This is a genomic window from Nonomuraea marmarensis (genome assembly GCF_043197025.1).
GTDB classification, from domain to species: Bacteria; Actinomycetota; Actinomycetes; order Streptosporangiales; family Streptosporangiaceae; genus Nonomuraea; species Nonomuraea marmarensis.
This window is the reverse complement of record NZ_JBICRM010000036.1, coordinates 1-54895: the sequence shown is the minus strand read 5'-3', so window position 1 is coordinate 54895 and position 54895 is coordinate 1. Positions and strand designations below refer to the sequence as shown.

Annotated in this window: 61 protein-coding genes and 3 pseudogenes (1 of these 64 cut by a window edge); 45 read left to right on the top strand and 19 right to left on the bottom strand. The window is 69.1% G+C overall.

All coding sequences use genetic code 11. The features are described from left to right. The 8 genes from ACFLIM_RS40285 to ACFLIM_RS40250 form a co-directional block, all read right to left on the bottom strand. A protein-coding gene (locus ACFLIM_RS40285) for a hypothetical protein (RefSeq protein ID WP_393174220.1) crosses the window boundary here: on the bottom strand, positions 1–423 show its 5' end (the start). Its footprint begins 834 nt before the window's first position; the window shows 423 of its 1257 coding nt (coding positions 1–423); its start codon is at positions 421–423; the stop codon falls past the left edge of the window. A gap of 48 nt (positions 424–471) precedes the next feature. Beyond that, the gene (locus ACFLIM_RS40280) at positions 472–801 is read right to left on the bottom strand and encodes a PadR family transcriptional regulator (protein WP_393174218.1); all 330 of its coding nucleotides are present in this window, start codon (positions 799–801) and stop codon (positions 472–474) included. A 226-nt stretch (positions 802–1027) separates the two neighbouring features. Next, on the bottom strand, positions 1028–2308 hold the full coding sequence (gene nuoH, locus ACFLIM_RS40275; protein WP_393174216.1) for an NADH-quinone oxidoreductase subunit NuoH: 1281 nt from the start codon (positions 2306–2308) through the stop codon (positions 1028–1030). A 57-nt stretch (positions 2309–2365) separates the two neighbouring features. Further along, entirely contained in the window at positions 2366–3166 is an 801-nt protein-coding gene (locus ACFLIM_RS40270; RefSeq protein WP_393174304.1) for a helix-turn-helix transcriptional regulator, read from the bottom strand. A 397-nt stretch (positions 3167–3563) separates the two neighbouring features. Continuing rightward, positions 3564–5246, bottom strand: coding sequence for a serine hydrolase (locus ACFLIM_RS40265; protein ID WP_393174214.1), 1683 nt, complete (start codon positions 5244–5246; stop codon positions 3564–3566). A gap of 44 nt (positions 5247–5290) precedes the next feature. Further along, a complete protein-coding gene (locus ACFLIM_RS40260) occupies positions 5291–6574 on the bottom strand; it encodes an exo-beta-N-acetylmuramidase NamZ family protein (protein WP_393174212.1) in 1284 nt (427 codons plus the stop codon). A 27-nt stretch (positions 6575–6601) separates the two neighbouring features. Beyond that, entirely contained in the window at positions 6602–8428 is a 1827-nt protein-coding gene (locus ACFLIM_RS40255; RefSeq protein WP_393174210.1) for a glycoside hydrolase family 3 protein, read from the bottom strand. A gap of 434 nt (positions 8429–8862) precedes the next feature. Then, positions 8863–9897: an alpha/beta fold hydrolase gene (locus ACFLIM_RS40250; protein ID WP_393174208.1), complete on the bottom strand. Its 1035-nt coding sequence runs from the start codon at positions 9895–9897 to the stop codon at positions 8863–8865. A 210-nt stretch (positions 9898–10107) separates the two neighbouring features. Here ACFLIM_RS40250 and ACFLIM_RS40245 point away from each other — a divergent pair, with 210 nt between their 5' ends. From ACFLIM_RS40245 to ACFLIM_RS40200, 10 genes are all read left to right on the top strand, one after another. Continuing rightward, on the top strand, positions 10108–10695 hold the full coding sequence (locus ACFLIM_RS40245; RefSeq protein ID WP_393174302.1) for a helix-turn-helix domain-containing protein: 588 nt from the start codon (positions 10108–10110) through the stop codon (positions 10693–10695). A gap of 35 nt (positions 10696–10730) precedes the next feature. Next, positions 10731–12020 carry an MFS transporter gene (locus ACFLIM_RS40240; RefSeq protein WP_393174206.1) on the top strand — a complete coding sequence of 430 codons (1290 nt, stop codon included), beginning with the start codon at positions 10731–10733 and terminating at the stop codon, positions 12018–12020. 11 nt (positions 12021–12031) lie between these two features. Next, a complete protein-coding gene (locus tag ACFLIM_RS40235) occupies positions 12032–13378 on the top strand; it encodes an FAD-dependent oxidoreductase (RefSeq protein WP_393174204.1) in 1347 nt (448 codons plus the stop codon). After that, complete coding sequence (locus tag ACFLIM_RS40230) at positions 13375–14553, top strand: CaiB/BaiF CoA transferase family protein (RefSeq protein ID WP_393174202.1); 1179 nt, start codon at positions 13375–13377, stop codon at positions 14551–14553. The genes ACFLIM_RS40235 and ACFLIM_RS40230 overlap by 4 nt, the downstream gene beginning before the upstream one ends. After that, positions 14550–15329 (top strand): enoyl-CoA hydratase-related protein, encoded by a 780-nt coding sequence (locus ACFLIM_RS40225; RefSeq protein ID WP_393174200.1) that lies wholly within the window; start codon positions 14550–14552, stop codon positions 15327–15329. Before ACFLIM_RS40230 ends, ACFLIM_RS40225 begins: the two co-directional genes overlap by 4 nt. Next, on the top strand, positions 15329–16201 hold the full coding sequence (locus tag ACFLIM_RS40220; RefSeq protein WP_393174198.1) for a dihydrodipicolinate synthase family protein: 873 nt from the start codon (positions 15329–15331) through the stop codon (positions 16199–16201). Before ACFLIM_RS40225 ends, ACFLIM_RS40220 begins: the two co-directional genes overlap by 1 nt. Next, positions 16201–16962 (top strand): SDR family oxidoreductase, encoded by a 762-nt coding sequence (locus ACFLIM_RS40215; protein ID WP_393174196.1) that lies wholly within the window; start codon positions 16201–16203, stop codon positions 16960–16962. The genes ACFLIM_RS40220 and ACFLIM_RS40215 overlap by 1 nt, the downstream gene beginning before the upstream one ends. A gap of 11 nt (positions 16963–16973) precedes the next feature. After that, entirely contained in the window at positions 16974–17180 is a 207-nt protein-coding gene (locus ACFLIM_RS40210) for a hypothetical protein (RefSeq protein WP_393174194.1), read from the top strand. Beyond that, on the top strand, positions 17177–18145 hold the full coding sequence (add, locus tag ACFLIM_RS40205; RefSeq protein WP_393174192.1) for an adenosine deaminase: 969 nt from the start codon (positions 17177–17179) through the stop codon (positions 18143–18145). The genes ACFLIM_RS40210 and add overlap by 4 nt, the downstream gene beginning before the upstream one ends. 435 nt (positions 18146–18580) lie before the next feature. Beyond that, complete coding sequence (locus ACFLIM_RS40200; RefSeq protein WP_393174190.1) at positions 18581–18898, top strand: DUF427 domain-containing protein; 318 nt, start codon at positions 18581–18583, stop codon at positions 18896–18898. Between the two features lie 112 nt (positions 18899–19010). Here the strand turns inward: ACFLIM_RS40200 and ACFLIM_RS40195 are convergent. Both ACFLIM_RS40195 and ACFLIM_RS40190 read right to left on the bottom strand, forming a co-directional pair. Further along, positions 19011–19724 (bottom strand): annotated as a pseudogene (locus tag ACFLIM_RS40195) (NADP-dependent oxidoreductase); the annotation flags it as partial. Between the two features lie 59 nt (positions 19725–19783). Continuing rightward, on the bottom strand, positions 19784–20353 hold the full coding sequence (locus ACFLIM_RS40190; RefSeq protein WP_393174188.1) for an NADPH-dependent FMN reductase: 570 nt from the start codon (positions 20351–20353) through the stop codon (positions 19784–19786). Between the two features lie 115 nt (positions 20354–20468). On the opposite strand from ACFLIM_RS40190, the gene ACFLIM_RS40185 reads away from it, so the two are divergent. From ACFLIM_RS40185 to ACFLIM_RS40150, 8 genes are all read left to right on the top strand, one after another. After that, positions 20469–20975 (top strand): MarR family winged helix-turn-helix transcriptional regulator, encoded by a 507-nt coding sequence (locus ACFLIM_RS40185; RefSeq protein WP_393174186.1) that lies wholly within the window; start codon positions 20469–20471, stop codon positions 20973–20975. 56 nt (positions 20976–21031) lie between these two features. Then, positions 21032–21214 carry a hypothetical protein gene (locus ACFLIM_RS40180; RefSeq protein WP_393174184.1) on the top strand — a complete coding sequence of 61 codons (183 nt, stop codon included), beginning with the start codon at positions 21032–21034 and terminating at the stop codon, positions 21212–21214. A 194-nt stretch (positions 21215–21408) separates the two neighbouring features. Then, entirely contained in the window at positions 21409–21864 is a 456-nt protein-coding gene (locus tag ACFLIM_RS40175; protein WP_393174182.1) for a hypothetical protein, read from the top strand. A 204-nt stretch (positions 21865–22068) separates the two neighbouring features. Continuing rightward, complete coding sequence (locus tag ACFLIM_RS40170; RefSeq protein WP_393174300.1) at positions 22069–22869, top strand: S1C family serine protease; 801 nt, start codon at positions 22069–22071, stop codon at positions 22867–22869. Positions 22870–22894: 25 nt separating this feature from the next. Then, positions 22895–23884 carry an AAA family ATPase gene (locus ACFLIM_RS40165; protein WP_393174180.1) on the top strand — a complete coding sequence of 330 codons (990 nt, stop codon included), beginning with the start codon at positions 22895–22897 and terminating at the stop codon, positions 23882–23884. Positions 23885–23887: 3 nt separating this feature from the next. Beyond that, the gene (locus tag ACFLIM_RS40160; protein WP_393174178.1) at positions 23888–24772 is read left to right on the top strand and encodes a DUF58 domain-containing protein; all 885 of its coding nucleotides are present in this window, start codon (positions 23888–23890) and stop codon (positions 24770–24772) included. Between the two features lie 64 nt (positions 24773–24836). Then, on the top strand, positions 24837–25787 hold the full coding sequence (locus ACFLIM_RS40155; protein WP_393174176.1) for a VWA domain-containing protein: 951 nt from the start codon (positions 24837–24839) through the stop codon (positions 25785–25787). Beyond that, positions 25788–26843 carry a VWA domain-containing protein gene (locus ACFLIM_RS40150; protein ID WP_393174174.1) on the top strand — a complete coding sequence of 352 codons (1056 nt, stop codon included), beginning with the start codon at positions 25788–25790 and terminating at the stop codon, positions 26841–26843. A gap of 244 nt (positions 26844–27087) precedes the next feature. On the opposite strand, the gene ACFLIM_RS40145 is transcribed toward ACFLIM_RS40150, so the two are convergent. Then, positions 27088–28251 carry a low temperature requirement protein A gene (locus tag ACFLIM_RS40145; protein WP_393174172.1) on the bottom strand — a complete coding sequence of 388 codons (1164 nt, stop codon included), beginning with the start codon at positions 28249–28251 and terminating at the stop codon, positions 27088–27090. A gap of 526 nt (positions 28252–28777) precedes the next feature. After that, positions 28778–29194 (bottom strand): LysR family transcriptional regulator, encoded by a 417-nt coding sequence (locus ACFLIM_RS40140; RefSeq protein WP_393174170.1) that lies wholly within the window; start codon positions 29192–29194, stop codon positions 28778–28780. On the opposite strand from ACFLIM_RS40140, the gene ACFLIM_RS40135 reads away from it, so the two are divergent. Further along, the gene (locus tag ACFLIM_RS40135) at positions 29183–29500 is read left to right on the top strand and encodes a GyrI-like domain-containing protein (protein ID WP_393174168.1); all 318 of its coding nucleotides are present in this window, start codon (positions 29183–29185) and stop codon (positions 29498–29500) included. The genes ACFLIM_RS40140 and ACFLIM_RS40135 overlap by 12 nt on opposite strands. 129 nt (positions 29501–29629) lie before the next feature. Then, positions 29630–29788 (top strand): annotated as a pseudogene (locus ACFLIM_RS40130) (DNA alkylation repair protein); the annotation flags it as partial. A 161-nt stretch (positions 29789–29949) separates the two neighbouring features. Here the strand turns inward: ACFLIM_RS40130 and ACFLIM_RS40125 are convergent. Together ACFLIM_RS40125 and ACFLIM_RS40120 are read right to left on the bottom strand one after the other, a co-directional pair. Further along, positions 29950–30774, bottom strand: a complete 825-nt coding sequence (locus ACFLIM_RS40125; protein ID WP_393174166.1) for a phosphotransferase enzyme family protein — start codon at positions 30772–30774, stop codon at positions 29950–29952. A gap of 191 nt (positions 30775–30965) precedes the next feature. Beyond that, positions 30966–31643, bottom strand: a complete 678-nt coding sequence (locus ACFLIM_RS40120; RefSeq protein ID WP_393174164.1) for a GntR family transcriptional regulator — start codon at positions 31641–31643, stop codon at positions 30966–30968. Positions 31644–31736: 93 nt separating this feature from the next. Here ACFLIM_RS40120 and ACFLIM_RS40115 point away from each other — a divergent pair, with 93 nt between their 5' ends. Genes ACFLIM_RS40115 through ACFLIM_RS40080 form a run of 8 tightly spaced genes read left to right on the top strand, consistent with a single transcriptional unit; the run spans position 31737 to position 38773 of the window. Continuing rightward, positions 31737–32540 carry an FAD binding domain-containing protein gene (locus ACFLIM_RS40115; protein ID WP_393174162.1) on the top strand — a complete coding sequence of 268 codons (804 nt, stop codon included), beginning with the start codon at positions 31737–31739 and terminating at the stop codon, positions 32538–32540. A 39-nt stretch (positions 32541–32579) separates the two neighbouring features. After that, positions 32580–33074 (top strand): (2Fe-2S)-binding protein, encoded by a 495-nt coding sequence (locus ACFLIM_RS40110; RefSeq protein ID WP_393174160.1) that lies wholly within the window; start codon positions 32580–32582, stop codon positions 33072–33074. Next, complete coding sequence (locus ACFLIM_RS40105; protein WP_393174158.1) at positions 33071–34477, top strand: xanthine dehydrogenase family protein molybdopterin-binding subunit; 1407 nt, start codon at positions 33071–33073, stop codon at positions 34475–34477. The genes ACFLIM_RS40110 and ACFLIM_RS40105 overlap by 4 nt, the downstream gene beginning before the upstream one ends. A 2-nt stretch (positions 34478–34479) precedes the next feature. Next, on the top strand, positions 34480–35481 hold the full coding sequence (locus tag ACFLIM_RS40100; protein WP_393174156.1) for a xanthine dehydrogenase family protein molybdopterin-binding subunit: 1002 nt from the start codon (positions 34480–34482) through the stop codon (positions 35479–35481). A 26-nt stretch (positions 35482–35507) separates the two neighbouring features. Next, a complete protein-coding gene (locus ACFLIM_RS40095) occupies positions 35508–35810 on the top strand; it encodes an EthD family reductase (RefSeq protein WP_393174154.1) in 303 nt (100 codons plus the stop codon). Next, a complete protein-coding gene (locus tag ACFLIM_RS40090) occupies positions 35807–36691 on the top strand; it encodes an AAA family ATPase (RefSeq protein ID WP_393174152.1) in 885 nt (294 codons plus the stop codon). The genes ACFLIM_RS40095 and ACFLIM_RS40090 overlap by 4 nt, the downstream gene beginning before the upstream one ends. Continuing rightward, positions 36684–37865, top strand: a complete 1182-nt coding sequence (locus ACFLIM_RS40085) for a vWA domain-containing protein (RefSeq protein WP_393174150.1) — start codon at positions 36684–36686, stop codon at positions 37863–37865. The genes ACFLIM_RS40090 and ACFLIM_RS40085 overlap by 8 nt, the downstream gene beginning before the upstream one ends. After that, positions 37862–38773, top strand: a complete 912-nt coding sequence (locus ACFLIM_RS40080) for an amidohydrolase family protein (protein ID WP_393174148.1) — start codon at positions 37862–37864, stop codon at positions 38771–38773. Before ACFLIM_RS40085 ends, ACFLIM_RS40080 begins: the two co-directional genes overlap by 4 nt. 296 nt (positions 38774–39069) lie before the next feature. On the opposite strand, the gene rpsR is transcribed toward ACFLIM_RS40080, so the two are convergent. Continuing rightward, positions 39070–39297 carry a 30S ribosomal protein S18 gene (gene rpsR, locus ACFLIM_RS40075; RefSeq protein ID WP_393174146.1) on the bottom strand — a complete coding sequence of 76 codons (228 nt, stop codon included), beginning with the start codon at positions 39295–39297 and terminating at the stop codon, positions 39070–39072. Next, positions 39294–40436, bottom strand: a complete 1143-nt coding sequence (locus tag ACFLIM_RS40070; RefSeq protein ID WP_393174144.1) for a CobW family GTP-binding protein — start codon at positions 40434–40436, stop codon at positions 39294–39296. Before ACFLIM_RS40070 ends, rpsR begins: the two co-directional genes overlap by 4 nt. Positions 40437–40509: 73 nt before the next feature. Here ACFLIM_RS40070 and rpmG point away from each other — a divergent pair, with 73 nt between their 5' ends. The 5 genes from rpmG to rpmF are packed head-to-tail and all read left to right on the top strand — an operon-like array spanning position 40510 to position 41621. Beyond that, on the top strand, positions 40510–40674 hold the full coding sequence (gene rpmG / locus ACFLIM_RS40065) for a 50S ribosomal protein L33 (RefSeq protein WP_349452821.1): 165 nt from the start codon (positions 40510–40512) through the stop codon (positions 40672–40674). Then, positions 40671–40916 carry a type B 50S ribosomal protein L31 gene (locus ACFLIM_RS40060; RefSeq protein ID WP_393174142.1) on the top strand — a complete coding sequence of 82 codons (246 nt, stop codon included), beginning with the start codon at positions 40671–40673 and terminating at the stop codon, positions 40914–40916. Before rpmG ends, ACFLIM_RS40060 begins: the two co-directional genes overlap by 4 nt. Beyond that, positions 40916–41152: a 50S ribosomal protein L28 gene (rpmB, locus tag ACFLIM_RS40055; protein ID WP_393174140.1), complete on the top strand. Its 237-nt coding sequence runs from the start codon at positions 40916–40918 to the stop codon at positions 41150–41152. The genes ACFLIM_RS40060 and rpmB overlap by 1 nt, the downstream gene beginning before the upstream one ends. Continuing rightward, positions 41152–41451: a 30S ribosomal protein S14 gene (gene rpsN / locus ACFLIM_RS40050; protein ID WP_393174138.1), complete on the top strand. Its 300-nt coding sequence runs from the start codon at positions 41152–41154 to the stop codon at positions 41449–41451. The genes rpmB and rpsN overlap by 1 nt, the downstream gene beginning before the upstream one ends. A gap of 2 nt (positions 41452–41453) precedes the next feature. Continuing rightward, complete coding sequence (rpmF, locus tag ACFLIM_RS40045) at positions 41454–41621, top strand: 50S ribosomal protein L32 (protein WP_393174136.1); 168 nt, start codon at positions 41454–41456, stop codon at positions 41619–41621. A gap of 291 nt (positions 41622–41912) precedes the next feature. Here the strand turns inward: rpmF and ACFLIM_RS40040 are convergent, their stop codons facing one another. Then, the gene (locus ACFLIM_RS40040) at positions 41913–42413 is read right to left on the bottom strand and encodes a hypothetical protein (protein WP_393174134.1); all 501 of its coding nucleotides are present in this window, start codon (positions 42411–42413) and stop codon (positions 41913–41915) included. A 97-nt stretch (positions 42414–42510) separates the two neighbouring features. Between ACFLIM_RS40040 and ACFLIM_RS40035 the strand changes: the two genes are divergently transcribed. Beyond that, positions 42511–42948 (top strand): hypothetical protein, encoded by a 438-nt coding sequence (locus tag ACFLIM_RS40035; RefSeq protein ID WP_393174132.1) that lies wholly within the window; start codon positions 42511–42513, stop codon positions 42946–42948. On the opposite strand, the gene ACFLIM_RS40030 is transcribed toward ACFLIM_RS40035, so the two are convergent. After that, on the bottom strand, positions 42949–43212 hold the full coding sequence (locus ACFLIM_RS40030; protein WP_393174130.1) for a hypothetical protein: 264 nt from the start codon (positions 43210–43212) through the stop codon (positions 42949–42951). A 112-nt stretch (positions 43213–43324) separates the two neighbouring features. Between ACFLIM_RS40030 and ACFLIM_RS40025 the strand changes: the two genes are divergently transcribed. From ACFLIM_RS40025 to boxB, 3 genes are all read left to right on the top strand, one after another. Continuing rightward, positions 43325–44206, top strand: a complete 882-nt coding sequence (locus ACFLIM_RS40025; protein ID WP_393174298.1) for a 3-hydroxyacyl-CoA dehydrogenase family protein — start codon at positions 43325–43327, stop codon at positions 44204–44206. Then, complete coding sequence (locus tag ACFLIM_RS40020; RefSeq protein WP_393174128.1) at positions 44203–44448, top strand: hypothetical protein; 246 nt, start codon at positions 44203–44205, stop codon at positions 44446–44448. The genes ACFLIM_RS40025 and ACFLIM_RS40020 overlap by 4 nt, the downstream gene beginning before the upstream one ends. A gap of 152 nt (positions 44449–44600) precedes the next feature. Then, positions 44601–46079 carry a benzoyl-CoA 2,3-epoxidase subunit BoxB gene (boxB, locus tag ACFLIM_RS40015; RefSeq protein WP_393174126.1) on the top strand — a complete coding sequence of 493 codons (1479 nt, stop codon included), beginning with the start codon at positions 44601–44603 and terminating at the stop codon, positions 46077–46079. Here the strand turns inward: boxB and ACFLIM_RS40010 are convergent. Further along, the gene (locus ACFLIM_RS40010; RefSeq protein ID WP_393174124.1) at positions 46076–46957 is read right to left on the bottom strand and encodes a PaaX family transcriptional regulator; all 882 of its coding nucleotides are present in this window, start codon (positions 46955–46957) and stop codon (positions 46076–46078) included. The genes boxB and ACFLIM_RS40010 overlap by 4 nt on opposite strands. A gap of 195 nt (positions 46958–47152) precedes the next feature. Here ACFLIM_RS40010 and boxC point away from each other — a divergent pair, with 195 nt between their 5' ends. The 8 genes and pseudogenes from boxC (at position 47153) to ACFLIM_RS39970 (ending at position 54871) form a co-directional block, all read left to right on the top strand. Then, on the top strand, positions 47153–48838 hold the full coding sequence (gene boxC / locus ACFLIM_RS40005; RefSeq protein ID WP_393174122.1) for a 2,3-epoxybenzoyl-CoA dihydrolase: 1686 nt from the start codon (positions 47153–47155) through the stop codon (positions 48836–48838). A gap of 2 nt (positions 48839–48840) precedes the next feature. Continuing rightward, a complete protein-coding gene (locus tag ACFLIM_RS40000) occupies positions 48841–49902 on the top strand; it encodes an AMP-binding protein (RefSeq protein ID WP_393174120.1) in 1062 nt (353 codons plus the stop codon). Next, on the top strand, positions 49835–50233 hold the full coding sequence (locus tag ACFLIM_RS39995) for an NAD(P)/FAD-dependent oxidoreductase (RefSeq protein ID WP_393174118.1): 399 nt from the start codon (positions 49835–49837) through the stop codon (positions 50231–50233). Before ACFLIM_RS40000 ends, ACFLIM_RS39995 begins: the two co-directional genes overlap by 68 nt. 13 nt (positions 50234–50246) lie before the next feature. Then, a complete protein-coding gene (fdxA, locus tag ACFLIM_RS39990) occupies positions 50247–50579 on the top strand; it encodes a ferredoxin (RefSeq protein WP_393174116.1) in 333 nt (110 codons plus the stop codon). Further along, the gene (locus ACFLIM_RS39985; protein WP_393174114.1) at positions 50576–51436 is read left to right on the top strand and encodes an amidohydrolase family protein; all 861 of its coding nucleotides are present in this window, start codon (positions 50576–50578) and stop codon (positions 51434–51436) included. Before fdxA ends, ACFLIM_RS39985 begins: the two co-directional genes overlap by 4 nt. A gap of 27 nt (positions 51437–51463) precedes the next feature. Beyond that, positions 51464–51776: pseudogene (locus ACFLIM_RS39980) on the top strand (winged helix-turn-helix transcriptional regulator). A gap of 464 nt (positions 51777–52240) precedes the next feature. Next, positions 52241–53731: an FAD-dependent oxidoreductase gene (locus ACFLIM_RS39975; protein ID WP_393174112.1), complete on the top strand. Its 1491-nt coding sequence runs from the start codon at positions 52241–52243 to the stop codon at positions 53729–53731. 339 nt (positions 53732–54070) lie between these two features. Continuing rightward, complete coding sequence (locus ACFLIM_RS39970; RefSeq protein WP_393174110.1) at positions 54071–54871, top strand: TetR/AcrR family transcriptional regulator; 801 nt, start codon at positions 54071–54073, stop codon at positions 54869–54871. Positions 54872–54895: the final 24 nt, after the last annotated feature.

Sequence of the window (54895 nt, the reverse complement as noted above, 5' to 3'; positions counted from 1 at the left end):
GGACGCGGTGCCGACGGCGATGGCGACGAGGGCGAGCAGCCCGGCGACGGTTCCGGCCCCGAATCCGCGCACCCGGGTCATGGCGGCCGCGGCCAGCCCGGCGAGCGCGGCACACCCGGCCGCCGCGAGCAGTGCGAGCACCATGGTCAGCAACGCCACCTCGGAGCCCTCGCGCGGGCCGTTCGTGACCGTGGCGAGGTACGAGCGCTCCAGGCCGACGGTGAGCACCGCGGCGCCGACGGCGACAGCGATCAGTCCCGGCCACACGGGGCGTCCGGTGCCGTCCCGCCACGCGGCGCGGGTGCAGGCGGCGAGCGCGCCCGCACCGCCGCGGCGCATGGTGTCACGCAGTCGGACCGTGAGCACCACGATCGCGAGCAGGGGCGCCGGTGCGAGTACTACCAGGAGGAGGAAGTCGGGCATCGAGGGCCTCCGAACAGGCAGGGGCGGGCCGGGGTCGAGCGGTCGCGGTCAGGTGGGTCTGTGCGCGAGCCGGGCCGCGCCTGAGGCCGGTGCGCCTTCGCCGGCACGCGCCGACGCGGCAACGGTGCGCGCGAGCTCGGCGCCCGCGGTGGTGAGCCGGTACAGGTGCCGGGCCGGCCGCCCACGCGGCGGGTCGGCCTCCCAGGAGGTCTCCACCTGCCCGCGCTCGGTGAGGCGGATGAGGATCGGGTATACCGTGCCTGCCTTCAGGCCGAGGGTGCGGCACAGGTCGTAGCCGTGGCTCCAGCCCGCGCCTGTCTCGGCGAGGGCGGTGAGCACAGCCGCGGTCTGCGGGGAGGGACGTCGTGCGCGTGCCATGACTCCAATATCTACCTAGATAGAGTTAGTGCGCAAGTCACTCCCGTGCGGGGGTGGCCGAGGCCGCAACACCAGCCGCACCTGTCGCCGGGCACGAACCAGGCCAACCCCAAGACCAGCGCTGAAGATCATGGACATCGTCCATGTCGCCAACCAGGCCCAACGCGCTCAGAAAGAACGCCTGATTGATCCGGCGACGGACCGCGACGCGTCCTGTCCGAGGCGCTCACGGCCGGGAAACGCCGCGGTAGTGCGGCAGGTCGAGCGGTGGCACAGGGAAGCCGCCGGCCGCCGGCTCGTTGGACAGTTCCTCGAACTCGGCCTCCACCTGTGCCTTCTTGGCCTCCTTGCGCCGCTGGTTGACGGTGGCGAACCGCATCCAGATGGCCAGCGCCCCGATCACGATCACCGCGCCGAGCCCGATGCCGAGGGTCTTGTCGCCGTCGTTGACCATCACGTTGCGCACGGCGGCGACGAGCAGGATCCAGGCCAGGTTGACCGGGATCAGCACCTTCCAGCCCAGCGACATGAGCTGGTCGTAGCGCACCCGCGGTAGCGAGGCCCGCACCCACACGACGAAGCTGAAGGTCAGCACGAACTTGATGAAGAACCACAACACCGGCCACCAGCCCTGGTTGGCGCCCTCCCACAACGAGATCGGGAACGGCGCCCGCCAGCCACCCAGGAACAGCGTCACGGCGATGCCGGAAGCGGTGAAGGTGTGCAGGTACTCGCCCATCATGATCAGGGCGAACTTCAGCGACGAGGAGTACTCGGTCTGGAAGCCGCCGACCAGCTCGCCCTCGCCCTCGGGCAGGTCGAACGGGATGCGCGCGGCCTCGCCGAACATGCAGATCACGTAGATCAAAAACGACGGGATCAGCAGCACCACGTACCAGGTCTGCGCCTGCGCCGCGACGATCTCCGAGGTGGACAACGTCCCCGCGAACAGGAAGACGGCCACGAACGACAGGCCCATCGCGATCTCGTACGAGACCACCTGGGCCGCCGACCGCAGACCGCCGAGCAGCGCGTACGGCGAGCGCGACGACCACCCGGCCAGCACCACGCCGTAGACCGACACCGCGCCCATGGCCAGCATGAACAACACCGCCACCGGCAGGTCCACCAGCTGCAGCGGCGTCCGCACGCCGAACAGGTTCACGATCGGCGCGAACGGCACGATCGAGAAGGCCAGGAACGCCGGCACCACCATGATGACCGGCGCCAGCAGGTAGAGCACCCGGTCCACCGTGCGCGGGAAGATGTCCTCCTTCAAGCCCATCTTGATCGCGTCGGCGGCCGACTGCAGGATGCCGAACGTGCCGGCCCGGTTGGGCCCGTAGCGGTGCTGCATCCGCGAGATCAGCTTGCGCTCGTACCAGACGCCGAACATGACGCCGAGCGCCAGGAAGAGGAACAGCATCACGGCCTTGACGATGGTGATCCACAGCGGGTCCTTGCCGAAGTCGGCGAGGGTGGGATCGGCCGCGAGAACGCCTGCCATGACGTGTTGCCCCTTCCTCTCCCCCGGCACTCGTTCGGTCCGGAGCGGAAGGTCACGCTAGCCGGTGAGCCGATCGGTGTATTGAACGAATGCGAACAGCTGCTTCGGTGTCATCTGCGCCATCGCCCGGATCTCGCGGGTGAGGTGAGGCTGGTCGGCGTAACCGCAGGCGACAGCCTCGTCCAGCGTGGCCGAGGGCCGTCTCCACGTGTCCACGGTCCGCTGGAATCGGGCGATCCGGGCTACCGTCTTGGGCGACAAGCCCACCACTCGGCGGAATCCGAGCTCGACATAACGACGGCTGACGCCCAGCTCACCGGCGAGGGACCCGATGGTGGGCGGGCCGGCCGGCTCCTGCAGCCGCCGCCAGGCGTGCATGATCAGGTCGTTGGGGCCGGCGTCGGGGCGCAGCCACGCCGTCAGCCGCTCCTCCAGCAGGCTGAAGCGGTCCGCCCAGCTCACCGACGAGATCAGCCGGCCGGTCAGTTCCGCGGCACGGGTGCCGAGGAGGTCTTCCAGATGCGCGGTCGTGCCGGCCACCTCGCGTATGGGCGTCCCCGTCAGCGCCGACATCCCGGCGGGGGTGAGCCCGACCGCCACCCCGTGACGCCACGGCGTGTGGGCCGAGAACGTCGCGGTGGCGCGGGGACCGGTGACGATCGGGCCCATGCCGGTGAAGTCGATGATCAGGGTGGCCGCGTTGAGCGGCAGCATCCTGCTGGGGTGGCCGGGCTCTCCCGCCCGGGTGCGAAAGCCGGCCCACCCCAGCACGTACGGACGCAGGTGCGGCGGTGACAGGCGGGTGATCATCTGGTACGGCTCCGCCTGTGGCTGCGTGGGCAGCGAATGAATCGCCATCACCCAGCAAGCCTGCCCTAGTCTCACCGGTCCCGTGGCCCTGGAGAGAAACTTCACCGGAGTGTCCGGCTCGACCACCCCGCCCTCGCGGTCTGGGCAAGCCAGGACCGCGTGATGCCGCCCGAACACGGCCGGCGCCTCGCCGAACTCCTCCGGCAAGCACGGCTGGTCGAGGTGGAAGACAGCTACACACTCATCCCCCTGGACCAGCCGGCGAGACTCTCGCGGATCATCCGTAAGTTCACCCATGCAAGCCGAAGTGGGCGCACGCCAGGAGGGGCCGGGCACGCCGCATGACCTGCACGGATGACATTATCGGCAGGCGCACAGTGCCTTGCGCCGGGGACCAGACGAGGGTCGCCGAAGACGGGGCCCTCGCGCCGCCATGGGCGCCTCGTCAATACGTGGATCGGGTCCAGCCATCGGCGACGAACAGGGCGGCGTCGCGCGGGTTCTGGTCCTCGAAGTGAAGTCCCGGCCCGCTGATCCGCACCTTGTCCACGTACACGCCGCGGCCCTGGTAGAGCGGGTCGCTCACGTAGCGCCACCGCAGTCCCGTGGTCGCGGCGGGAAGGTATGCCTCCGCACGCAGCCACTGGCGGCCCTGGAAACCCGAGAACGTGCCGTCCGACGACCAGCGGTGCGGACCGGCGCTCAGCTCCATCGGCACCGGGTTCCAGGTGGCGCCGCTGTCGGTGCTGGCCTCAAGGGACCCGATGTCGGAGTCCACCTCCGTGTCGTACCACAGTGCGAAGGAGAGCCGCCCGCCCCGCGGCGCACCGACCGGCAGCGTGAGCGTCGCCGTCCGGGCGTCCCCGACTCCGGAGAACCACGCGTCCTGCCCCTGGGCCGGCCGTACCGGAAGGGCGAGCGCCAGGTCGCGGGCGACCGCCCGGCGGGCCGGGTTGTTGGAGCCCCAGTCCCGGCTGGGGTGCACCCGATTGGTCAGCAGGATCATGAATGAGCCGGACAGCGGGTCGATGACGAACGACGTCCCGGTGTAACCGGTGTGACCGCCGGTCACCGGTGAGGCGAGCCCGTCCATGTACCACATCTGGTCGAGTTCGAAGCCGAGGCCGTGCGAGTTGCCGGGGAAGGCGGTGTTGAGGTTCGTCAGCAGCAGCCGCACCGATTCCTCCGACAGGATGCGCGCCCGGCCGTAGTGACCGCCGTTGAGCAGCGTCTGGGCCAGGACAGCCATGTCGTACGCCGTGGAGAAGACCCCGGCGTGGCCCGCGACACCGCCGAGCGACCAGGCGTTCTCATCGTGCACCTGGCCCCAGACCATGCCGCGGTCGGGCTCCGTCGTGGTTTGGTACTCGGTGGCGGCGATCCGCGGTTTGAGCGCCGGGTCGGGGTTGTATCCGGTGTCGCGCATCCCGAGCGGCCCGGTCAGGCGCTCCGCGACGACCGTGTCGAGCCGCTCGCCGGTCACCCGCTCCACGATCACCCCGAGCGTGATCAGGTTGAGGTCGGAGTAGCGGTAGACCGTGTCAGGCGGGTTCGTCGGCGCGACGTTCCAGACGGCGGCGTACCGTTCCTCAATGGTCGGGGAGTTGTACAGCGGTATCCACGCCGGCAGCCCCGACGTGTGGGTGAGCAGGTTCCGGACCGTGATTCCACCTTTGCCGTTCGCCGCGAACTCCGGGATGTACGCGGTCACCGGGGTGTCGAGTCCGATCCGGCCTTGCTCGATCTGCTGCACGGCCACGATCGAAGTGAACAGCTTGGACACCGACGCCATGTCGAAGATCGTGTCCTTTCGCATCGGGATCTGCTGGTCCGGTGGCAGCTCGGTGGGCTTGGAGTCGACGTAGCGCACCGCCTTCCCCATCGCCTCGTGGGTCGCGATCACGCCGTCCCGCCCCGCGATCACGACCGCGCCCGCGTAGAGCGGCCGGATCGGCGACGGCTGCATGAAGCTGGCGGCGTCGGGCGCGATCCGGTCCACGTACTCGGAGACCAGACCCGCCATGCGGGCGTGGCCGTACCGCAGCTGCTTGTTGGCGAAGCGCACGTCGCCGATGGTGACGGTCGGCGGGCCCTCGACGGCCGCCGTCGCGGGCAGGGGGGTCGCCACGGTGAGCGCAGCTGCGAGGAGGAGGACGGGCAAAGGCCGCGCCACTAGTTTCCTCCGCGGTAGATCAGGTATTTCTGGCGCGTCGTGGCGAACTCCTTGAGCGCGTCGGCCCAGCCGGACTCGACCTCGTCCGGGCCCTTTCCGCCGTCGATGTCGGTCCGGACCTGGGTCGAGCCGGTCATCTTGTCGATCCAGTACGGCCGGGCCGGGTCGGAGGTGTCGTATCGCCAGGCGAAGTCGTCCGGGTAGAGCCGCTTCGCCGTGACGATCATCGCGATGCCCGTCTTGACCGGGTCGAATGCCTTCTGGTCTGTGACGTACAGCTGCACCCCGCCGCACAGCTTGTTCACGTGCTTGGAGAACGTGGGCGTGAAGTAGGCCAGCCGGAACCCGGCGCCGGGCAGGCCCAGCTCGTTGAGCGCGTTCGCCCACCGGTGGTCGACGTACGGGGCACCGATGAGTTCGAACGGCCGGGTCGTGCCGCGTCCCTCTGACAGGTTGGTGCCCTCGAACATACCGGTGCCCGAATAGACAAGCGCGGTGTCCACGGTCGGCATGTTCGGCGACGGCAGGACCCAGGGCAGGCCGGTGTCCTCGTACGCCTGGTCCCGCTTCCAGCCGCGCATCTCCACGACCGTGAGATCGACCCGCCCGCCCAGGAACTCGGCGTTGAACAGCCTCGCCAGCTCGCCGACGGTCAAGCCGTGCGCCTGGGAGATCGCCTCCCGGCCGATGAACGTGGAAAACTGCGGCGTCATGACGGGTCCGTAGGCCCGGCGGCCGGTGATCGGGTTGGGCCGGTCAAGGACCACGAACCGCTTGCCGGCCAGCGCCGCGGCCTGCATGGAGTCGAACATCGTCCAGATGTAGGTGTAGAAGCGGGCGCCCGCGTCCTGGATGTCGAACATGATCGAGTCCACGCCCGACCTGGTGAAGATGTCGGCCAGCGCCTGGCCGCTCGTCAGGTACGTGTCGTAGACCGGCAGCCCGGTCTGCTCGTCCAGGTAGAAACCTTCGGAGCCGCCTGCCTGAGCCGTGCCGCGGAACCCGTGCTCGGGGCCGAACACCGCGACGAGATCGATCTTGTCGGTGGCGGCCATCACGTCGACCTCATGGCGGCGGTCCGGCAGGATGCCGGTGGGGTTGGTCACGATGCCGACCTTCTGGCCCTGCACGAGCTCGTAGTCGTCGGCCATCAGGACCTGGACGCCGGTCTCCAGGTTCCGATGCCGTGGACGGTCCTCGAGCGGGGGGATGCCCATGCCTGTCCCGGCCATGGCGACGGCCGCGCTGGACAGCAGGACCCGCCGGGAGAAGAAGTGGCCCATCAGGTGTTGCTCCGTCCTGGGGGAGGGTCAGTATCTCAGGCCGTGTCCGTAGGGGTAGAGGACCGAGCCGTCGGCGGCCGGAATCGTCACCGGCAGCTTGCCCTTGGGGTCGGTCCGGCCGAACAGCACCCGTGCGGTGGCCTCCATCGCCGGCTTCTCCCACGAGTACGTCGCGAGGTACGTCGGAGCGTTGGGGAAGCCCGCGATATCGTACGGGTTCCGGGTGGCCACGATGATGACGGGCTTGCCGGTGGCGAGCAGCGCGTTGACGAGGTTGCGCTGGGAGGCCGAGCTCGTGGAGTTCACCGTGGTGACCACGACCAGGTCGCTGGCGTTGGCCTTGGCCGCCGCGGCGTTGACGGTAGCCCCGTTGGGGGCCGTCCCCGTCTCGAACAACTCGGTGGTGACGCCGAGATCGCCGATCGCCTTGGCCAGCCGGTCGGTCGGCGGGATCTTGACGGACGGCGGTGTGACGTTGCGGTAGCCGGTCACCAGCACCCGCTGCCCGGTGTTCGTCAGCGGCAGTACGCCGGCGTTGTTCCGCACGAGTGTCACGCTGTGGTCGGCGACCACGCGAGCGAGCGCCTTGTGCGCGGGAGAGCCGAGGCGGTCGAGCACCTTGCCTTCGTCGACCTGCTGGTCACCGTCGAAGAAGCCGCGCTGCTTCTTGAGGCGCAGGATCCGGTGGACGGACTCGTCGATGCGCTCCTCGGTCAGCTCACCCGAGCGGACGGCGTTCAGCACGGCGTTGTAGGCGACGTCGAGGGAGATCGTGCTCGCCGTGTCATCGACCATCATGAGCATGTCGACGCCGGCCTTGAGCGCGAGCACCGGGATGCGGTCGTCGCCGTACTTGTCGCGCACGCCCTGCATGGACAGCGAGTCGGTGACCACGACGCCGTCGTAGCCGAGTTCGTCGCGGAGCAGCCCGGTCATGATCTCCGGGTCGAGCGTCGCGGGGTCGCAGCCCTGCTGGGTGACCACGTCGCAGTCGCTCTGCAGGTACGGCATGACGACGTGCGCCGTCATGATCATGTCGGCGCCCGCGGCGATGCCGGCCCGGAACGGCGGTGCGTCGACCTGCTCCCACTGCTCCTTCGTGTGGAAGATCCACGGCACGCTGTTGTGGCTGTCGTTGATCGTGTCGCCGTGGCCAGGGAAGTGCTTGACGGCCGCCGAGACGCCGCCCTGCTGCAGGCCGCGGACGGAGGCTCGGGTCAGGTCCGACACGAGCTCGGTGTTCTCCCCGAACGAGCGGACGCCGATCACCGGGTTGCCCGGGTTGATGTTGACATCGGCGACCGGGGCGTAGTCCTGGTTGATGCCGAGCGCGGCCAGCTCCCGGCCGGTGACCTTCCCCGCGGCGAGCGCGTGGCCCGCGCTGCGGGTTGCCCCGAGCGCCATCTGCCCGGGGAACGCGGTGAACGGCTCGTCCAGCCGATAGACGGCGCCGTGCTCCTGGTCGGTGGCGATCAGCAGCGGGATCTTCGCCGGCTGCGCCAGCGCCGCCCGCTGCAGGTCGTTGGACAGCCCCGCCGTCTTGACGGGATCGTTCAGGTTGTTCGACCAGCGGAAGTAGAGGATCGCGCCGAGCTTGTACTTGGCGATGAGGTCGTCGCCGTTCTTGACGTCCGGCCCGTACATCGCCTGGTTCGCCGCCACGTCCGCCGGGTTGGTCGTGTCCCCGCTCTCCCCGTAGACGTCCGCCGCGAACAGCTGTCCGACCTTCTCCTCGAGACTCATGTTCGCGATCTTGTTGAGGATCCAGCGATCATTCCCGTCGTCAGCGTGCACGGCCGGCGCCGCCCCGAGAACCATCGCCGCCGCCAGAGCAAATAAGCGCGGATAACGCATCTGTCCTCCAACCCCCTCGCATTTAGGTAAAATTTCATGCAAGGTGACCGCCGCCCTGAAAGTAACTTTCATCCACATGATGGTCAACGTTTTCCTCACGGGAACTTCGCGCGCACCAATCTCGGGAGTTGGTGTGACGGTGGAGGATGCGGGCGGCGATCGGCGTCATCCGTCCTGGAGATCGCCAGGACCACGCCGCGCCCCTGTTCCCAAGGCCGTGGCCTGCGTGAATGAGTCGGGCTCGTCAGAGCCTGACCACAGACTCCCGGCTGTCCCCGCATGGTGCCCTCCGCCCCCAAGCGCGTGCGGCCGGTCGAGACGAAGACGGAGGCCGAGGGCCACCTGCCGCCGCCCTCGGCCCCGCTTTCCCCCTGCCCCGTCTCTGGGCCGCGCCGTCCCGGATCCGATCACCGATCCGGCCAGAATCGTCGATCTCAACGTACGCCGACGAGACCGGCTCGGCGGACGTCGGCGTCGGCCCAGAACCGATCCATTTCCTCGCAGATGAAGTCGGTTCGCTCCTGGAACACCCAGTGACCGCACTCCTCGATGACGCCGCCGTGTGCGTTCGCCGCGATGGCCTTCGCGCTGTCGATGCAGTGAGATCCGAAGGACGATCGGCCGCCCCACGCCATCATCGGCACGGTCAGCTTCTCCGCGGTCAGCTCCCTCATCTGCTCGGCCGTCTGCGGTATGTAGCCGTAGAGGTTGAGACTCGCGCGCAGATTGCCGGGCTGACGCATCTGCAGCACGTATGCCTGGATCTCCGATTCCGGCATCGCGGTCGGATCGTAGGCGAAATCCCGGAAGAAGTGCCTCAGGTATTGATCTTCGCGTCCCTCGACGAGGAAACGGGTGATGTCCATGTTCATGTGCATCCCGAGGTGCCAGTACGCCACGCGGGGATCCACGTAGCCCGGGTAGTCGAGGCCGAAGAACGGCGTTTCGATCGTCGAGAGCGACAAGGCACGATCCGCTGCCAGGTAGGCGAGGGCGACGGAGGGCGGTCCGCCGAGATCGTGGCTCAGAATGTGAAAACGCTCCGCCTTCTCGGCATCGAGCAGGCCCAGCATGTCGGCCGCGATCGTCTTGGGCTCGTAGCCGCTGAACGGCTTGTCGCTGTCGGCGAACCCCCTCAGGTCAGGGGCGATGAAACGGTATTTGTGGCCCAGCCGCTCGATGACGATCAGGTACTCACGGTGCGTTTCCGGCCAGCCGTGCAGGCACAGGACGATCGGCCCCGATCCGGCGGTGACGTAATGGAGCCGGACCCCGTTGGTCTCGGCCCGCTTGTGTTTCAGGTCCATCAGATCCCCCTGCGCTGACACCTTCCCCGCCCCGCCCATGCACGGGCAACGATCCCGCAATCGCTGCGCATACAGGTCTTCCGTGCGATCTGAAGCGCCGGACAGCAGCCGGCCGATGCGCATGCGGGTCAGAATGCGCCCTGTCATGGCGCTCGCCAGCACCGAGGTACCGTCATGTCCGCAGTGGCCCTGGTCGGCTACAGCCTGGTCCCGTCGCTACCGGCGGTGGTGGCAGCGACCGTTCTCCTCGGTCTCGCCTCGGGCGTGGTCGACAGGGAAGCGCTCACTGCGTGTTTCCAGCATGTTTCATTATACTGAAAATCTTCATCATCGTATTGACGCTGAAGGCAGCAACAATAAGATGAAGCCGTGATGAACGACGGTGCTCCTGAGTCTGTGGCCGCGATGCTCGGCGCCGTCGGAACCCGTGTCCGCTCCCTGCGCAAGGAGCGGGGTTTCACCCTCGACCAGCTGTCCGAGCTGTCAGGGTTGAGCACAGGGATCATCAGCCAGGTGGAGCGAGGGCTGGCCAATCCCTCGTTCTCCACGTTGGTCCAGTTGGCGCACGGGCTTGGCATCCCGGTCGGGATGTTGTTCCAGGTTCAGAAGGAGCATCGCTCGCCGCTCGTCCGCAAGTCCGAACGGCGGCGTCTCGGTGGTCACGGTGTCGACGATGACGCCGTCTACGAGCTGCTCGTCCCCGACCTCAACGGCGCCCTGGAGGTGACTTGGGTCGAGACCCGTCCCGGTCATGACACCAGCGCCACACCGTTCCGGCACGACGGGGAAGAGGCAGGGATTGTCCTGTCCGGGCACAAGGATGTGTACCTGGACGGGGTTAAGTACGAGCTCGGGCCCGGCGACGCCATTCGATACCCGTCCACCATCCCGCACTGGTACGCCAATTCCAGCGACGAGGTCTGCACAGCGATCTGGGTGATCACTCCACCAACCTGGTGACCTCGGTCGGATTCCCCCACGAAAGGCGGATCGCCATGTCCGCGACCATCACCTCGACCTCCCCTGTAAACGATCCGGCCACCACCCGCAAGGCGATGCTCGGCCTCGGCCTCGGCAACACCCTCGAGTGGTACGACTGGATGCTCTTCGGACTGGTTTCGGCCTACATCGGTCCGCACTTCTTTCCCTCTCACGACCCCGTCGCCGCGACGCTGAGCGCGCTGGCGGTTTTCGCGGTCGGCTTCGCCGTACGGCCGCTGGGCGGGGTGCTGCTCGGCACCGTCGCCGACCGCATCGGCCGGCGCACGGTCATGCTGCTGTCGGTCACGCTGATGGCAGTTACCACGCTGGTGATCGCAGTCACGCCGACCTACGACTCGATAGGCGTGTGGTCCGGCGTGATCCTGCTGGTCTGCCGCCTGGTCCAGGGCATCTCCACCGGCATCGAGGCGCCGCTGTCCACGGCGTACGCCGTGGAGGTCACCCCGAAGGGGCGTGAGGCGCGCGCCGCTGGCTACATCAGCTTCTATGTCAACCTCGGCATCCTGCTCGCGTCGCTGGTGAGCTTTTTCGTCAGCCTGGCGGTCGGCGGCGCGACCATGCAGGACTGGGGCTGGCGGATTCCCTTCGTGGTGGGCGCGGTGATGGGCGTGGTCGTGCTCTACCTGCGCCGCTCCCTGCCGGAGACGCTGCACGAGAGCGAGCGCGCCGAGGGCTCGGCGTCCACGGTGTGGCGCGGGGTGGGCAAGCACTGGCTCGCCCTGGTTGCGATGATCTTCGTGGTCGGCGCCGCGCAGGCATACAACTACGCCTGGACCGTCGGCCTGCCGAACCTCGCGCGCAGCACGTTCAAGGAAGACCCGACCGGGGTCTTCGCCGCCTCCACCGCGCTCGGCGTCGTGATGATCGTCGGCTCTCTGGTGACCGGCTGGCTCGCCGACCGGGCCAAACTGTCCCGCACGTTCATCGTCACCCGGCTGCTCGCCGTCCCCTCGGTGTTCCTCATGCTCCTGTACACCGAGCCTGGCCTGGGCGGGCTGGTTAGCGTGCTCCTCGGCGGGTCGGTGGTGCTCGTGCTCAACATGACCCTCTACAACCTCGTCGCGACGTCACTGATGCCGAAGCACAGCCGCGCCACCGGCGTCGCCCTCGGGTACGGCATCGGAGTCGCGCTCTTCGGCGGCACCGCGTCGTACGTGATGATCTGGCTGCAGAGCCAGAATGCGACGTGGGTGTTCCCCACCTATACGGCAGTGCTTTCCCTGATCAGTGTCGTGCTCTACCTGGCCGTGCGCAGGTCCACCGGCACCTACGCGGGGGAGTGAGGAATTTCCTGATGCGATTGTCTGATCTCAAGGTCACCTCCGACGAGTTGCGCGCGCCCGTGGTGCGTCGCAGTGACGTTGTTGTCGTGGGCGGTGGCCCCGCGGGCGTCAGCGCCGCTGTCGCCGCCGCCCGCGCCGGCGCCGACGTCACCCTGCTGGAGAGGTACGCCGCGCTCGGCGGACTCGCCGCCGGCGGCATGGTCCTGGTGCTCGACGACATGGTCAACGGCCAGGAGATCAGTGTCACCGGCCTGGTCTCGGAGTACGTGGAGCGGATGGCCAAGCTCGGCCTGGCCGTCTATCCGCCGGAGCATGAGCGGGTCGCCTCGGTGGAGATGTGGAATAAGTGGGGCCGCTGGGGCGCCTTCGACTTCCACTCCCACCAGAACCCCAAGCCGATCTGTTACGCGGTCGCCTTCGACCCCGACGGGTGGAAGCGCGTTTCCAACGACCTGATCCGTGAGGCAGGGGCGCACCTGCGGTTGCACTCGTGGTTCTCCCAGCCGATCGTAGACGACGGCAGGCTGCGCGGGGTGGTGGCCGAGACCAAGGCGGGTCCGCAGGCCATCATGGCCGACGTGGTCATCGACACCACCGGCGACATCGACGTCGCGGCCCGCTCGGGCGCGGAGTACGCGCACGACAGCTACCTCACCACGCTCGTATTCAGGCTCGGCGGCGTGGACACCGCGGCTGCCGAGCGGTTCGAGCAGGACAACCCGCGCGAGGCCAGGGCGATCAACCGCAAGATCAAGCGGCTGCTCGGCGGCGCGTGGGAGCTGTGGTGGCTGAAGACACCGATCCCGGGCGTCGTCTGGTGTAATTGTCCCCATATGTCAGGATATGACGGAGCGGATCCGGAGTCGCTGACCCAGGCGGAGTTCGAGGCCAGGGCCCGCATCGCCGCCGCGGTCGACGAAGTAAGGCAGAATCTGCCCGGCTTCGAGAACTGCTATCTGCTCGACGTCGCCGAGCAGATGGGCGTCCGGCAGACGCGCCTGCTGCGAGGCGAGTACGTCGTGACCAAAGACGACATCACCACCCGGCGGCACTTCGCCGATTCCGTCGCCCGCGGCCGCGACTACTACACCCCCTACCGCGCGCTGCTGCCTCGCCAGGTGGACCAGCTCCTGGTCGCGGGTCGCCACTACTCGGCCATGCCGGACGCGCAGCGGATCTCCCGCGAGATCCCGCCGTGCATGGCGATGGGCCAGGCGGCCGGCGTGGCCGCGGCACTGGCCGTCGGCAAGGGCGTGACGGTACGGCAGGTCGACCCGGCCGCCATCCAGCGTGGGATGCGCGCCCAGGGCGCCGATCCCGGAGATGTCCCAGCTCCTAACGCGGAGGTCGTGGCATGAAGCCGCTCGAAGGAATCAGCGTCGTCGATTTCACGCAGGTCTACATGGGGCCGAGCTGTACTCAGCTGCTCGGCGACTACGGCGCCGACGTGATCAAGATCGAGCGGCCCGGCGTGGGGGACCTGTCCAGGAACTCCATCCCCGACCGCGACGGCTTGGACAATCCGATCTTTATGTCCATCAATCGCAACAAACGCAGCGTCAGCATCGACACGCGCCGCGAGGAGGGCAAGGAGGTCATATACCGGCTGGTCAAGGACGCCGACGTCGTGGTCAGCAACTTCAGGTCCGGCGTCATGGAGCGCCTGGGCTTCGGCTACGAGCGGCTGCGCGAGATGAATCCGCGCATCATCTGGGCGTCAGGCACCGGCTTCGGTCCTGAGGGCCCCTACAGCCACAAGGGCGGGCAGGATGTCATCGCGCAGGCATACTCCGGCGTGATGTGGCGGCGCGAGTCGCCCGACCTGCCGCTGTCGGTCTACCCGACCACGCTGGCCGACTACACCACGGGCATGCACCTCATGCAGGGCATCCTGCTGGCCCTGCGGACGCGCGACCTGACCGGGGAGGGGCAGAAGGTCGAGGTCACGATGTACGACTCCATGCTCCACATGCAGATGCAGGAAGCCTGCATGCAGCTCAACCGTGGCTACGAGATCAACTGGGCGTCGATGCCGCTGAGCGGCGTCTTCACCACCAGCGACGGCGCAGTCTGCATGGTCGGCGCGTTCAAGGAGAACCCGCTGCGCGACGTCTCCGAGGCCCTGGAGCTGGAGGAGGACCTCTCGCAGCGAGAGGAGTTCTCGACCCAGGAGGCACAGTTCGCCCGCCGCCCGCAGCTCCAGGCGATCTTCCGCGAGCGTTTCGCCACCAATACCACTGATCACTGGATCAAGCGTCTGGAGGCACAGGACATCTTGTGCGCGCCGGTCCGCACGATGGAGCAGGCGCTGGCAGACGAGCAGACCGCGGTCAATCAGATGATCCTGGAGATGGACCACCCGGTGGCGGGCGTTATCAGGGCCCTGGCCGCGCCGATCAGGCTGTCGTCCTCGCCTTCCGAGGTACGGCACGCGCCGCCGCGGCTGGGCGAGCACAATGCCGAGGTATTGGCCGAGCACGGCTACTCGGCCGAGCAGATCGAGGCCCTCGTGGCGGCGGGAGTTCTGCGATGACCGTGCGCTTCGAGGTCATCGACCACGTCGCCCGGGTCACCATCGACCGCCCGCATGTCCTCAACGCCGTGGACGACAAGACCCACCGGACACTCTGCGAGATCTGGGAGCGCATCGAGGCCGACCGCGACGTGCGCGTCGTCGTGCTGACCGGCGCGGGGGAGAAGTCCTTCTGCGTAGGCGCCGACATGTCCGCCGACGCGATCGACAAGACCGGGCTCGAGTACTGGGCCGATCTCGATCCCAACGGGTTCGGCGGCCTTTCGCTGCGCACCACGCTCGACGTGCCGATGATCGCCAGGGTGAACGGCTACGCGCTCGGCGGTGGCATGGAAATGGTGCTGGGCTGCGACATCGTGGTGGCTGCCGAGCACGCGCAGTTCGGGCTGACCGAGCCGCGCGTGGGACGCATCGCGCTGGACGGCGGCGTGACCCAGCTGGTGCGCCGCCTGCCGTACAACCAGGCCATGGGGCTGCTGCTCACCGGGCGGCGCGCTCGTGCCGCCGAGCTGGAGCGGATGGGGCTGGTCAACGAGGTGGCCCCGTCAGGCGAGCTGGACGCAGCTGTGGATCGGTGGGTGGCCGACGTCCTGGCCTGCTCCCCATCCTCCCTGCGCGCGGTCAAGCAGATGGTCGAGCGCACCGCCCATCTGACCAGCCAGGAGGCGCGGGCCGTACGGCTGCCCGCCCTGATGGAGGCGCTGGACAGCGAGGACAGCAAGGAAGGCGTCCTGGCCTTCCAGGAGAAGCGCAAGCCTGTCTGGAAGGGGCAGTGATGCTGACGCCGGGCGTATGGGGTGTCGTTGCGACGCCGTTCACCGGATCTACCTTCGACCTGGACGAGCAAAGCCTGGCCAGGCTCGTCGAGCACTACGAGCGGCTGGGGGTCACCGGGCTGACCGTGCTCGGCGTCTTCGGGGAGGCGGCGCAGCTGTCCACCGAAGAGCGCCGCGCCGTACTGGAGACCGTGGTAGATGCCGTTGAGCTGCCGCTGGTGGTGGGGGCGACCTCGCTGGGCGCCGCGCCGGTCGTGGAGGAGGTGCGCCTGGCCCAGCAGGTGGCGGGCGACCGCCTCGCGGGCGTGATGGTGCAGGTGAATTCGCCGAACCCGCACGTCCTCGCCGGGCATCTGCGGGCCGTCCACGAGGCGACCGGGGCAGGGCTGGTCGTGCAGGATTATCCGCTGGTCAGCGGCGTGAGCATCAGCGCTGACGCACTGGTGACGGCGCTGCGCGACCTGCCGTTCGTGGTCGCGGTGAAGGCGGAGGCGCCGCCCACGCCGGTGGCCGTGGCGACGCTGACGGCCGCGCTGGACGTCCCCATCTTTGGTGGGCTCGGTGGATTGGGCCTGCTGGACGAGCTGGCCTGCGGCGCGGCGGGCGCGATGACCGGATTCTCCTTCCCGGAGGGGCTCATCGCCTGCGTCGAGGGCTGGCGCAACGGCGGTTACCAGGCCGCCAGGGACGCGTGGCTGCCCTACCTGCCGCTGGTGAACTTCGAGCAGCAAGCCAAGATCGCGCTGGCCATCCGCAAGGAGTGCCTGCGCCGGCGCGGCCTCTTCCCGGAGTCCTCGGTACGGCCACCGGCCGCCTCCCTGCCCGAGTCGCTGCACGAGCAGCTCGAGCGGCACCTCGCGGCGGTGCGCTGATGGATCTCGGGCTGAAGGGCAGGACCGCGCTGGTCTGCGCATCCACCGGCGGCCTCGGGGAAGCCACCGCCAGGGCGCTGGCCGCCGAGGGCACCCGCGTCGTCGTGACAGGCCGCAGAGGCGGGCGGGCCTGCGAGGTCGCCGCCGAACTGCCCGACGCGATCGGCATCGAGGCCGACCTGCTATCTGCTGACGGTGTTGAGCGCCTGGTGGCCGCCGCAGGACAGGTCGACATCCTCGTGCTCAACGGCCCAGGCCCACGGCCGGGTACGGCTGCCGATGCGACCTTCGACGACGTGACGGCGGCTGTCGACGCACTCGTCCGGCCGCACCAGCGGCTGATCTCGCTGACCCTGCCCGGCATGCGGGCCAGGGGGTGGGGTCGCATCCTGGCCATCGGGTCGAGCGGCATCGTCGCCCCGCTGCCCAACCTCGCGATGTCCAACCTGGGCAGGGCAGCGGTCGCCGGATACCTCAAGACGCTGGCCGCCGAGGTCGCCGCCGACGGCGTCACCGTCAACCTGCTGCTGCCGGGCCGCATCGCCACCGACCGGGTCGCCCAACTCGACGCGGCCGCCGCCGGGCGCGCGGGCACGTCCGTGGCCGAGGTGGAGGCGGCATCGCGTGCCACCATTCCCGCGAGCAGGTACGGCAGGCCGGAGGAGTTCGGCCAGGTCGCCGCCTTCCTCTGTGGCGAGCCCGCCTCCTACGTCACGGGCACCGCGCTGCGCTGCGACGGCGGCCTCGTCCGAAACCTCTGATTGGAACTGCCATGACCACCGTTCGGAACCTGATCGGCGGCGAGCGCGTCAGCGAACCCGAGCCCGCCAGGCACAACCCCGCCGACCCCGCTGCGATGACGCCTTCCTCCGACGCCTCGGCCGTGCACGCCGCTGTCTCGGCGGCCGAGCAGGCGCAGGCCGCGTGGCCGGTGCTGCCCACGCCCGCGCGTGGCACCGTCTACCTGGGGCGCGAGTGAACCTGCTCGCTCTGCCCAAGGCAGAACTTCACCTGCATCTGGAAGGCGCGATCCACCCGTCGACCGCCGCCGAGCTGGCTGACAGGTACGGCCTGCCCGTCCCGTCCTGCGGGCCGTACAACGGGTTGAGCGAGTTCGTGGTGGCGTACGAGGGTGCCCGCGACCTGATCGGGAGCCTCGACGACCTCCATCGGGTCGCCTGCGAGCTGGTCCATAGGGCCGCCGCCCAGGGCGTTGTCTGGAGCGAGGTGCACGTGATCCCGCCGACGTACGCGGGCAGGCTCGGCCCCGCCGAGGGCGTGCTGGAGGCGGTGCTCGACGGGCTGAGGGCCGGCTCGTCCGCGGCGAGCGGCGCGGGCGTCATCGTGGGCGTGAATCGCGGCCTGCCCTTGGAACAGGCCGAACGTTCCCTGGCCCTGGCCCTCGCCTACCGCGACCAGGGCGTGGTGGGATTTGGGTTGGCCGGTGACGAAGCGCGTTTCCCCGCCGTGGCCTTCGCCGACGTGTTCGCCCGTGCCAGGGACGCGGGCCTGGCCGCCGTCCCGCATGGCGGCGAGGGGGCGGGTGCGGAGAGCGTGCGGGCGTGTGTGGAGGTGCTGGGCGCACGCAGGGTGAACCACGGGATCAGGGCCGTCGAGGACCAGGCCTTGATCGAGGAGCTGGCCGAACGGCAGGTGTGTCTCGATGTGTGCCTCTCCTCAAATGTGGCGTTGCAGGTCACCCCATCCCTGGCCGAGCATCCGCTGCCCGTGCTCATGGCCGCTGGCGTGCCGGTGACCGTCAACAGCGACTGCCCGCTGTTCTGCGGCAGCACACTGGTCGAGGAGTACGACTTGGTCAGGCGCTGGCTTGACCTCGACGCAGGGGCATTGGCCGACATCGCGGAGACCTCGCTGCGGTTCAGTTCGTGCCCGGGCGACCGGCTCGACCGTGCCATGGCGGACCTGGCCCGCTGGCGCGGCTAGTGTCCCGCGTGTTGGGTGCGGAAACTCGATCGCTTGGCTGACCTGGAGGTTTGTGGCTCGAGCACGCTGAGGCTTGAGGCATCCTGCGACGGTGTGGTGGTCGTCCCTTATCCCGGGGTCGCGCACGCGCACGGCTCTGATCGGCTCGCCGGTGTGCTCGGACAGCACCCTGCGGAAGCCTTCCACGTCAGGCAATTCCGGCATGAGTAATGCTTTGCCCACTTTGCCCCGCCCCATCCCCGAGCCACACCTCCAGAGACTCAAACTGAGAAGCAGGTCGAAGTGCGCCCTCTCGTGCTGCCGCACAGCGCGGACAATGCCGGGGCGCATGGCTCGTGGCTGGTCGCGTTGGCCACCACCGGAGATGTTTGATGGGATTGACATATGAAGACACGAGGACATGACATCGAGCTAACGCCTGCGTCCGATCATGTCGTGGTACGGGTCAAGGACTCGGTTGTCGCGACCTCCTCACGGGCGCTCGTACTCACCGAGACAGGCTGCCCACCGCGTTACTACCTGCCGTCGGACGATGTGAAGATGGATCTGCTTCGGTCATCGACGACGACGTCGCATTGCCCGTTCAAGGGTGATGCCGTCTATTGGTCGGTGGACACCGGTGACGGTCTGGCCGAAGACGTGGTCTGGTCCTACCCGGAGCCGTTCCCACAGGTCCAGCAGATCGCGGGACGGCTCGCCTTCTGGGCCGAGAAGCCAGGCGTCACCCTTGAGGTGAAGGGACAGGGTGCGTAGGCGTCGCCGCCTGCGTCCATCGCTACGCGAACGGCAGACTGCCACTATCGGCACCACCGGCGTTCAGCGCCGCGTCGTACGTACCGTCGGTGCCCACGGCCGCAGGCGTGGGTCAGACGGTCAGGACGATCTTCCCGCGGGTCCGGCCGGACGCGTTCAGCCGCCACGCCTCGGCGGCCTCGGCGAGGGGCAGGGCGTGGTCCACGTGCACGGTCAGCTTGCCCTCGTCGGCGAGGCTCGCCAGCGCCGCCAGGTCGGCGGAGTCGGGGCGTACCCCAGAGGTAGTGGCTCCCAGAGAGCGGAGGAAGTCGTGGTTGCGCTCGCTCGCGGTGCCGATCACGCGGGCGCCGAGCGCCACCGCGATCTGCACCCAGAACGACCCGACACCTCCGGCGGCGGCGTGGATCAGCACCGTGTCGCCCTCCGTGACGCCGACCCGCTTGATCGACTGGTAAGCGGTGAGGCCGGCCAGCGGCACCCCCGCCGCCTGCTCCCAGCTCAGGGACGCGGGCTTCTCGGCGATCATGCGCACGTTCGCCGAGACGAGCTCCGCGTAGGTGCCGTTCTGCGCCCAGTCCTTGCGCGCGTAGCCATACACCTCGTCACCGACCGCGAACTCGGGAGAGTCGAGGCCGACGCGTTCGACGACTCCGGCCACGTCCCAGCCGGGGATGAGCGGGAAACCGGTGTCCATGATCGGATCGAGGTATCCTGCGGCGAGCTTCCAGTCGACGGGGTTCACACCCGCGGCTTTCACCCGGATCAGCACCTCGCCGGGAGCGACCTTGGGTTCGGGACGGTCGACGAGACGAAGGTCGTCGGCTGTACGCGGAAAGGACCCCCCGGGGGGGCTCCTTCACGCCGCTCCACCCCTGGCCTGGGGTGTCAGGCGGCGATTCTGGCCTCGCGGGCGGGCTTCAGCGCACCGACCCACAGGGCGAGGTCGTCCAGCATCGCGCCGACCGCGGCCTCTTGGTGCGCGCCGGGGGTGAGGTGGGTCATCTCGGCGAAGTCGTGGATCAGTGAGAGCTCCACCTGGGGGCGCACGGTGGCCATGGCGACGTTGGCGAGGATGAGGCGCAGGTGCTCGACCGCGCGCACGCCGCCGGAGACGCCGTAGCCGACGAAGGCCGCGGCCTTGTGGTTCCACTCGGCGTAGAGGAAGTCGATCGCGTTCTTCAGCGCGCCGTTCGGCGCGTGGTTGTACTCGGGGGTCACGAAGACGAAGCCGTCGTAGGAGGCGATCTTCTCGGCCCACACGTGGGAGTGCGGCTGGCTGTAGCGGCCCATCATCGGTGGGAACGGCTCGTCGATGTGCGGCAGGGTGAAGTCGGCGATGTCGACGATCTCGTACTGCGCGTCACCGCGCTTGGCGGCGATGTCGTGCACCCACTGGGCGACGGCCTCGCCCTTACGCCCGGGGCGCGTGCTGCCGATAATGATGGCGATCTTCATGAATCGTGGAGAACCTTTCAAGAAAACGATGAGAGCCTAGGTCAGACCCTGTCGCTGATGCATCAGCAAAATTAGAGGCTCTTTGTTGTCACGTCAACATTGGTATGATCGAGCAGTGACAGAGACCCGGTGGCTCAGCGGTCGGGAACAACGCATGTGGCGCGCCTACAACGACATGTGCCGATATCTCGTCCAGGCCCTGGATCGTCAGTTCGCCGCAGCGGGGCTGTCGAGCGCCGACTACGAACTGCTGGTTCCGCTCTCCGAAGCCCCCGAACAGTGCCTGCGCGCCCGCGACCTCGGCCGGATGGTCCACTGGGACCGCAGCAGGCTCTCCCACCAGCTCCGGCGGATGGAACAGCGTGGTCTCCTCAAGCGCGAGGGCTGCTCCGATGACGCCCGTGGCGTGACCGTCTCTCTCACCCCTGAGGGACGCAAGGCGATCGAAGTGGCGGCCCCCGGTCATGTCGAGACGGTACGCCGGCTGTTCGTGGACGAGCTCACCCCTGAGGAGGTGGACATGCTCACCGCCATCTCGTACCGAGTGTTGTCCCGCACCGCCGAGGAGTCTCTTGGGCCCGGCAAATCCATCTATGTCGCCACAATCGATCCCGAGGCGTAATGCTGATCGCCGGGCGGCAGCAATGAGAGCGTTTGCCCGGGGAAAGGTGCTGACGGATGGCCCGGCGTCCTCAGTGGTGGTGGCCTGGCGGGCATCACCACGGAGCAGACGGGACCGACGGCGAGGCTCCCGGCATCCAGCACGCCTACGGCAATCTCACGGCGCCGACTCCTGAACTCGAGCAGACCACATACACCGACCACGACGCGCTCGTCATCCGTGCCGGCCTGCCGAAGTGATCGGACCGCGGGTGGTCGGGGCACGCCGTCGCTGGGGGAGAACGGGAACCTCGACAGGTGCTTGTGTTGCCATGGGCGGTACGCTCCACGGTGGAATATCTGGGGAATACGCATTAAAAGGTGCGAAAGGGTGCAGCAGGGGGAAGTTGCTGCGTTCCATCGGGGTTTTCACGGCGACGGGAGGCGGTACGTAGGTGCGCCGGATAACGCTCTTCGACGCAGTGATCATGGTCGGGGGCCTGACGCTCTTGCTGCTCGGTGCCTATCTGGCGGGCCCCGCACTGGCGGCGGCACGCGGTGACGGCACGCAGGGCACGTTCACTGCCGTACGCGCGGAGTGCTTTGAGCACCACCCCGGCAAGCAATTGTGCACCTGGCTGGGCGACTTCCGGTCCGACGACGGCAAGGTGCTCCGCAAGGGGATGACCCTCTACGACTCCGAGCAGGATTTGCTCACGGTCGGGCGCACGGTGCACGCCTTTGACACCGGGCGGCCTGATCGCGTCTACGGCGAGGGCGGCTCCAGGGAGTGGGTCACCGTCGTCATTCTCATCGTGCTGGGCGCAGGGCTGGTGGCCCGGCCGCTGCTGTTCCGGCGCCGCTCCCGCGGGACCGCTCGGCAACCTGTGCCGAGCGGCGATGCCGCGTGATCGGCGCTGCCCGAGAGTGAGCTGCTCGAAGGTCTCCGGTCCCGCTCGCCGGACGAGCTTTCAGCGTGGTCGGGTGCGGGACCCGGCCGTCCAGCGGAATGCGGCGTCTCCGTGCTGCGCGCGTTGGGCTGCGGTGACCGGTTCTCAGGGAGTTCTCAGGCGGGCTTTATAGCACTTTTCGCTGAGTTTTATAAGTATGGGGTGATGGAGCGCGCGCCGCAGGAGGCCGGTGCGGCCGAGGCTCAGGGAGCCGTGGCCGGGAGGGCTCGGCGGTTTGTCGTCGGGGGTGGCGCGCTTGTCGTCGTGGCGGTGCTGGCGTACTGGCTGGGAAGCGGCGGTGGGAACGGCGAAGGGGCCGCGGCTGGGCCGAGCGCGACGCCGACGCCTAGTGCGGCGCTCACGGTGGCCGAGGTCTTCAAGAGGGTCGGGCCGTCGGTGGTGGTCATCCAGGCCGGGCGGTCGCTCGGAACCGGGGTGATCGCGGCCGAGGACGGGACGATTCTGACGGCGTACCACGTCGTCAAAGGCACTAAGGACAAAGGCACTGAGGACGTCACCGTGACGTTCGCTGACGGCACCAAGGCGAAGGCCGTTGTCTCGTCGTCGAATCCCCGGCGCGACGTCGCGACGCTCAAGCCCGCGGAGCTGCCGGAGATCGTCGTCCCGGCGACGCTCGGCGGCGCCGTGGCCGTGGGCGCGCCCGTCGTGGCGATCGGCAATCCGCTGGGTCTGACCTACAGCGTCTCCACCGGCGTTGTGTCGGGCCTGAACCGGTCCGCCGAAGACGGCGACTTGAGCGGGCTCATTCAGTTCGACGCCTCCGTCAACCCGGGCAGCTCCGGCGGTCCCCTCCTGGACGCTCGCGGCCTGGTCATCGGGATCGTTGTCTCGATCGCCGACCCGGGAGGCGACGAGGCGTTCGCCGGCATCGCGTTCGCGGTGCCGATCGGCGCGGCCCTGGGTAGTGAAGGCGACGGCCCGCCGGGCGACGGGCCTGAGATCTGACCGAAGCGTCACGAGAAGGGACACCATGACCTCGACGAAGTCCCCCGAGTCGGCCCATCCGCTCGAACATGTGCTGTTCGAGGTCAAACGCACGATCGTCGGGCAGGACGTCCTGCTGGAGCGCATGGCCGTCGCGCTGATCGCCGACGGTCACCTGCTCGTCGAGGGCGTGCCGGGCCTGGCCAAGACGCTCGCGGTGAGGTCGCTGGCCGCGGCGATCGCCGGGAGTTTCCAGCGCGTCCAGTTCACCCCCGACCTGGTGCCCGCGGACCTCGTGGGCACGCGGGTCTACCACCAGCACTCCGGGGACTTCCGAACCGAGCTCGGCCCGGTGTTCGCGAACCTGCTGCTGGCCGACGAGATCAACCGCGCCCCCGCCAAGGTGCAGAGCGCCCTGCTGGAAGTGATGCAGGAGCATCAGGTGACGATCGGCCGTGAGACGTTCAAGGTGCCCGAGCCGTTCCTGGTCATGGCGACGGAGAACCCGATCGAGTCGGAGGGCACCTACCCGCTGCCGGAAGCGCAGGTCGACCGTTTCATGATGAAGGTGGTCGTCGACTATCCGACGCAGGCCGAAGAGCAGGCGATCGTCGAACGGGCGCTGCGTCCGCCCGAGCCGCCGCAGCCGATGGTGACGGCCGAGGACCTGATCGCGATGCGGGCCCGCGCTCAGAAGGTGTACGTCGATCCGGCGATCGTCGAGTACGCGGTACGGCTGGTCGCCGTGACGCGTTCCCCCGCGACGGCCGGGCTCGGCGAGCTGGAACGATATGTCACTTACGGGGCGAGCCCGCGGGCATCCATCGCGCTCGTCACGGGCGCCCGGGCGCTGGCGTTCCTGCGCGGCCGCGACTACGTCCTGCCGCACGACCTGTCCGAGCTCGCGCTCGACGTGCTGCGCCACCGCCTCGTGCTGTCCTACGAGGCCCTCGCGGACGATGTCGACGCCGACGCGATCATCACCAGGGTGCTCGGGGCCGTCCGGGCGCCCGACGTCGTCCTGCAGAACCGCTGAGCCATGGCCACCGCCCCCGAGAGGCTCCTGCTCCGCCTGGAGTGGAAGGTCGTCCGCAGGCTCGACGGCCGGCTCCAGGGCGCCCACCGCACCGCGCACCGCGGCTCCGGGATCGACTTCACCGGGTTACGCGCCTACAGCGACGGCGACGACGCCCGGCACATCGACTGGAACGTGACCGCACGGCTGGACGAGCCGCACCTGCGAGTGTTCACCGAGGACCGCGAGCTGACGGTGTGGCTCGTGCTCGACCGGTCGGCGTCGATGGCGGCCGGCCGGCCGGGACGCGGCAAGCACGACGTGCTCGCCGAGCTCGCGCTCGTCCTCGCTCGGATGTTCGGCCGGGGCGGCAACCGCGTCGGTGCCCTGTTGTTCGACACCGGGATGCTGCGCGTCGTGCCGCCCGGCACCTCCCGGCGGCACGCGCTGCGGATCGGCGCCGAGCTGGAACGCACCGTCGAGGCGCGCGGTCGCGCCACCACCGACCTGGCGGAGATGCTCGATGCGGCCGGACGGCTCGCGCGCCGCCGCGCACTCATCATCGTGTTGTCGGACTTCATCGGCGACGGCGACTGGGAGCACTCGCTCCAGCGCCTGGCCCGGCGGCACGAGGTAGTCGCCCTGCGGATCGTGGACACCGCCGACGACGTGCTGCCCGAAGCCGGGCTGATCGTGGTCGAGGACGCCGAGACCGGCGAACAGCTCGTCGTCGACTCCGCCGACCCGCTGTTGCGGGTCCGCTTCCGCGCCGCCGTCGACGCCCGCGACGCCCGGCTCGCGGCGGGCATGCGCCGGGCCGGGGTGCCCGTCCACCGCATCGACACCGACCGCGATCTGGCCGAGGCGCTCGTCGAGGTCGTCGCCCGAACCCGGGACCGGTCGTTATGACCGGCCTTGTCGAGGTCAGCAATAAACACAGCACCTTGGTCATGAGGCCGACGAAGGAGGCCTCATGACCCTGTACTCGCCGCTCATACTGGCTGTCGGACTGCTCGTCACGGCGGCGCTCGCCTGGGCGACCATCATCTCGGCGCGCCGCCGGACGGCCGCGCTCGCCGCGGCCGGCGTCGCTGTGCCGGGCGGCCGCCGGGCGCACCTCGGCATCGGCCTGACGATCGCCGGCGTCGGGGTACTCGCGATCGCCACCGCCGGACCGGCGGCCATGGTGCCGGTCCCGCGGACCGCGGGCACCGTCATCCTCGCCATGGACGTCTCCAACAGCATGGGGGCCGACGACGTCGCGCCCACCCGGCTGGCGGCCGCGCAGCGGGCGGCCCGCGCGTTCGTGGCGGCGCAGCCCGACAGCGTCGACATCGGCGTCGTCGCGTTCGAGCGGGGCGCGCTCACCACCGCACGGCCCGACGCCGACCACTCCATCGCGCTCGCGGCCATCGACCGGCTGAAGATCACCGGCGGCACCTCGCTGGGGACGGCCATCATGGCCTCGCTGTCGGCGATCACCGGCAAGCGGGTGGCCGTCGGCCGCGACGGCACCGCGCCCGACATCGGCTACTGGCCGTCGGCGACGATCGTGATGTTCTCCGACGGCCAGAACCAGGGCGACGACGTCGAACGGGCCGCCGCCGTGGCCCAGCGGGCGAACGTCCACATCCACACCGTCGGGGTCGGCACCACGGCCGGGGCGACGGTGCAGGTCGACGGCTACCACCTGCAGACCTCGCTCGAGGAGGACACCCTCACCTTGATCGCGCAGACCACCGGCGGCGCCTACCACCCCGCCTCCGACACTGCGCGGCTCGACGGGATCGCCGACACGATCGATCTGCGGCTCACCGTCTCCGACGAGCCGCTGCCCCTCGCCGGCGGGCTGATCGGGCTCGCCCTCGCGTTGCTCACCGCGGGAGCGGCGCTCACCGTGCTCCGGTCTGGACGGGTGATCTGAATGTTGTTCTCATGGCCGTGGGCGCTGCTGTCAGTCCTGATCATCCCGCTGATCTACGCCATCCGCGAGTGGGCGCGGCGCCGCCGCCGGCGGGCCGCCGTGCGCGTCACCTCGATCGCGCTCGTACGGAGCGCCCTGCCCGGCCGTACGCGCTGGACGCGGAAGATCCCCGCGGCACTGTTCATAGCCGGGCTCGCGCTGCTCGCGGTCGGGGCCGCGCGGCCGCAGGCGTCGGTGCCGGTGCCGATGACGTCGGCGACGATCCTGCTCGCGCTCGACACCTCCGGCTCCATGTGTTCCACGGACGTCGACCCCAACCGCATCACCGCCGCGAAGAAGGCCGCCGCGGAGTTCATCGAGTCGCAGCGGGGCGGGCCGCGCATCGGCTTGGTCACCTTCGCGGGCACTGCGGGTCTGCTCGTCCCTCCCACCGACGACACCAAGTCGCTGATCGAGGCGCTGGACGGCCTCACCGTGTCCCGCGGCACCGCGATCGGGCAGGCCATGCTCACCTCGATCGACGCGATCGCGGAGGTCGACCCGTCGGTTGCCGCCACCGGGGCGAACCCCGGCGGCGGCGGGGAAGGCTACGCCGGTGCCGCGATCATCGTGCTCACCGACGGCGCCAACACCCAGGGCGTCGACCCCCAGACCGCCGCCCAGGAGGCGGCCCTGCGCCGGGTCCGCGTCTTCCCCATCGGCTTCGGCACCACGAACCCGGCCCCGATGGTCTGCGACAACTCACAGTTCGATGGCGGCTTCGGCGGCTGGGGCGGCGGCTTCGGCGGCCGCGGCAGATTCGACAGCGGCCGCAACCCCCGCACCATCGACGAGCCCGCACTCAAACAGATAGCCCAAACCACCGGCGGCTCCTACCACCGCGCTGAGAACGCCGACCAGCTGCAAAGCGCCCTCGACGCCCTCCCCGGCAGCTTCACCGTCATCCACCAACGGGTCGACACAGCCGCCGCCTTCGCCGCCGGCGGCGCCATCCTCATTACCGCGGCCCTGTCCCTCTCCCTCTGGTGGAACCGCCCCCGGACCCCGACCCGCTGACGGTCTTCGTGATGTTCAGCCAGGGAGGAAGGCAGCTGCCGCACTGGACAGCAGCGGGCCGAGAATTGCCAGACCGATTTGCAGATCGGCCAGGAGAGTGCGATCGACTCCCAGCAACTGCCCCAGCTTGGCGCGCTCCTCGGCCCGGCTGAGGATGATGGCGGGATCGTCGGCGTCAACGATCGGCAGAAGGTCATCGCACAGGCGGCCTGTCTCGGTGGCGCGGCGGCCGCCGGTTGCGGCCTCAGGAGGCCAGGCGGTGGTCGACCGTGGCGATGATGATCAGCACGACCACGACGCCGGTCATGGCGGCCCAACCGGCGAATGACGTCGCCAGCCCCAAAGGCACCACGCACACCGCTCCAATGACGCGATCAGTGATCCGTCCGCTCTTCAGCATGGCGCGGTAGATCGCGTGCCCGGCCAGGAAGATCGCGGTGCCGCTCCCTAGCCACCACGGGTTCACCGGGCCGTGAAAGTGGTGGATGGCGTCGGTGATGCCGGCCGCGACGAGGATGATCCCTATGATCATCACGAGGTGGGCGCCGGTGAAGGCGTAGTAGGCCAGCAGTTGACGCCGATGCTCGCCGGCCCTCTCGAACGCCGACTCGGCCCGGACCTCGTCACCGTCGAAATACACCCACCACAGTCCCGCCGCCGCCGCGATGCCCAGGACCACCCCGACCGCGAGGGGCCAGTCCACCGCCTGGCCCCCAGGGCTTTCGGCGCCGATGCCGATCGCCACCACCGATTCGCCCAGCACCACGAGCAGGAGCAGAGCATGGCGTTCCACGAAGTGATGGGGCTCGATGACGAACCCCCGGATGCGTCCCAGAAACGGCGAGAGATAGAGAATCGGCACAGCGGCCGCCCAGCACACCCAGCCCCACACCTCCGGCAGGTGCGGCTCGATGAGCACGAGCACGCCGGCCGCCGCGTTGAACGGCATGTTGCGCAAGATGGCCCGCCGGGCCGACGGGGCGCGGGCGGTGAGGTAGAGCACGCCGTGGATCACCACCACGGCCAGGTACGCCACGGGAAAGGCCCAGCCCTCGGGTTCGAAGACGTAGGGCACGTCCAAACCCATGATGAAGAAGGCCGTCATCGCGAGCACCAGCAGGAGCCGTACCTGCACCGCGTCGGGCCGTACCGCGTTGGTGAGCCAGCCGAACGCGCTGAACATCCACCACACCACGACCATCGGCAGCAGGCCCTTGAGCAGCCCCTCCCAACCCGGATGCGTCTCCACCGCGTGCGTCACCTGGGTGACCACGAATACGAAGACCAGATCGAAGAAGAGCTCCGTCGGCGTCACCCGGCCGCCGCCGCTCTCGGAGGCCTCCAGCCGCAGCCGAGCCGCAGGCGAATTCATCTGCTCGTTGCCTTCCAGCGTTGACAGGGTCTTCATGACCTGGATTCCGGATTGTCTGGGCTGGTTCCCGTTGTGCGCAAGTGCCACCGGCTAGTGCAGCTGGTCACATGTCCTTCGGGGGTTCGCTCGAGGGTGATCTTCGGGTTCCATGAGGTGGAGCGTGCAGGCCCAGTCGAGTGCCTCGTTGGGGGTGCCTGTCGGCCGGCCGTTGAGGAGAACGGATTCGCGGGAGTCCTCGCTGCGGGGTTGGTAGATCGCGAATGCCCAGTCGTCGGGTTCGCCCAGGTATTCGATCCGGGCCAGCGGGACGCCTTCATCATCGTCGTCGGCCAGGTGCCCGATCAGGTAACCCTAGGAGCCGCGCCAGCAGATGGAGACCTCTTCCGGCAACGTGCTCGGCTGCTCCCACCGGCCTTGATCGGCTCGGCGGAACGCCCGGAAAGGACTGGTCACGAACGGTCTCGGCGGCCGGGCTGGGGGTGCGTCAGGTTCGACTCGGGGACGGGTAGCCAGGCGTCTTCGGGCAGGTCGAGCCATCGCTCGGCGGTGGCGAGGTCGCGGGTCACGCCGTGCAGCGGCCGAACGTCACATCGAGGCGGTGGGCGGCCAGCAGCGGCAGCGCGGCGTCGAGGCCGCCGTGGAAGCGGGCGAAGAACTCGTACCCCTCCGCGCGGGTCCTGGCGGCGGCGAGCACCAGTGCGGGGGTGAGTCGCTCGCCGACGACGTCGACGAGCAGCGGGGCGCCCTCGCCGCGCAGCTCGCGCAGGGTCTCGTCGTGCAGAGTGAGGATCTGCCTGGCGCGGACCAGCAGTTTGCGGCCCGTCGGGGTGAGCGCCACCCGGCGGCTGGTGCGCTCGAACAGCGGCACGCCGGCGCGCTCCTCCAGCTTGCGTACGTCGCGGCTGAGGGCCTGCTGGGCCACGAAGAGGCGTTCGATCGCGGGGTCGCGCCCGCAGGACCGCCCTTCGTGCGGTACCACTCCGTGGACGACGAGCAGACCGACGTGGAGATCGGCGTGCCGGTTCCGGACGGTGTCACCGGTGAGGGCACGATCGTCGCCGGCCAGTTACCGGGCGGGCGGGTCATCGTGATCGTGCACCTCGGTGGACACGATCGCCTCTCCGAGGCCTACAACCGGATCGAAGAGTGGCTGACGGCCCACAACGGGCCCGAAGGAGCGGCCTGGGAGGTCTACGAATGGATCGACTTGAGCACGGAGCCGGACCCGTCGCGCTGGCCCGCGCCGTCCGAGTGGCGTACCGAGATCGTGCAGCCCGTGCGATGAACGGACCGCGCCTCACCGCCGCCCGGTTCGCGGAGCGCATCCAGGCCCTCCGCGTGCCGGCCGGACGGGATCGGGTACGGACTCTACCGGCTGGCCCGTTCCGAGAACTGGTGGGAACGCCGTATCGCCATGTACGCCACCCTGGCGTTCGTCCGGGCCGGAGACCTCGACGACACGTTCGTCCTGGCCGAGCGCCTCGTCTCCGACGAGCATGACCTGGTGCGCAAGGTGGTCGGCGGGATGCTGCGCGAGGCAGGCAAGCACGACCGCGACCGGCTCCTGGACTTCCTCGACCGGCACGCGGCGACGGCACCGCGCGTCCTGCCGCGTTACTCCATCGAGCACCTCGATCCGAAGCAACGGGCGCACTACCTCTCCCTCGCCAAGACCGGGATCACGGTAGATCCCGACATCAACAGCCAGCCGGCCACGACCTCGAAGGCCCGCGATCAGCCATGGGTATCCAGCCCGTTGCGATCGAGCGCTGCTCGGATCTGGCTGAGCCACTCTGTGCCCAGCTGGCGTCCGTTTGGGAATTGGTCGCCTCGATCCCAGCGCCACGTTGTGATCATCGCCAGCACGAGGATCCGGCACTCGCGTAGCAAGCCTTGGTTGACACCCGGATAGTGCTCGCTGACTTCTTCGGGCGCATGGGCGAGGTCGAATTCGACAGGCCCACGGCAGCACGTCTCGAGGTCTATGAACAGCAGCCCGTTCTTCGTGGTGAGCACGTTGCCTGGGTGCGGCTCGCCGTGCAGTAGCTGCTCGGCGCCGCCGCGCTCGCCGATGGCTCGTCTCAGGCTTCGTAACGTGTCGCCGAGGAGCTCCCGGTCCGCGTCCGCGAGCGCCGGCGTGCGGTCGCGGCTCGCCACGAGTTGTTGAGCCTGCTCGACTCGATCCGTGAAGTGCGGCGTCGGGACATCGAGCTTGCGCATGCCGGCATGCAGCCGCTCGAGCGCATTGGCATAGTCGGCTGGTGAGACCTCTCGAGGCGTCGCAGGTTCGTAGTAGGTCCACAGCGTGACCACGAAGCCATCACGCTCGTAGACACGTGGCTCCACTCGCGGCTCGAGAACAGCCACAGGGCTCTCGGATTCGGCGAGCCGTTGAGCTAGCTCGATTTCGAACCCTGCGACCTGATGCGCTACAGGTGCCACCCGGGCCAGGACGTCACACGGCAGCAGACGCAGAGTGAGCTTGTTCGAGTCATGAAGAACGATCGCGTCGTCGACTGTCAGGTCAAGTGATGAGGCGGTCGACATGGCCGCAGCCACTGCACGTGGGACCTCTGACGCCTGCATCGTCGCCTGCCCCTCTCCACTTGCGCGCTGCCGTACTCTCCAAGCGGTGCAACCTGGGCACCATACCAAGTTGTCGATAGAGAGCCGCGGTGGCGCGAAGGGCGGGGCGCGACTGAATCGGCGATCTGCCCCCGTCGGCTGCTCAGCCGGGAGCTCGCGCACGGTCAGCCCGCGGCGGAGTCACGTATGCGGCCGTGGGCGTCGTGCGGGAGGTCTGCGTAGTGCCATTGGTGGTCGCGGGCATGTCTGCACGCGATCTCCAGGTCGCCGTCCTCGATCGCGGCCAGCAGCTCGGCGTGGTCCCGGACGATGTCGTGCAGGTCGACCTCGGCAGCGACCATCGTGACCGACGTCCGCGCCTCGATCTGCAGGCCCTCCCATGTGAGCTTGAGCAGCTCGTTGTGCGCGGCCTCGACGATGCGCCGATGGAAGGACACGCTGGCGCGCGCCGACGCCTCTCCGTCGCCGCTTTCGGCGGCGGCCCGCATCGCTTCCACGTCCGCCCGCATAGCCTCTACCGGTACGGTCCCGGTCAGCAGGGCGAGCCGGGTGGCCGTCTCCTCCAGCGCCGCCCGCACGACGTAGCTTTCGCGCAGCGTCTCCTGGACGAAGGGCCGGACGAAAGTGCCGCGGCGCGGCTGGGTTTCCACCAGCCGCATGGCCTCCAGCTCGCGTAGCGCCTCGCGTACGGGCGCTTGACTGGTGCCGTAGGTCGCCGCGAGCCGCGTCTCCACCAGCCGCTCGCCCGGGCCGAAGTAGCCGGACACGATGCTGGCGACCAGCGAGTCGCGGATCTGCCGCGCCAGCGTGAGGCGCGGCAACTTGGCGGGTCCTTCCGTCATGAGTCCTACCGATTATCGATTGTCAGCCTGATCTCTTGACGCATGTATGTCGATATTCAATTATCGATAATAATCCATCAAGGAGGCCCGCACATGGTCATCTGCGCGGTACACGTGCCGGAGTCAGCCGAGGCCGTGGTCGCCCGCCTGGCAGGGGGCGGCTGGATCATGGGTGGCGGCACGGTCGTGATGCCGCTGGTGAACAGCGGGGCCGCGCCCGTGACTGAGCTGGTCACCCTGCGCCGGGCAGGGCTGGGCGGCGTCGAGGTGCGTGACGGGGTGGCCAGGATCGGGGCGGCGGCCACGTTCACCGCCGTCGGTGAGCATCCGGAGCTCGCGTTCCTGCGTCCGGCGCTGCGCACGATCGCCTCCCCGACCATCCGTAACCAGGCCACCGTGGGTGGCAATCTGTTCGTCGCTCAGCCGTACGGCGATCTGGCCGTTTGCCTGCTCGCTCTTGACGCGACCTGCGAGATCGCCGGGCCGGCCGGCCGGCGCGACGCACCGGTGGCCGACGTGCTGGCATCCGGGGTCGCCGCGGGCGAGGTCGTCGTGGCGGTGCGGGCCGCGCTGCCCGAGCCGGGCACCTGGTACTACCACAAGGCCATGCGCCGTCGCCTGAACTCGGCGGCGATCGTGACCGTCGCCTCCGTTGCCTGCGTCGACGGCGGCGTGGTCGCCTCCGCCAGGATCGCGCTGGGCGGCGTCGCGTCACGTCCGGTGCGCGCGGTGTCGGCAGAGCGCCTGCTGCGGGGCCGACCGTTGACCCACGAGGTTCTCACCGAGGCAGGCGAGGCGGCCCGTGGCGACATCGACCCCTTCGACGACGCCTACGCCAGCGCGTGGTACCGGGCGCGGGTCCTGCCCGTGCATCTGCGCCGAGCCTTCCTCCCCTAACAGCCCTCACCAGCAAGCCGCATCAGTAAGAGGTGGACCGTGCCGTCACAGATCGTCTCGCTCGTCGTCAACGGCGAGCAACGCGAGTTCATCGCCGCGCCGGGCGCCACGCTGCTCGCGAGCCTGCGCGAGTCGCTGGGGCTCACCGCGGCCAAGCGAGGCTGCGCGCAGGGCGCCTGCGGCACCTGCACCGTCCTGGTCGAAGGTCGGCCCGAGGTCTCCTGCCTGGTCGCGGTGGAGACCGTCGCGGGCCGCTCGATCCGCACGCTGGAGGGGGTCGCCGCCGGCGGTGAGCTGGACGAGGTGCAGAGCGCCTTCGTCGACTGCTTCGCCACCCAGTGCGGCTTCTGCACGGCTGGCATGATCATGGTCGCCGAGGCACTGCTCGACCGGAACCCCGATCCGAGCGAGGAGGACGTCGTCGAGGCGATCTCGGGCAACATCTGCCGGTGCACCGGCTACCGGCCCATCATGATCGCCATCCTGGAGGCGGCCAGACGTCGCCGCGAGCGGGGGGAGGCGGTGCCGCGATGACGTACCGGCTCGCCCCCATCGACACGAGCACCTTCGCCGCCGAACGCGCCGCCGCCAAGGTCACGGATGGCGACGACTTCACCGTCATCGGCTCGGCGGTCCAGCGCTCCGACGCGCGCGGGCACGTCACCGGGCGTACCGGGTTCTTCGAGGACGTGGCCCCGCCGCGGCTCGCCCACCTGAAAATGCACCGCTCGGCTCGGCACCACGCCAGGATCCTGGACGTGGACCTGACCGAGGCCCTGGCCGTGCCCGGCGTCCTGCGGATCCTCACCCACGCCGACATCCCGAACAACCTCTACACCCCGCTCAAGCTGATCGGCGTCGGGCCGGACGACGAGCCCATCCTGGCCGTGGACAAGGTGCGCTACCTCGGCGAGCCGATCTGTGCCGTGGTCGCCGAGACCGAGGCGGCCGCGCTGGAGGGCGCGGCCCGGATCAGGGTCGCGTACGAGAACCTGCCGCCGGTCTTCGACGTCGAGGAGGCACTGAAAGAGGGCGCGCCGCTGGTCAACGAGTACCACGGACAGAACCACTTCATCTACGAGGGCCACCACTGCCGGCGGATCCGGTTCGGCGACGTGGAGGAGGCGTTCGCGCGGGCCGACCACGTCTTCGAGTGGCGCTACCAGTCCGCGCCGATCGAGCAGGCTCCCGTCGAGACCACCGGCTGCGTCGTCGTCCCGCAGGCCGATGGGCGGCTGCGCATCCACTCCGACACCCAGGCGTGCTTTTTCACCCTGGACAACACCGCCCTGATCCTGGAGACGCCGTTCAACAAGTTACGCATCGTCGGCGGGACGGTCGGCGGCGGCTTCGGCGGCAAGGTGGACGTGGTGGTCGAGCCGGTCGCGTGCGTGGCCGCGATGCTGGCCGACCGCCCGGTCAGGTTCGTCTATGACCGAGCCGAGGAGATGCAGGTCTCCTCGCCGCGCGCGGCCGAGCGCATCTACATCAAGGACGCGGTCATGGACGACGGCCGGATCATCGGCCGCAAGGTCACGCTGTACGTCGACGCCGGCGCGTACGCCCGCCACAGCCCGTACGGCACCACCAAGGCTGCCGCGCACCTGCCCGGCCCCTACTCGATCCCGAACGTGTGGGCCGACTGCCACTGCGTGTTCACCAACCGCACGCCGTCCAGCGCCATGCGCGGCTTCGGCGTGACCATCGCCGACTTCGCGCTGGAGTCGCAGATGGACCGGATCGCCCGCGCCCTGGACCTGGATCCGCTGCGGCTGCGCCTGCTCAACGCCTACCGCGACGGGGACCTCAAGGCCCACCGCAAGGTCGCCGAGGGCACGGCCCTGATCGAAGTGATCCAGAAGGCGGCGGAGATGGCCGGGCACGAGCTGCCCGAGGCGTACCGCCGCATGTCCTCCACGACCCGAGAGGGGCTGTAGCGATGGCGAAGCTGCGCGGGCGCGGGTACGCCTCGGTGAACTACCCGACCGGCATGAACCTGGGCGGCGATCCCTCACAGGCGCTGATCCACGCCACGACCACGGGCACGTTCGTGATCTCGCTGTCCTCGGTGGACCTGGGCCAGGGCATCAAGACGATCGCCGCCCAGTGCGCCGCGGAGACGCTCGGCCTGCCGATCGAGAACGTGCTCGTCGACACCGCCGACACCGACACCGGCCCACACTGCATGGGCACCTTCGCCAGCCGCGGCACCCACCGCGTCGGCAACGCCGTCATCATGGCCGCGGCCGAAGCGCGCGGCGTGATGCTGGCGGTCGCCGCCGAGGAGCTGGAGGTCGACGCCGCGGACCTGGAGACCGACGGCACCGGCTTCATCCGGCTCAAGGGCGCGGAGGAGAAGCGCATCCACATCACCGATCTGGCGCTGGCCGCGCACTTCAAGCACGGACGGACGATCTCCGGCCGCGGCATCTACCTCAAGGAGCCGAGCGCGCCGGTGCCCGAGACGGGGGAGATGGACCCCGACTCCTGCCAGGCGCACGCGTGCACGGCCGCCGTCGTCGAGGTGGACGACGAGACCGGGGTGGTCGAGGTGCTGGAGCTGTACAACGCCTACGAGATCGGCCGGGCGCTCAACCCGGCCATGGCGACGCAGCAGGTGGAGGGCGGGGCCTGGATGGGCGTGTCGCACGCCCTGTTCGAGACCACCGAGCCGTACTACCCGTGGCGCGACCACGGGCCACGGGACTTCGCCGGGTACCTGATGCCCGGGCCCGCCGACATCCCCGTTCAGTACAGCCTGTTCCTGGAGCGCCCGGCCGCGAACGGGCCGTACGGCGCGAAGGGGATCGGTGAGATGACGGCGAACGCCCCGATCCCGGCCATCGCCAACGCGATCTTCGACGCCTGCGGCGTGCGCCTGGACTCGATGCCGTTCACCCCCGAGCGCGTCCTGCGCGGGCTGGACGCCCTGCGCGGCTGATGTCACCGGAAATCTGAGGAGGAACCATGTTGAAAGTCGTCTCGCTGCTCAAGCGCGCCGAGGGCCTGTCCCACGAGGAGTTCGCGAAGTGGGTGGTGGAGGACCACGTCGAGTTCGCCAGGAAGCTGCCCGGCCTGCGGAAGTACACGGTGAGCGTGACCAACGGCGACGGCGGGGCGTACGACTCGGTGAACGAGTTGTACTTCGACGACGAGGACGCCCGCGCCGCCGCGTTCGGCTCCGAGCACGGCAAGGCCGCGGCGGCCGACGCCGCCGCGCACACCTCCCAGCGCGTCCACCTGCTGACCACCGAGCACGCGCAATTGTGACCACCGACGGCGCCGCGCCCGGCCTCCTGCGCGAGCGCGAGCTGGCCGCCGCGCTGGAGGGGAAGGGCTACTTCGCCGACGAGGGGCTGTGCACGGCCATCCACCTGGCGCTGCGGCTGGGCCGGCCGCTGCTGCTGGAAGGCGAGCCGGGCGTCGGCAAGACCGAGGTCGCCTCGGTGCTCTCGCGCGTCACCGGCCTGGACCTGATCCGCCTGCAATGCTTCGAGGGGCTGGACTCCGGCCAGGCCCTCTATGAATGGGACTACCCCAAGCAACTTCTCCAGGTCCGGGTGGCCGAGAGCCGCGGCCAGGATGTCGGCGACCTGTACCGCGAGGAGTTCCTGCTGCGCCGGCCGCTGCTGCGCGCCGTGCAGGCCGAGCGGGGCGCGGTGCTGCTGATCGACGAGATCGACCGGGCCGACAGCGAGTTCGAGGCGTTCCTGCTGGAGTTCCTGGGTGACTTCCAGATCACGATCCCGGAACTGGGCACGGTACGCGCGCGCACGCCGCCGATCGTGGTGCTGACCTCCAACCGCACGCGCGAGCTGCACGACGCGCTCAAGCGGCGCTGCCTCTACCACTGGATCGCCTTCCCCGAGCCGGGCCGCGAGCGGGCGATCCTGCGCGCGGCGGTTCCCGGGATGGAGGAACAGGCGGCGGAGGGGCTGGTGCGGGCGGTGCAGCGCGTACGCCGGTTGCCGCTGCTCAAGCGGCCCGGCATCGCCGAGTCGGTGGAGTGGGGCCGCGGTGCGATGGCGCTTGCCGAGGGCGGTAGCCCGTGGCCCGTGGCACTGCGCCGGGCGCTCGGCCTGCTGATCAAGGACGAGGAGGACACCCGGCTGCTCCTCGCACATGCTGAGGAGGTGTTCGGCGATGCCTGACCCGGCCGCGCTCGCGGCGGACCACCTGTGGGGATTCCTGACCGCGCTGCGCGGCGCGGGCGTGCCCGCCGCGCCGACCAAGCGGGCGGACCTGCTGCGGACGATCGCCGAGTCCCCGCCGCCCGACCTGACCACGCTGTACTGGTACGCCCGGATTACCCTGCTCCAGGACGTGGGCGACCTGCCCGCCTTCGACCGCCTTTTCGACGCCTGGTTCCGGCGGGGCAGCCCCGGGCCCGCCGATCCGCCGCTCGAAGCAGACGACGGCGGCGCGCAGTCCCCCGGCGGCCCGGGCGAGGACGACCCGCCGCCCCGCGAGGTGCGGCCGGGCGACGGGATCGAGGCCAGCACCCTGAGCACTTACGGCACGCGAGAGTTCGGCCGCACCGGCGAACGGCGGCGCACGCTCATGCGCACGCTCGAAGCCGCCTGGCCCGCCGTGCTGCCCGCCGTCCCGTCACGGCGGCGCCGCCCGGCCCGGTCGGGGGACCGGCTGGACGTGCGGCACGCGTGGCGGCGCGCCCACCGCCACGACGGGGAGATCATCCAGCTGCGCCACCTCGCCCGCCCGCCGCGCCCGCGTCGTCTGCTGATCCTCATCGACGTCTCCGGCTCGCTACGGCGGCACACCCCGGATCTGCTCCGCGTGGCGCACACCGCGCTGCGCGCGGCACCGGCCCGTACCGAGGTGTTCACCTTCGGCACCCGGCTCACCCGGATCACCGCCGCGCTCTCACACCCGAACGCCGACCAGGCGCTGCGAGCCGTGTCGAGGCTGGTTACGGACGCCGACGGCGGTACGGCGATCGGCGCGGCACTGGAACGTTTCCTGGGCAACCCGCGTTTCGTGGCGCTCGCCCGCGGAGCGCTTGTGATCGTCCTGTCCGACGGGCTCGAACGCGGCGACCACGCCCCCATGGTGCGCGCCACGGCCCGCCTGTCGCGGCTCGGCCACCGACTCGTCTGGTGGTCCCCGCTGGCCTGTTCGCCGACCTACCGTCCCGCCACGCGCGCCATGGCCGCCCAGCTCCCGAGCCTGGACCACCTCGGCGGCGTCCGCGATCTGCGCACCGCGCTGGAGGAGGTCCGCCGCCTCCCCGCCGTCCTGTCCGGCCCCCGCCACCTCGTGGCGAGGCGCTGGTCCGCGCCACGACCCAGGGGAACAACGCGATGACCTCTTCTTTCTCCCACGGCCCAACGGGGATCGTCGACTCCCACCACCACATCTGGCGCGCCGCCGACCTGCCCTGGCTGCAGGGGGAGATGGTTCCGCGCATCTTCGGCCCGTACGAGCCGATCCGCCGTGACTATCTCGCGTCCGAGTACGCCGCGGAGGCCACCGCCTGCGGCATCGCCTCGGCGGTCTACGTCCAGGCCAACTGGCCGCTCGACCGCTGCGTGGACGAGGTGCGGTGGCTACGCGAGGTACACGCCGAGACCGGCTGGCCCACTGCCGTGGTGGGCTCCGCCGACCTGTTCGACGAGGGCGCGGTCGAGGTCATGCGCCACCAGGCCGCCATCACCCCGCTCGTCCGCGGCACCCGCCTGCAACTGCACTGGCACGAGCGGCCGGAGTTCCGCTTCGCCTCCGCCCCCGACCGGATGAAGGACCCCGTCTTCCGGCGTAACGTCGCCGCGCTCGCCGACCTCGGCTGGCTGTTCGAGCTCCAGGTGTTCCCCGCGCAGATGGCCGACGCCGCGGCGCTTGTGGACGACTTCCCCGGCGTGACATTCGTGCTCGTCCACGCCGGGATGCCGGTGGACTCAGGGCCGGCGGCCGTCGCCGAGTGGACCCGCGGCATGAGGCTCCTGGCCGCACGGCCCAACGTCGTGGTGAAACTCACCGGCCAGGGCACCTTCGTGCACCGCGTGGACCGGCCGCTGATCGAGAAGGTGACGGCCACCTGCCTGGACCTGTTCGGCTCCCGCCGCTGCATGTGGGGCAGCAACTTCCCGATCGAGAAGCTCTGGACCGACCTGGCCACCCTGGTCTCCACCTGGCAGGATGTGCTCTCCGGCCGATCCGCGGAGGAGATACGGGACGTGTTCGCCGCGACGGCCACCCAGGTCTACCGCCTGTGACCCGTTCCGCGACGCCCGGACCTGCTCCATCCGTTCCTCGATCCCAGGTGGTTCAGGTCGATGAATCGCTTCGGGTCCGTGATCGGACCCTGGAGTGCTCACTCCGATGCGCGGGACTCAAGGTCGCGACAGCAGCGGGTCGTCCACCGGCAGCAGCGGTTCGGCAGCTGGAAAGATCACGAACCAGAGTAACCCGACCAGGGCGACGGGAATGGGCACAGGACCCTCCAATCGATATCGTGACATGGGCGGTCGGCCCGACTTGGAGAGCGACTACTCGGGTGGGGGCGGCTTGTTCATGCGCTGGGGCGGGAGGCGTAGGGGAGCAGGGCCATCTCGCGGGCGTTCTTGATGGCCTTGGCGATCTGGCGCTGCTGCTGCACGGTGACGCCGGTGACCCGCCGGCTGCGGATCTTGCCCCGGTCGGAGACGAATTTGCGCAGCAGGTTGATGTCCTTGTAGTCGATGCGGTCGACGTACAGGAGCGGGTTGGGCTTCTTGCGCGGGGTGCGGCGGGGCTTCACGCGTTCTCCTTGATGTCGAGGATGGGGGCGAACGGGTCGTCGTAGCGGGTCCAGGCGTCGGGCCCTGCCTGTTCCTCCGCCTCGGTGAGCAGGCAGGAGTCGAGCAGCGCGCGAAAGTGAACAGGGTCGAGGTCGGGGCCGGCGAAGACCAGGTGCTGGACGCGGTCGCCGTGTTCGGTGTCCCAGTCCAGGTCGGCGGCCAGGCGGCGGGCAGGGGGGATCAGGTCCCAGGCGGCTCCGGGGAGCGCGGCCAGCCAGGGGCCCGCGTCCTCGACCGAGATGATCCCGGCGACGGCGTCCCAGGCCAGCAGCCTGCTGGGGTGGGTGGCCAGCCAGAAGCGGCCGCGTGAGCGTACGGACTCCGTCACCAGCTCGTCGACGGCCTCGAAGAGGCGGGCGGGGTGCAGCGGGCGGCGGCTGCGCCACACGGCGGTGGTGATCTCGCCGGTCTGGGCATCCGCGGGGAGCTGGGCGGTGGCGGGATCCACTCGTTCGGCCAGCTCGGCTACGCACACGGCCGCGCCGGTGACGGGCGGCAAGGCGTTGATCGAGTAGATCGGGGTGACGGGGGCGAGGTGGGCGAGCACCGCGTGCGACAGTTCCCGGTCATCCTCGTCGCCGCCGTGCAGCACCAGACCGGTGGCGTATTCGAGCTGGCGGGCCAGGACCTCGGCCAGGTAACGCTGGTCGCCGTCGGCCGCGGGCTTGCCGACCTCGGTGAGGCGTTCGCCGCGGGTGATGTCGTCGGGCATGGCCTCGGCGTCCAGCGCGGTGAGCACGGTGGTGAGCCGCAAGGTGTCCCGGGCTTCGTCGCAGGCGATGGCCTCGGCGACCGAGCGAGGTTCCACCGAGTCCCACAGGTCCACGATCAGCAGCGCGGAGACGGGCGCGAGCCTGAGGAGCTGGGGGAGCAGGTCCTCCCGCACGGTGCAGGTGATGCAGCCGTGGGCGAGTCGCACGTCGGCCGTGTCCAGCACGCCTGTCGTGTCGCGAACGCTGCGCCGGACGCGTCCCTTGGCGACCTTGCTCAGGTCGTGGTGGACGGCGACGGAGCCGGGATGCTCGGCCAGCAGCCGATCGACGGTGGCGGTGCGGGCGGTGCCGTGCAGGCCCGCGACGAGTACGACGGGGGTGGCCACTGAGCCTCCAATTGGCAAAACGAAAATCGTTGTCGTTATCATGGCACAACTTCCCAGGTGGAAAGGAACCACTTTGGCCAGAAATGAGGTGCGTCCCGTGATCAAGCTCCGATCGACGGCCGGCACCGGATACACGTACGTGACCAGGAAGAACCGGCGGAACACCCCCGACAGGCTGACCCTTCGCAAGTACGACCCGACCATCCGCCAGCACGTGCTGTTCCGGGAGGAGCGATGAAGAAGGGCATCCACCCCGGCTACCGGCCGGTCGTCTTCCGCGATCCCGGCGCGGACTTCGCGTTCCTCACCCGCTCCACCATGACGAGTGACAAGACGATCGAGTGGACCGACGGCAACACCTACCCGGTGGTGGACGTCGACGTGTCCTCGGCGAGCCACCCCTTCTACACCGGCCGCAGCCGCGTCCTGGATACCGCCGGCCGCGTCGAACGGTTCAACCAGCGCTACGGAAGGACCTGATGTCCGCGCACTGCCAGCTCACCGGCGTCAAGCCGGTCTTCGGCAACAACGTCTCCCACTCCCACCGCCGCACCCGCCGGCGCTGGAACCCCAACATCCAGCGGCGCCGCTACTGGCTGCCGAGCGAGGGCCGCCACGTCCGGCTGACGCTCAGCGCCCGAGCGATCAAGACGATCGACCGGATCGGCATCGACCAGGCGGTGGCGCAGATCCGGGCCCGAGGAGAGAAGGTCTGATGGCCAAGAAGAGCAAGATCGCGGCCAACGAGCGGCGCAAGGCCGTAGTCCAGCGCTACGCGGAACGCCGGGCCGAGCTGAAGGAGATCATCCGCACCGGCACGCCGCAGGAGCAGGCTCAGGCCATGCGAGAGCTGGCCCGCCAGCCGCGCGACGCCAGCGCCACCCGGGTACGCAACCGCGACTCCGTCGACGGCCGTCCCCGCGGGCATCTCACCAAATTCGGCCTCTCACGCGTCCGTTTCCGCGAGATGGCCCATCGGGGCGAGCTGCCGGGTATCACGAAGGCGAGCTGGTAGCCGTGGCCGTACCCAAGCGCAGGACCTCGCGCGCCAACACCCGGCACCGCCGCAGCCAGTGGAAGGCCGCCGTACCCGACCTCGTCCCGATCACCGTCAACGGGCGGCGACTCCTCGTGCCCCGCCGTCTCGTCCGCGCCTACCAGCGGGGACTGATCACAGCGGAATGAGGTGACCCGGTCACCGGGCCATCAGCCGTGTATGGGACAAGCCGGTCGCGGCACACGGACAGGGCCCGGTGGCCGTCGCTCTTGGCTGCGACCGGTCATGTCGCCTGGCCTCCACGGTCTTTCACCAGCCGAGTAGTCAGAGGCAGCGTTGGCGGGTTTGCGCTGGCCCAGGCTCTGGCAGGAGAGCAGGCAGTGGTATCGGGGCGTCGTGACGCAGAGGGCACCGCGCTTTGAGGTGGCGTCCAGCTCGTCCATCTTGCGTTCGCTGAGGAGGCGTCGGAAGGCGCCCGGCTATCGGCGGACCATCACCCAGTGCTGGTCGCTGCTGGTACGCAGGCATGGCGCCGCGGAGATCTCCCATGGACGTCGCGGGTTGTGGTACAGGCAGGTGTTACGCAGGTGCTTCCATTTGATCTGGACCACCGTGTCCCACACGCCCTCCTTGACCACGGGGAAGGCGAACTGCTGGCGCTTGAGGTCGCTGCCGCACCGCCCCACCTGGACGGCGGTGCCTTTGGGCGTGCCCAGGCAGTACGTGCGCCCTTGGTAGGTGACGGCCAGTTGGGAGCGGGCTGTGCGCTTCCAGAGGTACCCGTCGAACTCGGTGGACGGACAGTAGTTGGCCTGGGCACGGAAGCCCAGCTTGGCCGGGGTGCGGTCGACGGCGTAGGTCAGGCAGCGGTCATCGTTCTTGATCAAATAGGCCTTCGCCGCCGCCAGCGTGGGGGAGGGGGTGAGCGCGGCCGGGATGGTCACGGCGAGGACGGCCGCGGTCTTTAATCGTCTGCTCATGGCAAGGCATGCTACGACGATCTTCCCGTCCGGCGACGCCGGATGGGCCCCCACCGCGCCCGAGTACGGCCGCGTGCGGAGTGTCACCGTTGGGCGGGTGGTGCTGGTGCGCCCTCGAGCCGGGGACATCATCGCCAAGAACTACGACCGGATCATCAAGTACCTTTTCCACGTCGATCTTGCCCCACTCCTGTCCCAGGATCTCGATGCCGGCCAGGTCGAGATCCTTAAGGTTCGAGTCGGTCTTGACCGACTCATCGGCGTAGATGCCGACCGGCTTGATGCCGAAGGACATCAACGCGGCCGCCTCGCCCGCGTGCGCGATGATCCGCGTCGGGGTCTTGTCCGCCTTGATTACCTTGCCGGACCCGTCGGTGAACGACCATGGGCCGGCGGGTGTGGCGGAGGCCGCGGTGGTGTCTCCAGAGCCGCAACCCGCGAGCACAACGCTCAGGGCCGCGAGTACCAGGAGCGGACGCCATGCGCGCATGGTGGAGCTTCCGTTCTCGTATTGGGTGAATCCCGGGGGAAGTAGTTAGGAAAGGCTAACCATAGTCGTGGCCTTTTGGCTAGCCGAGATCTCGTTGCGCTTGTAGGCCAGGTAGGACGTGGTGAAGCCCTTGCCGAGCAGGTCGGTCAGCTCGGCGTCGGCCTCGAAGGCGTCGAGCGCGTCGGCGAGGGTCATGGGCAGGACGGCGGCGCGGGAGGTGTCGTAGCCGCAGCCCTCCAGGGGAGGGGGCGCTTCCTGCCTGGCCCGTACGCTGCGGCGATGCTGAGCGTGTTCGTAGATGCCCGCCATCCGGCAGACGTCTCCTGCTTCATCGGTAATTCTCTCTACAGGAGACTTCCGTATCGCAATGGGAGTGTGGCAAGTTGGAGGAGTGTGCGGACGAAGAGGCGAGGAGGATCCCATAGTCACCGTGGAGACAGACCGTGCTCTCGACGCTCTGCCGGACCAGTGCGGGGTGGTGGGTGTCGGGCGCATGGGGGCCGGTATCGCCCATGCCTTGCTGATGGCCGGTAGCGTGGTCACGCTGGTGGAGCGTGACGGCCCGGCTGCGGCCGCTGGGCGCGACCGGGTGGCGCGAGCGGTTGCGGGCAGCGCCAAGCGCGGTCTGGTCGAGAACGCCGACGGGGTGATGGATCGCCTCGCCGCGGCGACCGGACATGCCGGACTGGCTGGCAGCGGGCTGGTGATCGAGGCGGTGCCCGAGGACCTCGACCTCAAACTCGTCACCCTGCGCGCCATTGAGGAGGCGGTCGGCCCCGGGGCGGTCATCGCCTCCAACACCAGCAGCATCTCTCTCGACACGCTCGCTGAGGCGTTCGCCAGGCCTGAGCGCTTTCTTGGTCTGCACTTCTTCAACCCCGTCCCGGCGAGCAGGCTCGTCGAGGTGGTCATCGGGGCCGCCACCGACCCGGCCCTCCGGGACCGGGCGATCGCCTGGGTGCAGGCCCTCGGCAAGACCGCCGTGGTCGTCCGCAACGCGCCCGGCTTCGCCAGCAGCAGGCTCGGTGTCGTGCTCGGGCTGGAGGCGATCCGCATGGTCGAGTCCGGTGTCGCCACAGCCGAGGACATCGATACCGCGATGACACTTGGATACGGGCATCCGACAGGCCCGCTGCGCCTCACCGACATGGTGGGCCTCGACGTGCGCCTGGGCATCGCCCGCTACCTCGAGCGCGAACTGGGCTCCCGCTTCGCCCCGCCCGACCTGCTTGTCCGGCTCGTCGAGCAGGGCCACCTGGGGCGCAAGACCGGCAAGGGCTTCTACGACTGGAGCGCGACATGAGCACCTTGGAGAGCTACCTCGAAGGGACCTGGCGCGCCGGTGGCGGCGAGGGCGTCCCCGTCGCCGACGCCCTGCCGCCGGGAGTGATCCAGCTCGTCGCGGGAAGCATTCCGGGACTGTTCGACCTGCTCGGCGGGCAGGACCACATCGGGTTCACAGGGTCGGCGGCCACGGCCGCCCGGCTGCGGTCCGACCCGGCGGTCCCCGCCGCTCGGCGCGCTCGTCGGCCTCGCCCAGCGTGAGGACGTCCGTGCCGCGGTCACGCGGCTCGTGGCGGCCGCGTCGATCGTGTACGGCGACCCGCACAAGGTCGAAGTGGCCTTCAGCGCACCGCTCTCCAAGGCAGTACGAGAACGCTCGACACGATCATCAATAAGAACTTGCAGGAGGAGCCATGACCATCGACTCCCGTACAGGCGCGGCTCCCGCGCCCACCGGCCCGCTCAGCCGCGTGGACTACAGCGAGCGCATCCCCAACAACGTGGACCTCGCGGGCGACCGCCGCCTGCAGAGGGCGCTCGAAGGCTGGCAGCCGAAGTTCCTGGACTGGTGGAAGAAACTGGGCCCGGGCCTGCCGACCAAGGATGTCTACCTGCGCACGGCCGTGGCCGTGGGGCGTGACGGCTGGGCGCACTTCGACCACGTCCCCATGGACGAGTACCGCTGGGGGATCTTCCTGGCCGAGCGCGACCCCGACCGCAAGGTGAACTTCGGCAAGCACAAGGGCGAGCCCGCCTGGCAGGAGGTGCCCGGTGAGCACCGGGCCGACCTGTTGCGGCTGATCGTGGTGCAGGGCGACACCGAACCCGCCTCGGTCGAGCAGCAGCGCGTCCTCGGCAACACCGCGCCCAGCATCTACGACCTGCGCAACCTGTTCCAGGTCAACGTGGAGGAGGGCCGCCACCTGTGGGCGATGGTCTACCTCCTGCACGCCTACTTCGGCAGGGAGGGCCGGGAGGAGGCCGAGCAACTGCTCAAGCGCAACTCCGGCGACCTCGACGCGCCGCGCATCCTGGCCGCCTTCAACGAGGCGACCACCGACTGGCTGCAGTTCTTCATGTTCACCTACTTCACCGACCGGGACGGCAAGTACCAGCTCGGCACCCTCAAGGAGTCGGCGTTCGACCCGCTGGCGCGCACGTGTGAGTTCATGCTCAAGGAGGAGGCCCACCACATGTTCGTGGGCACCACCGGGGTGCAGCGGGTCCTGGAGCGCACCGCCGAGCTCATGCGGGAGCACGGCACGGCCGACGTCTTCCCGTTCGGCGGCATCTCGCTGGACGTCATCCAGAAATACCTGAACTTCCAGTTCTCCGTCTCGATGGACCTGTTCGGCTCGGAGCAGTCGACCAACGCCGGCAACTACTACACCTCAGGGCTGAAGGGCCGCTGGATGGAGACCCGGCGCAAGGACGACCACGTCCTGCTGGAGGCCACTCGTGAGCTGCGTTACCTTGAGGACGGGCAGATCAGGACCAAGACCGTGCCGATGCTCAGCGCGCTCAACCTCGACCTGCGGGACGAATACGCCGCCGACTGCGCCCACGGCGTGCGCCGCTGGAACCAGGCGCTGGAGGACGCCGGGCTCAGCGAGCGGCTGTACCTGCCGCACGAGGGCTTCAACCGCAAGGTCGGCGTGTACGCCGGCCACCCCATCACCCCGCACGGCGAGATCATCGACGAGGACACGTGGCAGGCCAGGGCCGCCGAATGGCTGCCCACGCCGGAGGATCGCGAGCGGGTCGCGTCCCTGATGGTCCCCGAGTACGAGTACGGCAAGTTCGCCGGCTGGATCGCCCCACCGAAGACTGGCATCAACGACCAGCCGGTCGAGTTCGACTATGTGCACCTGGCCGACGAGGGCCTGATCTAGTGCCGGACGGCGGCGTCCTGGTCCATGCGGTCCCACTCGGCCTGGGCGCGCCGGTGCCACCGGTCGTGCAGGTCGTGGAAGACGGCCGCCGCCCGGGGGCCGGGCCAGGCGTGGTCGAGCAGCTCGGCGGGCAGGTCGGGGTCGAGGAACGGGAAGTGCCGCCACTCCTGGATCAGGAGCAGTTGGTTGACGAGCGCCTCGCGGTCACACGAGTTCGCCCGGCCCTCGAACCCCTCGATGAAGCGCACGTAGCGCTTCTCCACGTCGTCGAGGTCCCATGCAGCGTTGATCAGCTTGGCGGTGTCGCCGATCCCGGCCGACGGGCCTGTCCAGGCGTAGGCCCGTTCGGTGAGATCCAGCTCCTGGATGACCTCGCGAACGGCGGCCTCCTTGGACGCGTCGGGAATGACCCAGAGGGCGGGGGAGGGCGAGCCGAGGCCGAGCCAGGTGAGCTTGGTACGCAGCCGGTGGCGGAGCTGCCGTTGGGTCTCCGGCACGCCGGCGGTCAGGACCAGCCACCGGCCGTCCCACGCGCGCGGCTTGCGCATGAAGCCGTAGATGCGCTCGGTGCCCTCGCGCAGCAGCCGGTCGCCGGCCTCGGTCAGATTCCAGCGAACTTTCCGGCCGTACCGCACCGACTCCAGCAGGCCTTCGCCCGCGGCTCGCGAGAGCGCCTGCCGCGCGGACTTCTCCTCGACACCCAGGGCGCCGAGCGCGTTGATCAGGGCACCCGTCCAGGTTTCGCCCTGGCGCGGGAGCACGAACTCGCCGAGCACCGTCAGCAGCAGCGAACGGGCGCTGGCCGAGGACCTCTCGCGCTGGTGCTCGGCGATCCCGGCCGTCGGACCGATATCCGTGGGCGAATCGCGCGGGGCCACGTCTGCTCTCCTGTCGTTCGACGCGTTGATAACGCGCATTCTGCCAGGTTAGGCATACCTAAGCGTAACTGCAGTTCGGTTCACCTACAGAAGTTCCAAGGTCGACATTAAATACTACAAGATCTTGACGCTATATCTAGTAAACGTAGAATATTAGTGGAAAACCCCCTTTCAACGGAGCGTGCCTTGACTGTCATGGCTGAAACCACGAACCCGGCTCCGCCGGTGGTCCGCTTCGCGACCTCCCCGGACCGCTACCGCCACTGGAAGCTCGAGGTGGTCGGGGCGGTGGCCACCGTCACGCTCCGCGTGGACGAGCACGGCGGTCTCGTCCCCGGCTACGAGCTCAAGATGAACTCCTACGACCTCGGCGTCGACATCGAGCTGTACGACCTCGTCCAGCGGCTGCGTTTCGAGCACCCCGAGGTCAGGGCGGTCGTGCTGACCGGCGGCCTGGACCGGATGTTCTGCGCCGGGGCCAACATCCGGATGCTCGCCCAGTCCACACATGCCTGGAAGGTGAACTTCTGCAAGTTCACCAACGAGACCCGCAACGGCATCGAGGACGCCACCGAGCACTCCGGCCAGACGTGGATCGCCGCGCTCAACGGCACCGCCGCCGGCGGCGGGTACGAGCTGGCACTGGCCTGCGACCAGATCGTCCTGGTCGATGACGGCTCCTCGGCCGTCTCCTTGCCCGAGGTGCCGCTGCTCGGCGTGCTGCCGGGCACCGGGGGCCTGACCCGCGTGGTGGACAAGCGGCACGTGCGCAAGGACCGCGCCGATGTGTTCGCCACCAAGGCCGAAGGCTTCCGAGGCCGCACCGCTGTCGAGTGGGGCCTGGTCGATGCCGCCGTCCCCCGCAACGCCATGGACGTGGAGATCGCAAGGCGCGTCGCGGATGCGGTGGCGGCGTCTGGGCGGCCCTCGGACGCCGAAGGCATCGCCCTGACACCACTCGACCGCAAGGATGAGGGTGACACCATCACCTACCCCTATGTCTCCGCACGCATCGACCGAGCTCATCACCGCGTCGAAATCATCGTGTCCGGCCCGCACGACGCCCCACCGGCCGACGCCTCAGCGGTGCTCGCCCAGGGGGCCGGCTATTGGCCGCTGGCCATGACTCGCGCATTGGACGACCTGATTCTCCACCTGCGGACCAATGAGCTGGACCTCGGCATCTGGGTCGTGCGCGCCGTGGGAGACGACGAGCGGGTGCTGGCCTACGATGCACAGCTGCGTGAGCTGGCTGACGAGTGGTTCGTCAACGAGGTGCGTCACTACTACAAGCGCACGCTCAAGCGGCTCGACGTCACCAGCCGCAGCCTCATCGCCGTCATCGAGCCCGGCACCGCCTTCGCCGGGCTACTGGCCGAGCTCGCCCTGGCCGCCGACCGGCAGTACATGCTGGACGGCGTCTACGAGGACCGCGACGACGACGCGGCCCCCGCCACCGTCGTCCTCACCGCGTCGAACGACGGCGACTTCCCGATGGGCAACGGCCTGTCCCGCCTCCAGTCGCGCTTCTGGGGTAAGGGTGAGGACCTCCACGCCGTCCGCGCCAGGGTCGGGGAACCGCTGGAGGCCGCGTCAGCTGATGAACTCGGTCTGGTCACCATGGCCCTGGACGACATCGACTTCGAAGAAGAGCTCCGAATTGTCTTCGAGGAACGTGCCTCATTGTCGCCAGATGCGCTGACCGGCATGGAGGCCAATCACCGCTTCGTCGGCCCGGAGACGCTGGAGACCAAGATCTTCGGTCGGCTCACCGCCTGGCAGAACTGGATCTTCACCCGCCCCAACGCCTCGGGCCCCGACGGCGCCCTGCGCCGCTACGGCACCGGCCGCAAGGGCGACTTCGACCTTGAGCGGGTGTGACCATGAGCGGCACGGACCATCTGGTGTGCGACGGCGACGCACCGCTTGCGGCCCCGGCCGGAATCATCTCGTCGACGTGGGCGGAGCTGGTCGCAGCGGGGGAGCGGGAACCCGGTGAGCGGCGTGAGCCGGCCAGCACACTGGAGGATTCGTGGGCACTGTGGCTCTACACGTCCGGCACCACCGGCGCTCCCAAAGGCGCCATGCACCGCCACGCCAACATCCGGCACGTCTGCGAGACCTACGCTGACCGGGTCCTGGGCATCAGGTCCGACGACATGTGCCTGTCCGTCGCCAAGCTCTTCTTCGCCTACGGCATCGGCAACTCCATGTTCTTCCCCCTGTCCGCAGGGGTGGCGACAGCGCTGGAGCCGCGCCGCCCGGCTCCCGCCGTGATCGCCCATCGCCTGGCCGCCGACAGGCCGACGCTATTCTTCGCCGTCCCCACCTTCTATGCCGCGCTACTCGCCGCCGGGCTACCGGAGGATACCTTCAAGTCCGTACGGCTGAGCGCCTCGGCGGGGGAGGCCCTGCCCGCGCCGCTGCAGGAGAGATTCACCCACCGTTTCGGCGTCGAGATCATCGACGGCATAGGCTCCACTGAGGCGTTGCACATCTTTCTGTCCAACGAACCTGGTGACATCCGCCCAGGGACCACGGGCCGACCGGTGCCCGGCTACGACATCGAACTCCGCGACGCCGAAGGGGCAAGGGTGCCAGATGGTCAGCCCGGCGCCCTGCATGTGAGAGGCGAGTCCATCGCCCTCGGCTACTGGCGGCGCACCGAGGCCAGCCGCACCGTGTTCGCGGGGAGTGGCTCAATACCGGCCGGCGGTCAAGTCAGCGCCATGTACCCGGAGAAACAGATCTACGACATCGCCGGGTTTCCCACCGTTTCCGGCCGCAAACTCAACGCCAACCTGGTCCAGCAGGCGGCGCCCTACGAGCCGGCGTACCTGCTCGGTGAGGAGGCTCAGCGGCTCGAACGCTTGCCTCATGCGGCTCAAGGCCTCGCCCGTCGAGATCGTCACCAACGCCCAGGTCACCGTCACCATGGGCGGTGACCGGCTGGAACGGATCGAGCTGAGCACGGGGCAGACCCTTCCGTGCCAGCGGCTCGTCGCGGCGCTCGGCTTCACCGCCAACCTGGGGCCGCTCCGTGAGTGGGGGCTCGACCTGCACGACAACCGCCACCTGGTCGTCGACTCGGCGATGCGCACCAACGTGCCCGGCATCTTCGCCGCCGGTGACATCGCCGACTACGACGGCAAGGTCCGCCTGATCGCGGTCGGCTTCGGCGAGGTGGCCACGGCCGTCAACAACGCCGCCGTGCACCTCGACCCCGCCGCCCAGTTGTTCCCGGAGCGCTCGACCGATCAGCCTGTCCCGGCCTGACCAGGAGTTCCGCATGCCGTACGCCATCGCCGCACCCTGCATCGACGTCATGGACAAATCGTGCGTCGAGGAGTGCCCGGTCGACTGCGTCTACGAGGGGGACCGCAAGCTCTACATCAACCCCAAGGAGTGCATCGACTGCGGCGCCTGCGAGCCTGTCTGCCCTGTCGAGGCGATCAGCCAGGACCGGCGCATCCTCGACGAGTACACTGCGTTCGTCGAGGATAACCGGCGCTTCTTCATCGAGGTCCTGCCGGGACGTGATGTGCCCCTGGGCGCCCCCGGAGGCTCACACAAGACGGGCCGGATCGGCGTGGACACACCCATGGTCACGGATCACGCATGATCGACGGCATGCCGCTCATCGACGCCCACGTCCACGTGCCGGTGCTCGGCACCCTCAAGCCCGCCTGGCTGCGGTGGGCCCGCGACTTCGGCGCCGACGGCGTCCTGGAGGAGGTCTGGGACGCCGCCGGCCGTCCCCGGCCCGACCGGCTGGACGAGCTCTTCGCCGCTCAGGGCGTGGACGTGGCGCTGCTGCTGTGCGAGTACAGCCCCAAGGCCACCGGCACGCAGGCGTTCGAGGACCTGCTGCCGATCGTCGAGCACAACCCGGCCCGCTTCCGCCCGGTCGCCAACGTCAACCCCCACCTGCACTTCCCGCTCGCCGACGAGGTGCGCCGCCAGCTCGGCCTCGGGGCCGCCGCGCTCAAGCTGCACCCGGTGCACGGTGGGTTCCGCTGCGACGACGCGGCCCTGTATCCGTCCTACCACGTGCTGGAGGAGCGTGGCGTGCCACTCGTCGTACACTGCGGCACCAGCTCCTTCCCCGGCGCGGCCAACGAGAACGCCGACCCGCGCTTCCTCATCCCGGTCGTGCGCGACTTCCCCGGCCTGAACGTGGTGCTGGCGCACGGCGGGCGCGGCTGGTGGTACGACGCCGCCGCCTTCCTGGCCCTGTCCAACGACACCGTCTGGCTGGAGCTGTCCGGCCTGCCGCCCAAACGGCTGCCCGAGTACTACGCCCGCCACGACCTCACCCGCCTCGCCCGCAAGTGGATCTTCGGCACCGACTGGCCCGGCGTGCCCGGCACCGCCGCCAACGCCCGAGCCGTCGCCGGCCTGCTGCCCGACGACGTGGCCGCCGCCGTGCTCGCCGGGAACGCCACGAAGGTGTACGCCGGCCTGCGAGCGGAGGAGTGACCCGGATGCCCATCTACGCACCGCGAGCTGCTCGACCAAGTGCTCGACAAATGGTCGCTGCAGGTGCTCGACGAGCTATGCGAGAGGCCCTCGCGCTTCAATGAGCTACGCCGAGCGATCCCCGTCGTGACGCAGAAGTCGCTCACGGCGACGCTGCGGCGCCTCGAGCGCAACGGGATGGTCGAGCGTGTCATCGCAAGCTCGCGACCCATCGCCGTCGAGTACCGCATCACGCCGCTCGGAATGACACTCCAAGAACTCATCGACGCACTCCTGCACTGGACCACCGTCAACATGCCCGACGTCCCGCGCGCACGCGCGCTTCGACGACGAGGCATAACGGCGGTCTTCGGCCGCCCAGGTAGATGCTTGACCTGCTTGGCGTCGGCCAGAACGCAGTTGAAGCCCTCGGCCTCCAACCGGAAGAACGGCGCCTTCCAGTAGTCACCCGTTGCCTCCATCGCGACGTCGCCAGACGGCGCCCGACCATCGCGACGCAGGAATCCGGCACCACCATGACGATCGCCGAAACCGACCGAACCTCGAAACCGGACCCTTCAGGTACGGCGCGTCAGCACCGCATCTTCACGCCGGAACCGGCGTCACGCAGCGATACAAGGACTCAAGAGATATTTGTTACATGGTGTGAGGCTCGCGACGCGCCCGTCAGGTCGGTTGATTCGCTCGCTTGCTTACCGGTCGGTCGTTAAGCTACGGTCAATCATTGAACGAACGCCCGGTCAGTTGATCTTCTTGCTGAAGCGGTCGTCGCGTCGAAGACAGCTCCTGAGAGGACTTCAGCCCATGAACACCCCCGCACGAATCGCCATCGTCGGCGCTGGCCCCGGCGGCCTGTTATGCGCTCGTGTCTTGCAAGAACACGACATCGAGGTCACCGTTTACGAAGCCGATGCCTCGGTAGACGCCCGTGACGCGGGCGGCACTCTCGACTTGAAGGCCGACTCCGGGCAGATCGCTTTGGAAGACGCCGGCCTGCTCAAGGACTTCATGGCGCGCGCCAGGCCCGAAGGTCAGGCCAAGAGCAGGCTCGACCAGCACGGTACCGTCCTCAGCGCGTTCGTTCCCGAAGAGGACGACATCGCCGCGTCGGAGATCGACCGCGGGCAGCTTCGCGCCCTCCTTGCCGAGCATGTGCAGCCCGGCACTGTGAAATGGGGACACAAGCTCCAGGCCGTGACCCCGCTCGGGAACGGCACCCACCGCCTCGAATTCGGCAACGGTACGCTCGCCGAGGCGGACCTGGTCATCGGTGCCGACGGCGCCTGGTCCCGGGTGCGCCCACTCATCAGCCAGGCCGTGCCGCAGTACAGCGGCGTCTCGTTCGTCGAGGTCCGCTTCGAGGACGTCGACGAACGCCACCCTCGGGTGGCGGCGCTCGTGGGTGATGGCCACATGTTCGCCAGCGACAACGACGGGCGGGGCATCATTCTGCAGCGCAACAGCAACGGTCACGTGCGCGGCTACGTGGCCATGCGCGCCGAGCTGGACTGGTACGACAAGGCCGGCGTCGATCTTGACGACCAGGTCGGTGTACGGCAGTTCCTGCTCAAGGAATTCAAGGGCTGGGCTGATGAAATGCTGCGCTTCATCAACGATAACGACGGTGCCTTCATCAACCGGCCGCTGTGGACCCTGCTGGCCCCGCTCACCTGGGAGCACACCGCAGGCGCGACGCTGCTCGGCGACGCGGCCCACCTCATGGCCCCCTGGGGCGGATTCGGTGTGAACTTCGCCATGCTCGATGGCGCGGAACTCGCCCGTGCGCTCGCCGAAGAGCCCACCATCGATTCGGCTGTCGCCCGATACGAGGCAGGCATGTTGCCCCGCTCCGGGGAGCACGCCGTCGGCGCCAACGACGCACTCGAGCGGTTCTTCGCCACCAGGGATTTCGATCCCTCCCAGATCCGGGACCACGCGGCGGAACACCGGGAGTCCGTCGCCGCCGCCGCCGAGTACCGTCGTCGAAACCCCGCCGCCACACCGGGAGAGACGCCAGGCAGCGCCTGGACGCTGAAGTTCCAGACGCCCCGCGGTGAGCAACTGGCGAAACTGGTCCTCGACATGACCGCGAGCACTCTGACCGGAAGCCTCAACGACGCCCCGATCGAGGGCGGCCAGATCAACGGCAGCGACATCAGTTTCAGCGCTCGGCTCACCACGCCGTTCAAAATGAAGGTCAAGTGCGCCGCCTCGATCGACGGGGACACGATGACCGGCAAGGCGAAGTCGACTCTGATGACGATCGACTTCACCGGCACGCGAGAGGCCGCATAAGCACCTCCCTCATGCGATGACAGTCGACACGTCCTGAGGCGGTTCCACGCTTTGCCGGACACCTCTGGTGACCTGCCCCGCGAAAGTGCGCAGGACCTGTTGGCCCCGTAGGCGAAGGACCGTGAGCCGCGCGGGGCCTCGAGGCAAGGTCGATCAGACCGCTGGTCGAGAGCGGGGGAGCGCCGAAGCGAGTCGGCGCGTATGAGGCGGCGGTGCCGGCTGTCCGTGCTGCGTCAGCGGTATTGGGCAGTGCTAGGACGCGGACGACGATCCGGTGCCGCGACGCATGAGGACATGAGACCCACGGAAACAGTTTCCAGGGTGACGAAGGGAGCATCGATGGTAAGGACCAAGGCTGCCGGCCGACGCGACGGTGGCGGCACGCGTACAGAGATCCTGCGTGTCGCACTGAGGCTTTTCACTGAGAAGGGTTACGAGGCGACATCCACCCGAGACATCTCAGAAGCGCTCGGCCTCACCAAGTCGTCGCTCTACTACCACTTCCGCAGTAAGGAAGAGATCCTTGGAAGTCTCGTCGCAGAGCGCCGCCATGATCTGGACGAGCTGGTCGAATGGATCACTGCGCAGCCCCGTACCCCCGATCTACCGTTGCAGGCGGTGCTGCGGTGGGTAGAGGGCACCACACCCGAGCGCCTCCAAGTCATGCGCCTCGCACAAGTCAACCAGCCGATCATGCGTCGGCTGGCTGCCAGTGATCAAGACCCCCGTGCGGCGTTCGAGACCGTTATCGACCTCCTGGTCGACGACGACGCCAGCACGCAGGACCGCCTGCTGCTGCGGATGGCCTTCGACACCGCGAGCGCCGCACTCCTTGCGTCGCGAGGAACCGGTGTCAGCCCCGACGACGTCATTGAGACCGCCCGCCGTGCAAGCCTTGCGCTTGCGCACGCGTTCACGCAGGCGAACACAAGCCGTAGCCAGCCCACTTCCGGCGCCCCGTCACACTGCTCGGCTGGCCTGAACCAGGTCAACGCCGCAACTGAAGAGGAGCAGGGCATCAAGAGGGCGGCATCCAGTGTCCGTGGCCATGTAAAAGTCCCCACAGGTGGCCAGTTCGAGGTCACCACTGGTGGCCGGTTTAGGTCCCCACTTCTGCTTCGCGTTGTCCGCGTGTCGTGAGGAGGGGTGTGCCCTGAGCGGTGA

Excerpts from the sequence above, each read along its gene's own strand:
- ACFLIM_RS40240 (WP_393174206.1), top strand. The coding sequence starts at position 10,731 with ATGTCCGCGACCATCACCTCGACCTCCCCTGTAAACGATCCGGCCACC.
- ACFLIM_RS40190 (WP_393174188.1), bottom strand. The coding sequence starts at position 20,353 with ATGAAGATCGCCATCATTATCGGCAGCACGCGCCCCGGGCGTAAGGGC.
- ACFLIM_RS40060 (WP_393174142.1), top strand. The coding sequence starts at position 40,671 with ATGAAGAAGGGCATCCACCCCGGCTACCGGCCGGTCGTCTTCCGCGAT.
- ACFLIM_RS40160 (WP_393174178.1), top strand. The coding sequence starts at position 23,888 with ATGGCCACCGCCCCCGAGAGGCTCCTGCTCCGCCTGGAGTGGAAGGTC.
- nuoH (WP_393174216.1), bottom strand. The coding sequence starts at position 2,308 with ATGGCAGGCGTTCTCGCGGCCGATCCCACCCTCGCCGACTTCGGCAAG.
- ACFLIM_RS40040 (WP_393174134.1), bottom strand. The coding sequence starts at position 42,413 with ATGAGCAGACGATTAAAGACCGCGGCCGTCCTCGCCGTGACCATCCCG.
- rpmB (WP_393174140.1), top strand. The coding sequence starts at position 40,916 with ATGTCCGCGCACTGCCAGCTCACCGGCGTCAAGCCGGTCTTCGGCAAC.
- ACFLIM_RS40100 (WP_393174156.1), top strand. The coding sequence starts at position 34,480 with ATGGCGAAGCTGCGCGGGCGCGGGTACGCCTCGGTGAACTACCCGACC.
- ACFLIM_RS40105 (WP_393174158.1), top strand. The coding sequence starts at position 33,071 with ATGACGTACCGGCTCGCCCCCATCGACACGAGCACCTTCGCCGCCGAA.
- ACFLIM_RS40150 (WP_393174174.1), top strand. The coding sequence starts at position 25,788 with ATGTTGTTCTCATGGCCGTGGGCGCTGCTGTCAGTCCTGATCATCCCG.
- ACFLIM_RS40170 (WP_393174300.1), top strand. The coding sequence starts at position 22,069 with ATGGAGCGCGCGCCGCAGGAGGCCGGTGCGGCCGAGGCTCAGGGAGCC.
- ACFLIM_RS40255 (WP_393174210.1), bottom strand. The coding sequence starts at position 8,428 with ATGCGTTATCCGCGCTTATTTGCTCTGGCGGCGGCGATGGTTCTCGGG.
- ACFLIM_RS40000 (WP_393174120.1), top strand. The coding sequence starts at position 48,841 with ATGAGCGGCACGGACCATCTGGTGTGCGACGGCGACGCACCGCTTGCG.
- ACFLIM_RS40280 (WP_393174218.1), bottom strand. The coding sequence starts at position 801 with ATGGCACGCGCACGACGTCCCTCCCCGCAGACCGCGGCTGTGCTCACC.
- ACFLIM_RS40155 (WP_393174176.1), top strand. The coding sequence starts at position 24,837 with ATGACCCTGTACTCGCCGCTCATACTGGCTGTCGGACTGCTCGTCACG.
- ACFLIM_RS40180 (WP_393174184.1), top strand. The coding sequence starts at position 21,032 with ATGGCCCGGCGTCCTCAGTGGTGGTGGCCTGGCGGGCATCACCACGGA.
- ACFLIM_RS40020 (WP_393174128.1), top strand. The coding sequence starts at position 44,203 with ATGAGCACCTTGGAGAGCTACCTCGAAGGGACCTGGCGCGCCGGTGGC.
- ACFLIM_RS39985 (WP_393174114.1), top strand. The coding sequence starts at position 50,576 with ATGATCGACGGCATGCCGCTCATCGACGCCCACGTCCACGTGCCGGTG.
- ACFLIM_RS40270 (WP_393174304.1), bottom strand. The coding sequence starts at position 3,166 with ATGGCGATTCATTCGCTGCCCACGCAGCCACAGGCGGAGCCGTACCAG.
- ACFLIM_RS40080 (WP_393174148.1), top strand. The coding sequence starts at position 37,862 with ATGACCTCTTCTTTCTCCCACGGCCCAACGGGGATCGTCGACTCCCAC.
- fdxA (WP_393174116.1), top strand. The coding sequence starts at position 50,247 with ATGCCGTACGCCATCGCCGCACCCTGCATCGACGTCATGGACAAATCG.
- ACFLIM_RS40260 (WP_393174212.1), bottom strand. The coding sequence starts at position 6,574 with ATGGGCCACTTCTTCTCCCGGCGGGTCCTGCTGTCCAGCGCGGCCGTC.
- boxC (WP_393174122.1), top strand. The coding sequence starts at position 47,153 with ATGGCTGAAACCACGAACCCGGCTCCGCCGGTGGTCCGCTTCGCGACC.
- ACFLIM_RS40225 (WP_393174200.1), top strand. The coding sequence starts at position 14,550 with ATGACCGTGCGCTTCGAGGTCATCGACCACGTCGCCCGGGTCACCATC.
- ACFLIM_RS39970 (WP_393174110.1), top strand. The coding sequence starts at position 54,071 with ATGGTAAGGACCAAGGCTGCCGGCCGACGCGACGGTGGCGGCACGCGT.
- ACFLIM_RS40115 (WP_393174162.1), top strand. The coding sequence starts at position 31,737 with ATGGTCATCTGCGCGGTACACGTGCCGGAGTCAGCCGAGGCCGTGGTC.
- ACFLIM_RS40145 (WP_393174172.1), bottom strand. The coding sequence starts at position 28,251 with ATGAAGACCCTGTCAACGCTGGAAGGCAACGAGCAGATGAATTCGCCT.
- ACFLIM_RS40215 (WP_393174196.1), top strand. The coding sequence starts at position 16,201 with ATGGATCTCGGGCTGAAGGGCAGGACCGCGCTGGTCTGCGCATCCACC.
- ACFLIM_RS40230 (WP_393174202.1), top strand. The coding sequence starts at position 13,375 with ATGAAGCCGCTCGAAGGAATCAGCGTCGTCGATTTCACGCAGGTCTAC.
- ACFLIM_RS40095 (WP_393174154.1), top strand. The coding sequence starts at position 35,508 with ATGTTGAAAGTCGTCTCGCTGCTCAAGCGCGCCGAGGGCCTGTCCCAC.
- ACFLIM_RS40120 (WP_393174164.1), bottom strand. The coding sequence starts at position 31,643 with ATGACGGAAGGACCCGCCAAGTTGCCGCGCCTCACGCTGGCGCGGCAG.
- ACFLIM_RS40210 (WP_393174194.1), top strand. The coding sequence starts at position 16,974 with ATGACCACCGTTCGGAACCTGATCGGCGGCGAGCGCGTCAGCGAACCC.
- ACFLIM_RS39995 (WP_393174118.1), top strand. The coding sequence starts at position 49,835 with ATGCGGCTCAAGGCCTCGCCCGTCGAGATCGTCACCAACGCCCAGGTC.
- ACFLIM_RS40245 (WP_393174302.1), top strand. The coding sequence starts at position 10,108 with ATGAACGACGGTGCTCCTGAGTCTGTGGCCGCGATGCTCGGCGCCGTC.
- ACFLIM_RS40235 (WP_393174204.1), top strand. The coding sequence starts at position 12,032 with ATGCGATTGTCTGATCTCAAGGTCACCTCCGACGAGTTGCGCGCGCCC.
- ACFLIM_RS40220 (WP_393174198.1), top strand. The coding sequence starts at position 15,329 with ATGCTGACGCCGGGCGTATGGGGTGTCGTTGCGACGCCGTTCACCGGA.
- rpsN (WP_393174138.1), top strand. The coding sequence starts at position 41,152 with ATGGCCAAGAAGAGCAAGATCGCGGCCAACGAGCGGCGCAAGGCCGTA.
- ACFLIM_RS40030 (WP_393174130.1), bottom strand. The coding sequence starts at position 43,212 with ATGGCGGGCATCTACGAACACGCTCAGCATCGCCGCAGCGTACGGGCC.
- ACFLIM_RS40085 (WP_393174150.1), top strand. The coding sequence starts at position 36,684 with ATGCCTGACCCGGCCGCGCTCGCGGCGGACCACCTGTGGGGATTCCTG.
- ACFLIM_RS39975 (WP_393174112.1), top strand. The coding sequence starts at position 52,241 with ATGAACACCCCCGCACGAATCGCCATCGTCGGCGCTGGCCCCGGCGGC.
- ACFLIM_RS40165 (WP_393174180.1), top strand. The coding sequence starts at position 22,895 with ATGACCTCGACGAAGTCCCCCGAGTCGGCCCATCCGCTCGAACATGTG.
- boxB (WP_393174126.1), top strand. The coding sequence starts at position 44,601 with ATGACCATCGACTCCCGTACAGGCGCGGCTCCCGCGCCCACCGGCCCG.